Here is a 56,778-nt window from a genome sequence, read left to right as displayed (position 1 = left end):
CGCGCGCCCGATGCCGGTAGCCCAGTTCGAAGCGATGGTGCGCAGCGCCGCCACCGCAACGGCCTGAACCTTCGGGGTCAGTTCCGACATTCGGACACGTGCTCTGCCGTAGCGACCGCTACGGCAGAGCACGTGTCCGAATGTCGGAACTGACCCCGAATTTAGTCGGGGGTGCGGCCGACGCTCGGGTCGCGCTCGATCATGTCGAGCAGGGCCGCCACCACTTCCGGATCGAACTGCTTGCCGGCGCGGTCCTTGATGTAGGCCACCGCTTCCGTGTGCGGCCACGGCTCCTTGTACGGACGCTCGTGCAGCAGCGAGTCGAACACGTCGATCACCGCCACGATGCGCGCCGCGATCGGGATCTCGCGCCCCTTGAGCTGGTTCGGGTAGCCGTTGCCATCCCAATGCTCATGGTGGCCGCCGGCGATTTCCGCGCCGTAGGTCAGGTAGCTGACGCCATCGACCATGCCGGCCGCCCGCTCCAGGATCGACTGTCCCACCGCCGCGTGCTGCTGCATCTCGGCGCGCTCTTCCGGCGTGTGGATGCCCGGCTTGAGCAGGATGTGGTCCGGCGTCGCCACCTTGCCGACGTCGTGCAGGATCGAGGCCAGGCCGATCATCTCCAGCAGCGGCGGCGTGATTTCGTCCGGATAGGCGCCGCGCTCGTGCATGCGCTGGGTCAGCGTCGACGACAGCAGCTGCACGCGCCGCACATGGCCGCCGGTGCCGGCGTCGCGGAACTCGGCCAGGTCGGCCAGCGCCACCACCGTCGCTTCCTGCGCCTTGCGCAGCTGGCCGAACATGTACAGGTTGTCGAACGCGGCCGCGATGCGCTGGCAGAACACTTCCAGCAAATCGCGCTGGATCTGCGCCAGCGGCCACGGCGGCGTCACCGAAATGGCCACCTCGCGGTTTTCCTGCGTGTGGATGAACAGCACATTGGCCGGATGCTCGAACTGCGATTTCTTTTCCGCAAACGCCTTGGCGATGGTCGGCCACAGCGGGTGCGCGGTCGGCATCAGCTCGGCCTCGTTGAGCGTCGCGTAATGCCCGGTGGCCGCCACCACGGTGGTGACGCCGGTGTCGCCCTGCATCAGGCACAGCACGCCGTCGGAACCGACGTCGAGAATGGCGCTGACCTGGTTCAGCACGCCCGAGGCGAACTCGCGCAGCGAATGGATCTGGTACAGATTGGTGGCGCCGGCCAGGATCTTGCCCAGGCCGATGCGGCTGCGCTCGAGCATGTTCAGGCTCTCGTACGCGCGCAGCGCCGAGATCACCGTGGTGAACAGCTTCTGCGTGGTCAGCTCGGTCTTGGCCTTGTAGTCGTTGATGTCGTATTCGATGATGACGCGCTGCTCGGGCGCCTGGCCCGGCTGGCCGGTGCGCAGCACCACGCGCACGATGGAATTGTGCAGCTCCTCGCGGATGCGGCGCGCCAGCAGCAGGCCGGCGTCGTCGGTTTCCATCACCACGTCCAGCAGCACCAGCGCGATGTCCGGCGTGTCGCGCAGGATGTCGTAGGCTTCGCGCCCGCTATAGGCCGAGAATAGCTCCAGCTCGCGGCCCTTGAAGCTGACATTGCGCAGCGCCAGCCGCGTGACGGCGTGGACATCGACATCGTCATCGACAATCAGCACCCGCCACAAGCGCTGATCCGGCGCCCCGAGACCGTCGGCTGGAAGCTCCTCTTCGTCTTCGTCTATCAGCCAATTGTCGTCTGCGGCGTTTGATTCGGTCATGCGCGATCTCCTATGGTTACCTTAGGATAATCAGATTCCCCCCCTGTGACAACTCTTATCGAAGATGCGCCACGTCACTAGTTGTTGACGGGTGACGCCCCACCTTCGGCGCCGGCCACCGAGGTGCGGCTGGCGGCGCCGCAAGCGCCCGGGTTGGCGCCCGCGTCCAGGTTCTGATAACGGATCTCATACTTGCCACTGGCAAGCTTGTCGACCAGCAGCTTGTCGTGCGCCTGCACATAGGCGTAGCGCACATTGGCGCGGCGCTCCATGTCGTAGACCTTGATGAACACGGCCGACGCATTGCCCGCATTGTCGAGCGTGAGCTGCATGTCGTCGCCGCGATTGCCGACCGGGAAACCCTCCATATAGCCGGAGCGCGCCGGCCACGGCTCGCCGTTGGGCGCCATCAGGGTCTGGGTCGGCGTCTCGCTGTCGCACTCGGCGCCGGCGCTGGGCACCACCACCTGCGACATCGTCATCACCTTGATCGGCGCCAGCTTGACGCTATGCGCCTCGCTCAGGCGCGCGGTGGCCCAGGCGTCGCGCATTTCGGCGCGGGCCTCGGCGCGCGCTTCGCTTTGGGTCGGCGGCGGCGGCGCGTCGGCCGTGGCCGCGTTGGCGTTGATGCCGTTCTTGTTGCCCCATGCAGCGCTCAGCATGGTCAAGACCATTTTCTGTTCGGTTACCATGGTAACGCCGCCCACCCAGCCCAGCGCCAGGCAGCAGGCCAGCGCTGCCCACCAACGCCAGTCGCGGCGGCGCGGGCGCGCGCGCACGGTCTCGTTCACGTGTTCCGGATGCCAGTCGCGCTCGTGCTTGTGCTTGTCGCTGCGGTGGCCGTGGCCGTGGCCGTCTTCGTTGCGGGTGCTTTCCAGCCACTCGATTTCCCACTCCTCGGAAGCGATCCACTCATCGTGTTCCTTGCGGCGATGGGGATCGGACAGCGTCTCATAGGCGCTGTTGAGGATGGCCATGATGCGCGCAGCCTTCTCGTCACCCGGATTTTTATCAGGGTGGTATTTTTGGCTGAGCGCCTTGTAAGCTGCACGTATGACTTCCTGCGGCGCCATGCGCGCCACTTTCAGGTTGTCATAGTGGGTGTGAATCTTGGCCATAGGTGGAAATCGACGCAGAATCAGTCATCATAGCCCATCTTAGCGCATGCAACCGCAGGAGCAGGCAAGGAATGGCCTTGCTTTTCTCATCACCGTGCTTTTTTGTCTACAGCCGGTGGCTGCGGTCCTGCATCAGCAGGGCCGGCGGCAACTCGACGCCCTTGCCCACCGCCAGCACCTTGAACAGCTCGCCCATTTCGGCCGGCGACACCAGCTTTTGCATGGCGCGCGCCTGCGGCAGGTAGGCCATGGCGTCGGCCGGGTCGGTGCGCAGCAGCAGTTCGCCGATGCCGGCGCCCAGCAGGAAGCCGGACTGGTTGAGATAGCCCAGCACCTCGGCGCCCGCGTCCTGCGCCGCCAGCGCCATCGCCGTGAAATCGACGTGGGCGGTGATGTCCTGCAGGCCCGGATAATAGAACGGGTCCGGATGGGCGTGGTGGCGGTAGTGGCACATCAGGGTGCCGGTGGCGCGCTGGTCGAAATAATACTCATGCGCCGGGAAGCCGTAGTCGAACAGGAAGGCGGCGTTGGCCCGGCCGTTGAGCAGCATGCGGCTCAACGTGGCCATGAAGCCGCAGGCCACGCCGTGCAGCTCGGTCACATAGCCGACCGGCAGCAGCTCATGCTCGGGAATCTGGCGCGCGATCTGCGCCAGCAGCTCATCGCCGGCCGGCACTTCCAGGTACTGGAAGCGGCCGTCGGCCACCGTCACCTGCAACTCCTGCCAGCCGGCCGGGTTGCGGATCACCAGGTGCACCGGCATGGCGTCCAGCACCTCGTTGCCGAACACCACGCCGTCGAAAGATTCCGGGAAGGCGTCCAGCCACTCCACCTGCGGGAAGTCGCGCAGCTTTTCCTGCTGCCGCCCGCGCAGCTCGCCGGACAGTTCGACGATGCTGTAACGCTCGACGTGGACCCCGGCGGCGGCCAGCTCGGTGAGGATGTCGAACGCCAGCTTGCCGGTGCCGGCCCCGAATTCAAGGAGGTTCGGCGCGCTTTGGGCGATAATAGCGGCTGCAACCTGGGCCAGCGCCGCGCCAAACAGCGGCGACAGCTCGGGGGCGGTTGTAAAATCGCCATCTTTTCCCAGCTTGGCGGAGCCGCCGCTGTAATAGCCCAGACCGGGCGCGTACAGCGCAAGCTCCATGTAGCGGGCGAAGGAAATAGCACCGTGATGGCGCTCGATGTCGGCGGCGATCAGGTTCTGCAGGGCGTGGGACGCGGCCAGCGCGTCGCTAGAAGGTACGGGTAAGGACATCCCGGCATTATATCCAGTTCAAAATGATGACAGCACAGGACAACTCAACTCCGGGCCAACGCGTGGCCCTGGTCACCGGCGCCGGACGGCGCATCGGCCGCGCCATCGCGCTCGGGCTGGCGCGCGCCGGCTGGGACGTGGTGGTGCATTACCGCGCCTCCGCCGCCGAAGCGGCCGAGGTGGCCGGCGAGATCATCGCCCTGGGCCGCCGCGCCATCGCCCTGCAATGCGAGCTGGCCGACGAAGCGGCCGTGCGCCAGTTGCTGCCGCGCGCCGTGGCCGCGCTGGGCGCGGTGCACTGCGTGGTCAACAACGCCTCGCTGTTCGACTACGACAGCGCCGAGGACTTCACCGCCGCCCGGCTCGACGCCCACATGCGCGCCAACGTCGCCGCTCCGATCCTGCTGGCGCAGGCCCTGCACGCGGCCACGCCGGCCGGGATGCAAGCCAGCGTTATCAATCTGCTCGACCAGAAGCTGTACAATCTCAATCCTGATTTTTTGTCGTACACCCTGTCCAAGGCTGCGCTGCACACCGCCACCACCATGCTGGCGCAGCAACTGGCGCCGACCGTGCGGGTGGTCGGCATCGCGCCGGGCATCACCATGGTGTCCGGCGACCAGACCGACGCCGGTTTCGCCAACGCGCACCAGCAAACCCCGCTGGGCCGTTCCAGCACACCAGACGACATAGCCGACAGCGTGGTCTACGCCGCGTCGGCGCGCGCCCTGACCGGCACCACCCTGCTGGTCGACGGCGGCCAGCATTTGCTGCCGTTGCCGCGCGACGTGATGTTCCTGGCTAAATAATTTAATTCGAAAGAAGGTTCTTCCATGCTGTCCGCCCTGATACACCCGCAATTGAACGACTGCCGCCGCCTGTTCCTGCGTAACTACGAAGTGATGATCAACATCGGCGTCTACGAGTTCGAGAAAAAGGGCGAGCAGCGTTTGCTGATCAACGTCGACCTGTACATCCCGCTGGCGGTGTCGTCGCCGCAGCACGACCAGCTGGAAGAAGTGGTGGACTATGACTTCATGCGCAACACCATCGCCAACCTGATGGCGCGCGGCCACGTGCAGCTGCAGGAAACCCTGTGCGACGACATCGTGCGCGAAATGCTGTCGCACCCGAGCGTGCGCGCCGCGCGCGTCTCGACCATGAAGCCGGACGTCTATCCCGACTGCGAAGGCGTGGGCGTGGAAGTATTCAAAATCAAGGAAGCAGCATGAACGCCGTCATCGATAACAACGAAAACATCAGCGTCAAGAGCATGGAGAAGATCGCCCACGAGAACAACAAGCTGCACAAGCGTCTGTGCCGCCTGGTGGGCCAGGCCATCGGCGACTTCAACATGATCGAAGACGGCGACAAGGTGATGGTCTGCCTGTCCGGCGGCAAGGACTCGTACGCCCTGCTGGACATCCTGATGACCTTGCGCGAACGCGCGCCGATCAACTTCGAGATCGTCGCCGTCAACTTGGACCAGAAGCAGCCGAACTTCCCGGCCGACATCCTGCCGGCCTACCTGGACAAACTGGGTGTGGCTTACCACATCGAAAACCAGGACACCTACAGCATCGTCAAGCGCCTGATCCCGGAAGGCAAGACCACCTGCTCGCTGTGCTCGCGCCTGCGGCGCGGCATCCTGTACCGCGTGGCCGATGAACTGGGCTGCAACAAGATCGCCCTGGGCCACCACCGCGACGACATCCTGGAAACCTTCTTCCTGAACATGTTCTTCGGCGGGAAAATCAAGGGCATGCCGGCCAAGCTGGTATCGGACGACGGCAAGCACATGGTGATCCGCCCGCTGGCCTACGTGAAGGAAGAAGACACCGAGCGTTACGCCGCAGTGAAAGGCTTCCCGATCATCCCGTGCGACCTGTGCGGCTCGCAGGAAAACCTGCAGCGCAAGCAGATCAAGGCCATGTTGCGCGACTGGGAAAAGAAACACCCGGGCCGCGTGGAAAACATCTTCTCGTCGCTGTCGACGGTGGTGCCATCGCACCTGATGGACCGCGACCTGTTCGGCTTCAAGGACATCAAAGCCGACGGCATCGCCAACCCGGCCGGCGACATCGCTTTCGACGAAGAACCCTGCTCCACCCCAACCACCGTGCCAGGCATCATCTCGCTGCAACGCGAAGATTAAGCTCAGCGTGCAGGTGGGTGGGCCAGCAGGTCCAGAACCGAATACGTCAACGCGCTGACGCCGGCGCGGATGGTGCGCTCCTTGTCGGGCGCGAAGAACGGGCTGTGGGGGCTGGGCAGCACCGTGCCGGACGCCGCCGCCTGCGCGAACAGCGCCGGTTCTATCGCGCCCACGCGCAGCTGCAGCGACGGCACGCCCGCCGCCCGGCCATATACACCAAAGTCTTCCGAGGCCGAACTCGGCGAAATCTGCATCACGTTGGCCGCGCCCATCGCGCGTTTCAGCGCCGCGCTGAGCTGCGTCGCCATGGCGACATCATTCACCACGACTTCGGACGCCTCTTTCGGGTCGACAAACACCAGCGGCTCGCGCGGTGCCCCCGCCGCTGCCGCTTCCGCCTTGGCGATGCGCGCGATCGATGCCAGCAGCATTTTCTGCACCTCCGGTTTGTACGAGCGCACCGTCAACTCCAGCTTGGCCTCGTCCGAAATGATGTTGCGCTTGGTGCCGCCGTGGAAGGTGCCGACCGTGACCACCGCCGCATCGAACGGATTGACTTCGCGCGCAACGATGGTCTGCAAGGTCACCACCGCGCGCGCGGCGATCAGCAGCGGATCGACGGTGGTGTGCGGCGCCGCGCCGTGCCCTCCCTTGCCATAGAAGGTGATGTCGACCGAATTCGAAGCCGCCGATGCCGGCCCCGGCACCACGCCGATCTGGCCCGCCGGCAGCAGGTTGGAGTCATGCAGGCCAAGCACCACGTCCGGCTTGGGGAAGCGCGTCAGCAGGCCGTCTTTGAGCATCATCTCGGCGCCCTGCAGCACTTCTTCGGCCGGCTGGCCGACAAACACCAGCGTGCCATGCCATGTGTCGCGGGACTGCGCCAGCAAGGCGGCGGCTCCGGCCCAGGAGGTCATGTGGATATCGTGGCCGCAGGCGTGCATCAACGGCACCGTGTTGCCGGCGCCGTCGCGCGTGGTCGCCGTGCTGGCATACGGCAGCTTGGTTTGCTCCTTGACCGGCAATGCATCCATGTCGGTGCGCACCATGACGGTCGGGCCGGCGCCGTTCTTCAGCACACCCACCACGCCATGCCCGCCGACGCGCTCAGTCACCGCAAAGCCGGCGGCGCGCAGCTGCGCGGCCATCCTGGCCGCCGTCTTTTCTTCCTGCAGGGATAGTTCCGGATTGCGGTGCAGATCGATATACAGCGCATCGAGCTTGGGATAGAGCGCGTCAAGTCCGGCCAGCTGCTGCGCGGATGCGGAAACAAACAGCGACGCCAGCAAGGCGCCGCCGGTCAGGCTTTTCTTATGCATAGCCGTCTCCCTTGTGTAGAACAATCAGAACAATCAGTACTTCTGCGCGGTGCGCATCACCGGGTAGAGATTGAAGCGCTCATCCCACGAAGCGTGGCGCTTGGCGAAGAACTCCAGGCGCTTGTGCGGACTCTTGTTGAATTCCGCGTCGGTGTCGAGCTTCTTGCGGAACTCCTCGCGCAGGGCTGGATTGGCTTCCAGCTGATCGCGCGCCACTTCTTCGGCCACATAGTCCTCCATGTACTCCTTCTGTTCGAAGGCGTTGTTGAAACCGCCCCACGCCAGCAGGCCGTCACCGCCGCGCGGCTCCAGCATGGTCATCACCAGGCGTGCCTTCGGCTGCGCGATCGGCACGAACAAGGCGCCCTTGGCCACTGCGCGGCGCTCGCGCGCCCAATCGCCTTCCACCGCCAGCGCCATGTGGCCTTCGAACGACTGCGCGCCGAACTTGGCCTTGGTCGCGCGGAAGGTTTCCACCTCGGCCGACATCTGGTCGGCGTTGATCACCTTGAAGCTAATGCCGTGCTGTTTCAGCTTGGCGCCGACCCAACCCGCATCGGCCACCGGCACGATGTAGCCGCCCAGCGGCGCCGCCACTTTGAAGTCCGGCACGATCTCGTCGCGCAGCGGCACGGTCCACATCTGCGGCTTGCTCTCGTCGTAGCGGGTCCACAGGCCGCCCGAGATCTCGGAGTGCTCGCGGGTGTAGGCATAGCCGGGGAACTCGATGGTCTTGGCGTTGTAGGTGGTGCGATAGCTGAGCGGGAACTCGCTGCCGCCCATGGCGCTGGCGCGCGCATCCGCTTCCTGCGTCAGCTTCTGCCATTCCTTGCCGTGCTGCGCCACCTGCGACAACAGCGACACGATGGTGTTGCGCGTGATGCGCACGCGGGTTGGATAGTCTTTCCACGAATGGGTTTCCACCAGCATGGCGAAGCGGTTACGCATCGGGAAGTAGCCGGTCGAGAAGCGCGGTGTCGACATGGAATCGATAAAGCCGGAAGTCGGATCGTCTTCCTTGGCGAAGGAAATGTAGAACTGGCGCGGGTCGGAGCCTTGCGCCTTCAGGTCCGCCATCACATTGGTCTGCAGCGCCATGCCGGCCACTTTCAGCGCTTCGTCGCCGCCGTGCACCGGCTCCACCTGGACCGAGATATCGGGCTGGAACTTGGCGCCGTCGGTCACGTGCAGGTCGATATAGGCCAGCGGGTCCCAGGCGTTCACCAGCGCCAGCATGGCCTGCATCTCCGGCGCGTCGGCCTTCACGTAGTCGCGATTCAGGTTGTAGTTCTGCGCCGTGGTGCGCCAGCCCATTTCCACCGGGCCGCGCTGGTTGGGACGGTTGTTCTTGCCGAAGCGCTCATGGCCGTCGACATTGAATACCGGGACGAACAACAGCACCTGCTTGTCCAACGCGCCGGGCGCCGCCTTGTTCTCGAGCGCCTCGCGCAGCGCCAGGAAACCGGCATCTTTGCCGTCGATTTCACCGGCATGGATGCCGCCCTGGATCAGCAATACCGGCAGGCCTTTCTTCTTCGCCTGCTCCGCCGTCAGCCCGCCGCTGCGCGAGACCGCCAGCGCCAGCATCGGCCGGCCTTCCGGCGTGCGGCCGAATTCAAAGCAGCGCACCTGTTTCGGATAGGCTTTCTGGAACTGCGCGCACAGCGCGATCACTTCGTCGTAACGGCCGGTGGCCTGGAAGCCGGAGCGCTCGGAAACGGTGGTCAGGGACGCTGCCGGCGCGGCGGCCAGCGCACTGCCGGCGGTGGTGGTGGTGGCGGCAAACGCAAGCAGTATGGCGGAACGGATCATGTAGGACTTCCAGCGAAGGTTGAGGGACCGATGCCTGTACCGGCATCGGATACGCTGGAAATTATAGTCCGCTTTACGCTTTAGGCCCTAGCGCCCGAGGATGGAGATTTCCTTCACCTGCGGCCGCACCAGCTGCATGGCGCCGGATGGCGTGCGGTTGCGCAGCGGCGTGACGGGGCACACGCCGTTGGCGCGGTAGCTGAGCGCCGTCGCCAGCAGGCTCTCGGACGGATCGCCGACCTCGCGCGCCAGGTCGTCGACGGCGGCGCAGGTGGGCTTGAAGCCGTCCGCATAGTCGCCGAAGCCCTTGTCGTTCACGCCCTGCAGCTGGATCGCGAAATAGGTGGTGCCGCAATTCGGCGCCGGCACGAAGGCATACGGCTTGCCGCAGGTCTCGCCGCCGACCAGGTTCACTTCGATGTCGATCCCGCGCAAGCTGTTGATGACCGACTCGCTGGCCGAGCAGGTGCCGGGCGTGGTCAATACCGTGACGCGCTTGAGCCCCAGGTAGGGCAGCACCGCCCCTTTCTTCAGCAGCGCCGGCGCCAGGCCGGCGGCGGCGGTGGGGAAGCGGTTCGGCGTGCGCTCGGGCAGCTTGTCGTTGGCGATCAGCTTCTCGAAGGTCTTGCCGCTGGTCGCTTGCGGGCCGGCGATCATGTACGCCAGTTCGCCGGCGACGCTCAGCAGGCCGCCGCCGTTATAGCGCATGTCCAGCACCAGGTCCTGGATGCCGGCGGCCTGCAAGGTGGCGATGGCGTTCACCAGCGCCGCTTCCGCCACCGCGTTGTGGTCGTTGAATTGCAGATAGCCCACCGAACCGCTGGCGGTCGGAATGACTTTGACGTTCTGCACCGGCGCCATGGCCAGGTTCTGCGAAGTCAGCGACACCGGCAGCGTGGTACCCGCGCGCTGCACCACCAGCCTGTGCGTCTCGCCGGCGCTGACCGGGAACAAACCCGCGTTCAGCGCAGCGGTGCCGGCGACGGAATCGTCGGTGATGGAGGTGCCGTCGACCGTCAGCAGCGTGTCGCCACGGCGCAGCCCTGCCAATGCGGCCGGCGATGCCGGCTCCACCAGCGCGATCGCCCACATGCGCTTGGCGTTGGCGTCGGTATTACGCTGCCAGGTGATGCCGTAGGTGAGCTCCACCCCTTCGTTGGTCATGGCGTCCCAGGTGGCGCTCGGATAGGTGAAGTGGAAGCGGTCCTTGGCGCGGCCGGTGGCGGTGGTCTGCGGCGTCTTCAGAACATCGAAGTAGGCCAGCGCGGTCTGGTAGTCCGCGCGGTGCAGATTGGTCGGCACCTCGCTGTACCACAGATAGGTTTCGTTGATGAAGGCGCGCAGCCAGCGCTGCTCTTCCTGCAGCGTGCCCTGGACGTCGGTGTACGGCAGGCCGTTCGGCTGCAAGCCGGTGCGCGGCGCTTCGCAATGATTGAGCAGGTTAAGCCAGTCGGCGCGCACCGGCGGCGGATCGTCCGGAATGGGCTCCGGCGGCGTCACCACCGGCGGCGTCACAACAGGTGGCGTAATGACAGGCGGCGTCACCACGGGTTGCTGTGCTGGTGGGCTGGAACCGCCGCCGCACGCGGCAAGCAGCACGGCGACAGTCATCGCGGAAAACCGTTGGGGTAGAGATTTCATTAACAAACGCCTTAACCTGGGCCCACGATTTTATCAGGCCTGCAGATCCGCATCATTCCTCAACAGCGCGGCCAGCCACTCGGCAAACACGCGCAGGCGCGGCGACGACATGCGGCCCTGCGGATACAGCAGCGAAATCGGCATCGCGGTCGGCGGCGTGGCGGCCAGCACCTCCACCAGCGCACCGCTGGCCAGGTGCTGGCGCACCTGATAGCGCGCCACCTGCGCCAGTCCCATGCCCTGCAGCGCGCAGCTGACATTGGCCTCGGCGTCGCTGACGGCGATGGCGCCCTGCACCTCCGTGCTCACCACGCTACCATCGACCACGAAGTCCCAGTCGTAAGGGCGGCCGGTGCGGCCCGAGAAATGCAGCACGCCACGATGCGCACGCAAATCGCTCCATGCCTGCGGCACGCCGTGCCGCGCCAGATACTCCGGCGACGCGCAAGTGAGGAACGTCATCCGGCCCAGCGGGCGGCCGATCATCGCGGAGTCCTGCAGCTCGCCCACGCGCACCGAGCAGTCCAGGCCCTCCGCCGTCAGGTCGCGCACACGCTCGTTCAAGCTCACCACCAGTTCCACCTCGGGATAGCTGCGGCAAAAATCCGCGATATGCGGCACCACCACGCAGCGGCCGAAAGGGCCGGGCAGCTCCACCCGCAGCTTGCCGCGCGGCTGGCTGCCTGCGGCGCCGTGTGGATCGCGATACCGGCCCTCGGCATCCTCCACCGCTTGCAGGATCTCCAGGCACTTGCGGAAGTAGTCGGCGCCGTCCGGCGTCAGCGACAGGCGGCGCGTGGTCCGCTGCAGCAGCTGGGTGCCGAGGAAGGCCTCCAGCTTCTGAATGGTGGCGGTCAGCGCGGCGCGCGGCAGGTCCAGCGTCTCGGCGGCCTTGGTAAAGCTATTGGCCTCGACGATGCGGACGAAGGTCTGCATGGCTTTCAGTCTGTCCATTGTTCACATAATATGAAAAGTATAGGTGCATTATGCCCTGATTATCTTTGTCGGACTTTTCTCTAGACTCTGCTCATCGCACTCTCACTGGAGCAACAGCATGAACAACAAAGATATCGGCGCCGGCATGGTCACCCTGCTGGCCACGGCGACAGGCCTGATCGTCGCCAGCCTGTACTACGCGCAAACACTGGTCGGCCCGATCAGCGCCTCCACCGGCCTCTCGCCTGCGGCGGCGGGGCTGATCGTCACTCTCACGCAGATCGGCTACTGTATCGGCCTGCTGTTCATCGTCCCTCTGGGCGACCTGCTGGAAAACCGCCGCCTGATCTTCACCGGCCTGCTGTTCACATCGGCCATGCTGGTGCTGGCCGCGATCAGTAGCAGCGCGTGGATGTTCCTGACCGCCGCGCTGGGCATCGGCCTCGGTTCGGTGGCGGCGCAGATCATCGTGCCGTTCGCCGCACACCTGTCGGCGGAAGCCACGCGCGGCGCCACGGTCGGCAAAGTGGTGAGCGGGCTGCTGCTGGGGATCATGTTGTCGCGCCCTGCGGCCAGCCTGATCGCGGACGCCACCAACTGGCACGTCGTCTTCGGCGGCGCCGCCGTGGTGGTGGTGATCGTCGCCTTCGTGCTGCGCGCCAAACTGCCGCAGCGCGCACCGAGCCACAGCATCACGTATCCCAAGCTGCTCGGCTCCTTGTGGCAGCTGTTCCTGCACACGCCGGTGCTGCGCCGCCGCGCCGCCTACCATGCGGGCCTGTTTGGTTCCTTCAGCTTGTTCTGGACCGTGGCGCCGCTGATGCTGGCCGGCCCCACCTTCCACCTGTCGCAAACCGGCATCGCCATCTTCGCGCTGGTCGGCATGGCGGGCGCGGTGGCCTCCCCTATCGCCGGCAAACTGGCGGACGCGGGCCATACGCTGACGGCAACCGCCGTCGCGCTGACGCTGGGTGTGATTGGATTTTTCCTGCCGCTGCTGGTGCCGGGATCGCGCGAAGTGGCGCTGGCGGTGCTGGTGATCGCATCGATCGTGCTGGACATGGGTGTGGCGGCCAACCTGGTACTGGGCCAGCGCGCCATCTTCTCTCTGGGTGCGGAAGTGCGCAGCCGCCTGAATGGCGTCTACTTCGCCCTGTTCTTCGCCGGCGGCGCACTGGGGTCGGCGCTGGGTGGCTGGATGTTCGCTACCCACGGCTGGCACGCCGCGCTGCTGACCGGTGCGGCCTTCAACGGCGCGGCGCTGCTGTACTGGGTGACCGAATACATCGGCCACACCAGCCAGCGCAAGGCAATCGCTTAACTGCCGAAGTGGTAATTCAGCTCGACCCAGCCCTGGCGGCCGGTCGGGCTGTAATTACCGACCGGGTAGTACGGCCACCCGGCGCTGGCATCGGTCTTCACCTTGTTGAACAGGTTATTCACCGCGACCGACAACGTGGTGCGCTCGTTCAAGCGATACACCACGCTGGCGTTGACCAGGGTGGTCGGCGTCAGGTAAGCGTCGCCGGCGGCGTTCGGGGTTTTGCCGTAACGCTGCAGGAACAAGGTGCTCGACCACTGCGCCACGTTCCAGGTCACGCTGGCGTTCAGCTTATCGCGCCAATCGTAATTGGTCAGATCCGTCAGATCGTCGTTCAAGGTATCGCCGGCGAACTGGCGCGAATGCTTGTTCAAGGTCTTCGAGTAGTTGGCCTTGGTGATCACATTGCCATAGGCGGCGGTGCGCAGCACATACTTGGCCGAGACATCGATGCCATCCACATTGGTGGTGGCCGCGTTGATCGGATTGACCAGGATCTGCTTGATCTCGCCCGGCTTGTTCAGCGCATTGTCTGGATAACGGACGATGCGCGCGATGGTATCGGCGCAGGTCGGCGAAGTCAGGTCACCCTTGATGCGGCAAGCTGCTTCATCGCGCAGCAGGGTATCGGCGCTCAGGTTGGTGACCAGGTCACCGATCTTGATGTTCCAATAGTCCAGCGTCACATCGAAGTCCGCGCTTGGCGACCACACCACACCAAAGCCACGCGAGCGGCCACGCTCGGAGCGCAGATCCTTGCTGCCGGTCTGCAAATAGTCCGCGCCTGGCGAGTAATTGGCGAAATCGCAGTCGGCCACCGGCTGGCCGGCCTTGGCGCAGCGATAGTAATCGGTGGTGGACGAATAATAGCCGGTGCCGCGTGCCTTGTAGATATAGTTCATGTCCGGCGCGCGGAAGCTGGTGGCGTAATTACCGCGCACCAGCAGCTGCGACACCGGACGCCACTCGACGCCGCCGTTGTAGGTGAACTTGCCGTCGTTGCGGCCGGCGAAGCTGTAGCGGTCATAGCGCCCGGCCAGCGTGGCGTTGATGGACTGGATCACCGGGATATTGGTCTCCACGCCGACGGCGTAGCGCTCACGGGTGCCGGCGGTGACATCGGCGCCGGTGACGGCGTTGAAGTAGCCCTGGTTGATGCGGCCATCCGGCGCATTCGAAAAGCCCTGCTTGCCCAACTCCGCGACCGCCGCCACCTTGACCGGGCCGGCCGGCAGCGTGAAGGCATCGCCGTTGGCGGTCAGGCTCAGGGTATTGGTCCAGGACTTGTCGTTGCTGACGGAATTATCGGTGATGGTATCGAACTCCTGCGGCGTCAGGCGCTTGGTCAGGCGGGCCGGATCGGGCGCATAGATCGCCACGCCGTTCTTGTCCACGCCCAGTTGCTGGCCGAGGAAGAAGCTATCGATATTCGCCAGCGCGCGCGGGCGATGGTCCTGGCTCTTGTACAGCGAAGCGGTGTAGCCGGCTTCATAATTCCAGGTGGTGCCGGGAATCAGGCCGCGCGCGCCGAACGACAGGGAACTGGCCTGATCGTCCCAATAGCGGTTGTAGCGCTCCACGCCGCCGATTTCCTCCGGCGAGATATAGCGGCTCCACGCCTCGTAGGCGCTGGTGTTCTGGTTCCAGAAATAGCTGTCGGTCAGCGAGCGCGAAGTCCACGACGGGCCGCGCGTATTCTGCGTGCTGCGATTCTGGCCGAACAGCGCCTCGGCGAACAGCGTGGTGGTCGGCGACAGCTCGTAATTGGCGCTGCCGAACAGATTCTGGCTACTGTTCTTGGTCTGCGTGGTCCAGTAAGTCGGACCAACTTTCGGACTGGCGCAATAGCTGCCCGCCTTGGCGGTGTACTTCACGGTGCTGCCGCCGAACAGATCGCCGAGCGACGAGCAGGTGTCGCCGAGGTCGACGTACTTGCCGGTGCTGACGTTCTTGCGGCCCAGGACGGAGGTCGGCGCCACGCCATCCTTGCCGGCCATGAAATCGCGGTCGGCGCTCCACAGCGGATCACGCTCAAGCAGCTCGACGCTGAACAGCGTATTGAGTTTATCGAAGGACTTCCCGCCGGTGAACTGCAAGCGCTGATCGCCGGCGCCGCCGCGCGAAGTGCCGCCAGCTTTCACATTGATGTCATAACCATCGGCCTGTTTTTTCAGGATGATGTTGACCACACCGGCGACGGCATCGGAGCCGTAGACGGCGGAAGCGCCGCCGCTCAGGATCTCGATGCGTTCGACCACGCTCGAAGGAATGTTGGCGAGGTTGGTAAAGTTAACCGTGCCCTCGTAAGCGATCGGAAAATCGGCCATGCGGCGGCCGTTCAGCAGCACCAGCGTATGGTTCGGGCCCAGGCCGCGCAGGCTGATGGCGTTGGCCGACGGCGTAAAGGTATTGCCATAATCGGCGCCCTGCACGAAGCCGCTGTTCTGGGTTTGATTGGTGAGCGCGTCGAAGACGTTACGGTAGCCCTGCTTGGTGATGTCATCGCCGGTGATGACGGTAACGGCCGAAGGGCCTTCAGTACCGGCGCGCGGGATACGCGAACCGGTGATCACGACGGCCGGCGGCGTGGTAGCCGCCACCGGTTCCTGTGTCTGCGCCTGCGCCGAGATCGGGCCGGCCGCGCCGCACAGCAGTGCGATCGCACCGGCCGCCAGCGGATTCAATTTCAATTGTATTTGCATTGAAGTGGTCCAAGTTTGAAAAGGCTGCCACCTTAACAAGCCGGACCACAATACTGAACGAATGTTTCCGCACAAGCTTATGCACTATTCCGGTGCGCCCCTGAATTCGGGGTCAGCTCTGTCATTTGGACAAGCGCACACAAAATTTGAGCAATATCAACGCGCTTTGAAAAATTGCCACTACCTGAATTCATTGCGAGAGCGCAATCGCGCCGGGCGTTTATGGCCTTAAGCTCGCGATATGACTCGCCCTCTACGAATCGAATACAGCGGCGCCCTCTACCATGTCACCGCACGCGGCGACCGGCAAGGTGCTATTTATCGCTCTGACAGTGACCACCTGGTATGGCTCGCCATGCTCGGGGAGACGTGCTCGCGCTTCAACTTCATTGTTCATGCCTACTGCCAGATGACCAACCACTACCACATACTCGTGGAGACAGTGGACGGACGACTGAGCGGCGGCATGCGCTACCTCAATGGAAACTACTCCCAGTATTTCAACCGCACGCACGAGTTGGTCGGGCATGTCTACCAAGGACGCTACACGGCAATCCTCTGCCAGGGTGACGTCTATTTGCAGGAACTGGCCCGCTACATCGAGCTCAATCCCGTGCGGGCAAAGTTAAGGTCCTTGCCGGGGGAATGGCCATGGAGCAGCCACCGCGCGAAAGTTGGACTCGGCGATGCACCGACGTGGCTGGAGTCAGACTTGGTGCTGGCCCATTTCGCCAACACCAGGCATGCTGCACAGCTGGTCTATCAGCAGTTTGTTTTATCAGGCATTGGTGGGCCAAATCCACTTGTCGCGGTGAGAAATCAAATGCTCCTAGGCGACGAAAAGTTCTGCCAGCGTGTCGCTGGTACCGAGGTCCCTGGCGACCTGACCGAAATAACGCGTACTCAGCGACGGGCGATTGCTCATCCGCTACCAAGTTATTTCACGCAATATCGGGATCCTAAGGAGGCCATGGCGCGAGCCTACCTGTCGCTGGAGTATTCCATGCCAGAGATTGCACGCTTTGCGAGGGTTTCAGTAACGACAGTTAGCCGCGCTGTAGATAGCTTTCTCAAGCGAGGAGATCTTGAGAAAGATCAAAAGAGTTAGCTGCTTGTCCGAATGACAGAGCTGACCCTGAATTGGGCGCGAAAAAAAACCGAGGGCTAGCCTCGGTTTTTCTCCTGCTCAGGCCGCGTGTGTGGCGGCCGCTGGTTTGCCGAAGCTTGCCAGCAGCGTGGCTTCCTTCTGCTTCGCCGCTTTCAGGTGGCGTTCTTTCACGTGGCCGTAGCCGCGGATGTCTTCCGGGATGCTGGCGATGGCTACCGCTTGCGGCAGGTTGTCCGCCGTCAGCTTAGGCAGCAGGCTACCCACCGTCTGACGGTACTCGGCGATCAATGCGCGTTCCATCTTGCGCTCTTCCGTGTAGCCGAAGACGTCCAGCGCCGTGCCGCGCAGGCCTTTGAATTTGGCCAGCACGCCGAACGCTTTCATCATCCATGGGCCGAATTCCTTTTTGATCAGGTGCCCTTGCGCGTCGTGCTTGGCCAGCAGCGGCGGCGCCAGGTGGAATTTCAGCTTGATGTCGCCGTCGAACATGCCGGCGATCTTTTGCTGGAAGGCGCCGTCGGTGTACAGGCGCGCGACTTCGTATTCGTCCTTGTACGCCATCAGCTTGTAGTAGTAGCGCGCCACGGCTTCGCTCAGGCGGGTGCTCTTGCCCAGCTTGGCCTCTTCCGCGCGAACCTGGTCGACAAACGATTTATACTGTTTAGCATAATTCGCGTCCTGATACGCCGTCAACAGCTCCACGCGCTTGGCGATGATGTCGTCCAGCGTTTGGATGCGCTTGAATTCGATCACCTTGGCCGGCGCGGTCAGCTTCGTTACCGATGCCAGATCGTGCGCCGCCGTGCGGCCCCAGTTGAAGGCGGCCTTGTTGAACGCTACCGAGACGCCGTTCAGTTCAATCGCTTTCACCAGCGCCGCTTCGCTCAGCGGGACGTGGCCTTTCTGGAAGGCGTAGCCCAGCATGAACATATTGGTGGCGATGGAGTCACCCATCAGCGCCGTGGCGATCTGGCCGGCATCGACGAAGTCGACCATCTCGTTGCCGCAGGCGCGGATGATTTCGCCGCGCGAGCTGGCGTCCGGGAATTGCCAGTCCGGGTTCTTTACGAAGGCAGCCGTCGAGGAGCCGGTCGAGTTGATCATGGCGTGCGTGCGGCCCTCGCCCATGCGCGACAAGGCGTCGCGCGAGGCTGTGACGATCAAGTCGCAGCCGATCACCAGGTCGGCGCTGCCGGTGCCGACGCGGGTCGAATGCAAATCGCTCTGGCGATCCGCCAGGCGCACGTGCGACATGACCGGGCCGCCCTTCTGCGCCAGGCCGCTCATGTCGAGCACAATCGCGCCTTTGCCGGCAACGTGCGCGGCCACCGCCAGGATCTGGCCAACCGTCACCACACCGGTACCGCCGATGCCGGTGATCAGGATGCCGAACGGCGTTTCGGTCGATGGCAGCACCGGCGATGGCAGTTCCACCACAGGGCCTTCGCCCACTGCGGCTTTCTTCGGTTTCTTCAGCGCGCCGCCTTCCACCGTCACGAAGCTCGGGCAGAAACCGGTGGTGCAGGAGAAGTCCTTGTTGCACGAGGATTGGTTGATCTGGCGCTTGCGCCCCAGGTCCGTCTCCAACGGCTCCACCGACAGGCAGTTGGACTGCACCGAGCAGTCGCCGCAACCTTCGCACACGGCTTCGTTGATGACCGCGCGCTTGGCTGGATCCGGATACTCATTGCGTTTCCGGCGGCGGCGCTTTTCGGACGCGCAGGTCTGGTCGTAGATCATGGCCGATACGCCCGGCTTGTCGCGCAGTTCGCGCTGCACGTCCATCAATTCGCTGCGATGGCGCACGGTGACGCCTTCCGCCCATTTGTAGTCGGCCGGGTATTTGTCCGGTTCATCGGTGACGACGATGATCGGCGTCACGCCTTCGGCCGCGATCTGGCGCGAGATCATGCCCGGATCGAGCGGACCGTCGAACTGCTGGCCGCCGGTCATCGCGACCGCATCGTTGAACAGGATCTTGTAGGTGATGTTGACCTTGGCCGCCACCGCCGCGCGGATCGCCAATATCCCCGAGTGGAAGTAAGTGCCGTCGCCAAGATTGGTGAACACGTGCTTCTCGTTGGTGAACGGCGCCTGTCCCACCCACGTCACGCCTTCCGCGCCCATGTGGGTGAAAGTGGAGGTTTCGCGGTCCATCCACAACACCATGTAATGGCAGCCGATGCCGGCCAGCGCGCGCGAGCCTTCCGGCACCTTGGTCGAGGAGTTGTGCGGGCAGCCGGAGCAGAAGAACGGCGTGCGGTCGGTCTGCGGATTGCCTTTGGCCGGCAGAGTTTTCAGCGCCAGCTCTTTCGCTTCCAGGAAGGCGATGCGCTCCTGCACGCGCTTGGCCACCGGATGGTCCTTGCAGTAGTGCGCGATGCGCGAGGCGATGGCGCGCGCGATCTGCGCCGGATTCAGTTCATAGGTGGCCGGCAGCAGCCAGTCGCCGTGACCGGTCTTGCCCTTGTTGCTCCATTCGCCGGTGTCGTCGAACTTGCCGACCACGCGCGGACGTTGGCCGTCCGGCAGGTTGTACAGCTCTTCCTTTAGCGCGTATTCGAGGATCTGGCGCTTCTCTTCCACCACCAGGATTTCGTCCAGGCCCTTGGCGAATTCGTGCACGCCGTCCGCTTCCAGCGGCCAGGTCATGCCGATCTTGTACAGGCGGATGCCGATGTCGGCCGCTGCTTGTTCGTCGATGCCCAGGTCGGCCAGTGCCTGGCGCGTGTCGAGATACGATTTGCCGGCGGTGATGATGCCGATCTTCGGCTTCGGCGAATCCCAGATGATCTTGTTCAGCTTATTGGCGCGGCAGTAGGCCAGCGCGGCGTACCACTTGTAGCTGTTCATGCGGACTTCCATGTCCAGCACCGTGTCCGGCCAGCGGATATTCAGGCCGCCTTCCGGCAGTTCGAAGTCGGTCGGCAGTTCGATCTGCACGCGGTCCGGATCGAAGTCCACCACGGCGCCCGATTCGATGATGTCTGTGACGCATTTCATCGATACCCACAGGCCGGTGTAGCGGCTCATGGCCCAGGCGTGCAGGCCGTAGTCGATGTATTCCTGCACCGACGATGGGTACAGCACCGGAATGCCGCAGGCGTTCAGGATGTGGTCCGACTGATGCGCGGTGGACGAGGACTTGGCCGCGTGGTCATCGCCCGCCAGTACCAGCACGCCGCCGTTCTTCGCCGAGCCGGCGTTATTGGCGTGCTTGAAGACGTCGCCGCAGCGGTCGACGCCGGGGCCTTTGCCGTACCACATGGAGAACACGCCGTCGTACTTGGCGTCCTGGAACAGGTTGGTCTGCTGCGTGCCCCAGACGGCGGTGGCCGCGAGGTCTTCGTTCATCCCGGGATGGAATTTGACGTGGTGCGCGTCGAGGTGCTTCTTGGCCTTCATGGCCGTCATGTCGACGCTGGTGACGGGCGAACCACGATAACCGGTGATGTAACCTGCGGTGTTCAGACCCGCTTTCACATCGCGCTCGCGCTGCATCATCGGCAGGCGGATCAAGGCCTGGGTGCCGGTCATAAAGGCGCGGCCGCGTTCCAGCGTCCATTTGTCGTCAAGGGTGATCTCGTCCAGGGATAGGGACGGATCTAGTTGCAGGCCCTTTTGAGGTGCATTCATTTTGTCTCCAATATTCTGCCGGTGCTCCGTCTATGTGCTTTGCTGCCGGCGGTTGCTGTGTTTATGCCGCAGTGTCCTTCAGGACGCCGCGTTTGATCTGGTCCAGTTCTATCGATTCGAACAGTGCGCGGAAGTTCCCTTCGCCGAAGCCCTGGTCTCCCTTGCGCTGTATGATTTCGAAGAAGATCGGACCAATGACGTTTTGCGTGAAAATCTGTAGCAGCAGTTCGCGTTCGCTGTCGTTGCTGTGACCATCGATGAGGATGCGCAGGCGACGCAGTTCTTCCAGCTGCTCGCCGTGGTTCGGCAAGCGGCGGTTCACCAGTTCGTAGTAGGTCTCGATGGTGTCCTGGAAGGCGATGTCGGCCTTCTTCATGGCTTCCACCGACGCGTAGATGTCGTCCGTGCCCAGCGCGATGTGCTGGATGCCTTCGCCGTGGTACTGGTCCAGGTATTCCGCGATCTGCGATTTGTCGTCCGACGATTCATTGATCGGAATGCGCACCTTGCCGCACGGGGAAGTCATGGCTTTCGACTTCAGGCCGGTGAGCTTGCCCTCGATGTCGAAGTAGCGCACTTCGCGGAAGTTGAACATCTTCTCGTAGAAGTCCGCCCATTCCTTCATGCGGCCGCGATGGACGTTGTTGGTCAGGTGGTCGATATAGGTCAGGCCGTGGCCGACCGGATTGGCCGGTGCGCCCGGTATGGCGACGAAGTCGACGTCGTAGATGCTGATGTCGCCGATGGCGCCTTGGGAACCGGCGTTCTTGCCGCGCCAGCGGTCCACCAGGTAGATCAGCGAATCGCCCACGCCCTTGATGGCGGGGATGTTCAGCTCCATCGGGCCGGTCTTGTTGTCGAAGCCCCAGGCGCCCTTCTCCAGCGCCGACTTGTAGGCCAGCGCCGAATCCTGCACGCGGATGCCGATCGCGCACACGGACGGGCCGTGGTGACGTGCGAAACGCTGAGCGAACGAATCCTGCTCGGCGTTGATGATGAAATTGATCTCGCCCTGGCGATACAGGGTGACATCCTTGTGGCGATGGCGGGCGATGGCGGTAAAGCCCATGCTCTCGAACAGCGCGCCCAAGGCTTTGGGATCCGGAGCGGCGTACTCGACGAACTCGAAGCCGTCGGTACCCATAGGGTTCTCCCATGGCTGGAATTTCATACACGTCTCCTTTATAGGAATAGGGCACAGTATAGACCTGCACCGGCGGCATAAAATTGCAAACAATTCCCATGCGCGGCCAATTTGAGCAATAATATTGCCCTCAACACGGAAAAACCGAGGCATTTATGACCAAAATCGCGCTAGACAAAACCGACCGCAAAATTCTGTCCATTTTGCAGTCCGATGGCCGGCTGTCGAACCAGGACGTGGCCGAGCTGGTTGCCCTGTCGCCCTCGCCCTGCCTGCGCCGCATCAAGCGGCTGGAGGAAGCGGGCGTGATCCGCCAATACGTGGCGCTGCTGGACCCGGACAAGATCGGCCTGGGCCTGCTGGCCTACGTGAACGTGCGTCTGGAAAAGCACAGCGAAGCGGCCGCGCACAGCAACGCCCGCGCGCTCGGTGCGCCGAACGCGCCGCCGTCGCCGCGCGCCGACTTCGCCGAATCGGTGGCGCAGTGGCCGGAAGTGGTGGCCTGCTACGCGATGACCGGTGAGATGGACTACCTGCTGCGCGTGCACGTGGAAGACATGGACCACTTCTCGCGCTTCATGATGGCGACGCTGCTGCGCCACCCGGCGGTGCTGGACGTGAAATCGTCGTTCGCCCTGCAGCGCGTCAAGGACACCACGGCGCTGCCGCTGGTGTAATTACTTGCGGCCGAACAGGCGGTCGAGCCATTTGCTGGCGATGCGCTTGTTGGCTTTGTAGGTGTAGTCCAGCACCGCGATCTGTTCGTGCAGCGCTTCCTGCAGCATGCTGGCCGGATCGGCCGGCAACAGCTTGAGGTAGGCGTCGGCCTCGCCGTAGTCGCGATGGATTTCCATGCCGGCTTTTTTCGCGATGTGCATCATGGTTTTGTTCGACGACAGGCAGTGCATGTAGAGCGTGTCGACGTCGTTGTTGCGGCAGTGGATGGCGGCGCGTTCGAACAGGCGCGACCCCATGCCCATGCCGCGCGCCGATTTGCTGACCGACAGGCCGAATTCCGCCACGCGGTCCTTTTCGGTGACGCTGTTTTTTTCCTCGCGCGGCGCAAACGCCAGATGGCCCACCGCCACCAGCTTGAACAGGCGGTTGTAGACGCCGAACACCATGTCGCGCGAGAAGTCGATGCGGTTGACGTAGTTGGTGACCTGCTCGTCCGGCAGCACGGTGCCGAAGCGCAGCAGGCGGTCGCTGTTTTCCAGGTCGAGGAAGTGCCGGAGCATGCGGCGGCGGTCGCGCTCGCGCAGCTCCTTCACCAGCACCAGCAAACTCATTCCCCGTCCTCTTCTTCCTTCAACACGGCCTTGACGGCGCGCACGCGCGCCGCATGCACGCGCTCCGGTATGCGCTGCGGATTGTCGGCGCAGGATTGCGCGATCTCGCCGGCGTTGACGCCGCGCGCCGCCGCCAGCGCCGCTTCCAGATGCGCCAGTTGCGGGAACGGCGCCTCGGCATAGCTGGCGTTGGGACCGATGCGGCCGCGCGAATCGCACTCCGTCGCCAGCAGCATCTGCGTGAAGCGCGCCGGCTTGCGGAAGGCGTCGCAACGCTCGAACAAGGTCACGATGGTGTTGGCGCGCAGTTGCAGCGCGCGGCCGATGTTGCCGTGCTCGCGCGCGGTCATCACGGCCAGGTCGCGGCATTCGGTCGGCACCTTGAGGCGCTTGCTCACCTGCTCCACCAGCTTGACGCCCATGCCTTCGTGGCCATGGTGCGCGGGCCAGTTCTCCGATGGCGTGACGCCCTTGCCCAAGTCGTGCACCAGGCAGGCGAAGCGCGTCGGCAGCTCGCGTTCCAGCAGGGCCGCGCAGTCGATCACCTGCAGCACGTGGACGCCGGTGTCGATTTCGGGATGCCATTTCTCCGGCTGTGGCACGCCCCACAGCACGTCCAGTTCCGGCAGGATGCGCGCCAGCGCGCCGCAGTCGCGCAGTACTTCGAACATGCGCGATGGTTTCCGTTCCATCAGCCCGCGCGACAGTTCCTGCCACACGCGTTCCGGCACCAGCGCATCGACTTCGCCCTGCTCCACCATCTGCCGCATCAGCGCATTGGTTTCCGGCGCCACGCGGAAATCGCTGAAGCGCGCGGCGAAGCGCGCCACGCGCAGGATGCGCACCGGGTCTTCGGCAAAGGCATCGGAGACATGGCGGAAGATGCGCTGCTCGATGTCGCGCTGGCCGCCGTATGGGTCGGTCAGCGTACCGTCGTCGGCGCGGGCGATGGCGTTGATGGTGAGGTCGCGCCGCACCAGATCATCTTCCAGCGTCACATCCGGCGAGGTGTGGAACACAAAGCCCTTGTAGCCGGGCGCGGTCTTGCGCTCGGTGCGGGCCAGCGCATATTCCTCCTGCGTTTTCGGGTGCAGGAATACCGGGAAGTCCTTGCCCACCGGGCGGAAGCCTTGGGCGATCATGTCGTCCGGCGTGGCGCCGACGACAACATGATCATGGTCCTTGACCGGCAGGCCAAGCAGCGCATCGCGTACCGCGCCGCCTACTACGTATGTCTGCATGATTTAGTCCGGCATTTCCGCATCGTGCTTGGGCGCCGTCTCGGTTTCGGCCAGCGCTTCCTCGATCCAGCGCGCCACGGCGGGATGGGCCAGCACGCGCTGGCAGTAGGCGTCCAGCGCCGGCGCCAGCGACACGCCGTAGGTACGGAAGCGCATCACCACCGGCGCATAGTAAGCGTCGGCGATCGAGAACTCGCCGAACAGGAACTGGTGATGGCCAAAGCGCGACAGGCATTCTTCCCAGATTTCGCTGATGCGGCCAATGTCGGCCTGCGTGCCCGGCGTGCGGCCCTTGCCGGGGAAGCTGGCGCGGATGTTCATCGACATCGAGGTGCGCAGGTCGCTGAAGCCGGCGTGCATCTCGGCGCACACCGAACGGGCGATGGCGCGCGCCGCCACGTCCTGCGGCCACAGATGCAGCTCAGGGAACTGCTCGGCGAGGTATTCGCAAATCGCCAGGCTGTCCCAGATGGTCATTTCCTCGCCGGCCAGCAGCACCGGCACGCGGCCCGATGCCGAGTAGCTGCAGATGCGGTTGGCGGTGTCGTCCTGGTCCAGCAGTACGCGCACTTCCTGGAACGGAATGCCGAAGGCGGTCATCGCCACCCACGGGCGCATCGACCACGAGGAGTAGTTCTTGTTGCCGATGACGAGCGTCAGGCCGGGCGAACGTGCGGCGGCCAGGGTTTGCGACAGGCTGGGATCTAGTTGAGTGGTCTGCATGATGGTGATGCTTCCTGTGTGGTTTAGCGAGGAACGAAGCTGGTCTCTTGCTCTTCCTGTTCGGTGTAGCCTTTGGGCGCCACGCTGCCGAGGCGTGCCTTCAGCGATTGCGGGCGGCCTTCAAACAGCGCCGCGTAGTAGGTGGCGTTCGACATCACGTTCTTGACGTAGGTGCGGGTCTCGAAATAAGGAATCGATTCGATGAACACGGTGCTGTCCATCGGCTTGTTGAGTGTCGCGCGCCACGAACGCAGGCGGCCCGGCCCGGCGTTGTACGCGGCGGTGGCCAGCACCTGCGAGCCATCCATATTCCCCAGCACCATGTTGAGGTAATTGGTGCCCAGCAGGATGTTGGTGCGCACGTCGCTCAGCATGTCCTGCGCGAAATCGGCCAGGCCGATCTTCTTGGCGACCCAGCGGCCGGTGGACGGCATCACCTGCATCAGGCCCGAAGCACCGGCATGCGATTGCGCATCCATTATGAAGCGCGACTCTTGCCGTATCAGGCCGTAGACCCAGGCCTTGTCCAGCCCCAGCGTCTGCGTGGCCGGGTGCATGACGTCGTTGTGCGGCGACGGGAAGCGTTGCGTGTAGTCGACCTGGATGCGGGTGCGCTCCGAAGTGTTGACCATGCGGTCGAGGATATGGTTCTGGCGCGCGAATTCGGCGGCGGCCAGGTGTTCGCGTTCGTTCAGGTTGCGCAGGCCCCAGTTCCATTCGCGCGTGCCTTCAAAGCGCAAACGCATGCTGAAGAACTTCAGCGCGCGCTGGAAGTTGGGGTTGGCGGCCATCGGCACGATCTCCGCCTGCGTGATCGGCGCGCCGGCGGTCGGAATGGAAATCAGCTTGCCGGTTTCCTCCAGCGCCAGCTGGCCGTAATAGTTCGACTGGTCGGCGATGCTGCGGAACAGCTGCAGCGCTTCACCGGAAGGCTGGCTGCTGACGCCATCGCGCGCCATCAGGGCGCGGCCCAGCCAGTAGACCCAGGTCGGCTCGCTGCGCAGCGCCGCCGGCATGGCGCGGATGTTGTTCTCGACCTGGCGCCAGTCGCCGTTGCGCAGCGCGATGCGGGTCTTCCACTGCGCCTGGTCGATGGACAGCTGGGCGCCGTTGGCGCGCTTCCAGTAATCGGTGGTCTCCGGCGCCAGCGAATACGAGGCTTGCAGCGCGATCGCGGCCCAGCCTTGCTGCAATTCCTGCGCCGTCATTTTCGGCGCCGCCTTGTTCAGCGCCAGCGTCGCCAGCTTGGTGCTGGTCTTGGCCAGGCGGCCGATGGCGACGATGTAGATCTGGTGTTCCAGCTTGCCGGCGCCGATGCCCTTGGCCACCGCCACTGCCGGCAGGTCGACCGCCTGCACGGCTTTCTTTTCCGGACCGTCGAGCAGCGTGACGATGCGGCGTGCCTGACCGGTGGCGTTGTATTCGCCGGACAGGCGCAGTTGCGCGTACAGGTCGTCGACGTTGAACTGGCCAGCCTGGTACAAGGTGGCGATCAGCGTGGCGCAAGGCTCGCCGTAGGCGTTCGGCGCGGTGAGCAGCGCGCGCGCTTCGTCCGCCACCTTCTGGCCCTTGAGCGCGCGTGAGATCAGCGCGTAGCATTTGACCTGGGTGTCGTCGTTCAGCACGAACAGCGGCAGTTGCTCGTCGAAGGTGGCCCAGTCGCGCTTGCGGCCGAGTTCCAGCAGCCAGTCGTTGCGCAAACGGTCGACGATGGCCTGGCCTTCGTAGCGCTTGAAGAATTCGCGGATTTCAGCCTGCGAGGCGTCCTTCAAATGCGATTTGAGCCGATAATAATCGACGTAGGACGGGATAGAATAATTGGGCAGCCGGGCGGCGTAGAAGTCCGCCTTGGAAGCGTCGTCCTGACGGACAGCGTCGCGCAGCAGCAGGAAGGAATTATCTTCTGTGCGGCTATCGGTGTCGTCGGCGTGCGCAAAAGTAGTGAAGGCAACGACGAGGGCGCCGGCTATCCATTTCGAAGCAGAAATCAATGTGCAACTCTCTTAAGACTTGAATCAATATGACCAGCATTCCCAGCACTCCTAGAATACCATGCAGCGATGCCGATTCACCAGCGCGGAAGGCCGATTTAAGGAAGCAGTTGCTGACCGCGCGGCGCGCGATCGACGGTGCAACACGCGCCGCGTGGGACCGCGCCATCGGCGATCAGGTGCTGGCGTGGTGGAAGGCCGAACAGCCGTCCGCGCTGGGGGTCTACTGGCCGCTGCGCGACGAGCCCGACCTGCACCCAGCCTACGCCGAACTGGCCCGCCTTGGCGCGCGCCTGCTGCTGCCGGTGGTGGTGCTAAAAGATGCGGCCCTGGAGTTCGCCGAGTGGCTTCCCGGCGAGGCGATGGTGAAGGATCAGATGGGAGTGGCCGTGCCGGCCGATTTGCGCTTGCAGACAGCGTATCCGCCGGCGCTGCTGGTGCCCTGCCTGGGCTTCAATGCGGATGGATACCGATTGGGCTACGGCGGCGGTTTCTACGACCGCACGCTGGCGCGTCACACGCCGCGCCCGCAGACACTGGGAATAGCCTACCAGTGCCTGCAGGTGCCGTTCGGCGCCGACGCCCACGATGTGGCGCTGGACCGCATCATCACCGAAGTTTAAGTCAGTCGCTGCCACAGCGCGGTGGTCGCCGCCGCCTGGTTCATGCTGTAGAAGTGCAGGCCGGGCGCGCCGCCTTTGAGCAGGCGTTCGCACAGCGCCGTCACCACGTCCAGGCCGAAGGCCTTGATCGAGGCGCTGTCGTCGCCGAAGCTGGCCAGCTTCAATCGCACCCAGCGCGGGATCTCGGCGCCGCACATGTCCGAGAAACGCATCAGCTGCGTGTAGTTCGTGATCGGCATGATGCCTGCCACGATAGGCACGTCGATGCCCAGCTTCTGCGTCTGCTCGACGAACTGGAAGTAGGCGTCGGCGTTGTAGAAATACTGGGTGATGGCGGCGTTGGCGCCTGCCTTGACCTTGCGCTCGAACGCCAGCAAGTCATCCTGCGGCGACTTGGCCTGCGGGTGCACTTCCGGATAGGCCGCCACTTCGATGTGGAACCAGTCGCCGGTTTCCTGGCGGATGAATTCCACCAGCTCGTTCGCGTAGCGGAATTCGCCGGCCGCGCCGTAGCCGCTCGGCAAGTCGCCGCGCAATGCGACGATGCGCTTGATGTCGTGCGACTTGAACTCGGCCAGGATCTCGCGGATCGACTCGCGCGTGCCGCCCACGCAGGACAGGTGCGGCGCGGCGTCTTCGCCGGCGTTGAGGATTTCCACCACGGTGTCCAGCGTGCCGCGCTGCGTGCTGCCGCCGGCGCCGAAGGTCACCGAAAAATACTTGGGTTTAAGCTCGGACAGCTTGGCGCGCGTGACGCGCAGCTTTTCCGCGCCTTCCGCCGTTTTCGGCGGGAAGAATTCGATACTGAAGTTAGGAGTGTCCATCTGGGTTCTTCAAAAGTAAGGTCGACAAAGCCCAGGAAATAATGCTGTACAACACGGCGCCACCGACGGCCGACAGGAAGCTGTCGACATGGAAGCCATCCACCCATTGCGCCACCAGCCAGAACATGAAGCCGTTGACGATGAAGATGAACAGGCCCAACGACAACAAGGTCACGGGCAGCGTCAGGAGCAGGAGGACGGGACGTATCAGCGTATTGACCAGGCCCAGTACAAGAGCCGCGACGAGGGCTGCGCCTATGCTTGTGACATCGACGGAATGCATGAGGTAAGGCACTGCCAGCAGGGCAATTGCATTGATTAACCAGGTAAGGACCAGACGCATAAGAAGTTCTCGCTGCAAAAAAGCGGGGCCGTAGCCCCGCCTTCAGTTGTTCAGATTAATAACGGTAGTGATCTGGCTTGTACGGACCTTCCTGGGTCACGCCGATGTAGTCGGCCTGTTCCTGGGTCAGCACGGTCAGTTGCGCATTCAGTTTCTTCAACTGCAGGCGCGCCACTTTTTCGTCCAGGTGCTTAGGCAGCACGTACACGCCGACCGGATACTTGGCGGTGTTGGCGTACAGCTCGATCTGGGCGATGGTCTGGTTGGCGAACGACGACGACATCACGTACGACGGGTGACCGGTGCCGCAACCCAGGTTCACCAGGCGGCCTTCGGCCAGCAGGATGATGCGCTTGCCCGACGGGAAGATCACGTGATCGACCTGTGGCTTGATGTTTTCCCAGGTGTACTTCTTCAGCGCGGCGACATCGATCTCGTTGTCGAAGTGGCCGATGTTGCAGACGATGGCCTGGTCTTTCATGGCCAGCATGTGCTGTTCGGTCAGGATGTGATAGTTGCCGGTGCAGGTGACGAAGATGTCGCCGTGTTCGGCGGCGTAATCCATGGTCACGACGCGGTAGCCTTCCATCGCGGCTTGCAGGGCGCAGATCGGATCGATCTCGGTCACCCAGACTTGTGCCGACAGGGCGCGCATGGCTTGGGCCGAGCCCTTGCCGACGTCACCGTAACCGGCGATCACGGCGACCTTACCGGCGATCATCACGTCGGTGGCGCGCTTGATGCCGTCGACCAGCGATTCGCGGCAACCGTACAGGTTGTCGAATTTCGATTTGGTGACGGAGTCGTTGACGTTGATCGCCGGGAAGGCCAGCTTGCCGTCCTTGTGCATCTGGTACAGGCGGTGCACGCCGGTGGTGGTTTCCTCGGTCACGCCCAGGATGTGCGGCAGACGCTTGGAGTACCAGGCCGGGTCGATCGCCAGGTGGGCCTTGATGGCGTTGAACAGGCAGATCTCTTCTTCCGAGCCTGGGGTGGCCAGCACCGAGATATCTTTCTCGGCGCGCGCGCCCAGGTGCAGCAGCAGGGTGGCGTCGCCGCCGTCGTCCAGGATCATGTTCGAGTACACGGCGTTGCCCGATGCGTCGGCAGGCCATTCGAAGATGCGGTGGGTGTAGTCCCAGTATTCGTCCAGGGTTTCGCCCTTGATGGCGAACACAGGCGTGCCGGCGGCGGCGATGGCGGCGGCGGCGTGGTCCTGGGTCGAGTAGATGTTGCACGACGCCCAACGCACGTCGGCGCCCAGCGCTTCCAGCGTCTGGATCAGCACGGCGGTCTGGATGGTCATGTGCAGCGAACCGGTGATGCGTGCGCCTTTCAGCGGCTGGGCGGCGGCGAATTCCTCGCGGATTGCCATCAGGCCAGGCATTTCGGTTTCGGCGATCTTGATTTCTTTGTTGCCCCATGGCGCCAGGGAGATATCGGCGACCAGGTAGTCTTGAGCGGTTTTGAGTACGGCGTTCATCACGCCCTCCTTTCATGTGTTGAAAAAAGTAACGTGAGCGCGGTTTGGATCTCCGAGCCTGGCGAATCAAGTTCGTCGCAGCGCTCCTCGGAGGGTGCATTTTAGCATCACCTCGGCGGGAATCCAGAAAAAAAACCACTTGAGATGCATCAAACCGTCGCCGCGCGACGGGGCGTACATTGATGCTTTAGCCGATGAACAAGATCATGGACCCGCGTGATGCCATCTGGAACGAAGCCCACGAGCTACAGTACCAAGTGCACTACGCCGAGAAAATCGAGCGCGCACTGTTGGCACGCTGGGGCTGGCTGGACAACGCGACCAAGATCGCCGTGGCGATCTCGTCGGGCAGTTCGGCCGTGACAGGCCTCGTATTTTGGCAAAACAGTGCCTATACTTTTTTATGGCCTGTATTCACGTCGGCCAGCGCACTGCTGGCCATCGTGTCCAAGCAAATTGCAGTCACGGAGAATCTCCGTCGGCATGCGATCGCGGCAGCCGACCTGTCATCGCTGGGACTCGACATCGGCACCCTGATCGTGCGCATGAAAATCAACGGCGGCTTTTCGGTACTGGAGTTTGAAAAGAAATTAATCGCATTGCGGGAACGGTATCGCATCACCATCAGCAAATCCAAGCACGACCTGCTGCTGACCGGGCGGGTGCAAGCCAAGGCCCAGAACCGGGTGGATTTGCATTACGAGGAGCATCACCATGAATAACAACGACGAATACTGGCGCAAATACCTGCCACTCAAGCCGCCGCCGCCGCCGCCGCCGCGCCCCAAATGACAACGCCCCGGAATCCGGGGCGTTGGTGTTTTCCGCTACAGCAAAGGCTGTCTAGGTCTGATTACTTCAGGCCGGCGGCGTCGCGCAGGATGGCGGCCTTGTCGGTGCGCTCCCAGGTGAATTCAGGCTCTTCGCGGCCGAAGTGGCCGTAGGCGGCGGTCTTGGCGTAGATCGGACGCAGCAGGTCCAGCATCAGCACGATGCCTTTCGGACGCAGGTCGAAGTGCGCCATCACCAGTTCGGCGATCTTCTCGTCCGAAATCACGCCCGTGCCTTCGGTGTAGACGGTGATGTTGATCGGACGCGCCACGCCGATGGCGTACGACACCTGCACCTGGCACTGGCGCGCCAGGCCGGCCGCCACCACGTTCTTGGCCACGTAGCGCGCCGCGTAGGCCGCCGAACGGTCCACCTTCGATGGATCCTTGCCCGAGAACGCGCCGCCGCCGTGCGGCGAGGCGCCGCCGTAGGTGTCGACGATGATCTTGCGGCCGGTCAGGCCGCAGTCGCCCTGCGGGCCGCCGATGACGAAACGGCCGGTCGGGTTGACCAGGTATTTGGTGTCCTGCAGCCATTCCTTCGGCAGCACCGGCTTGATGATCTCTTCAATCACCGCTTCTTCAATCTGCTTGTGCAGCATTTCCGGCGCGTGCTGGGTCGACAGCACCACGGTGTCCACCGCCACCGGGCGGCCGTTGACGTAACGCAGGGTCACTTGCGACTTGGCATCCGGACGCAGCCATGGCAGGCGGCCGTCCTTGCGCAGCTGCGACTGGCGCTCGACCAGACGGTGCGCGTAGTGGATCGCCGCTGGCATCAGCTCGGCGGTTTCGTCGCAAGCGTAGCCGAACATCAGGCCCTGGTCGCCGGCGCCCTGGTCCAGGTCGATGCCGGCGCCTTCGTCCACGCCCTGGGCGATGTCGGGCGACTGCTTGTCGTAGGCCACCAGCACCGCGCAACCACGGTAGTCGATACCGTAGTCGGTGTTGTCGTAACCGATGCGCTTGATGGTTTCGCGCGCAACTTGAATATAATCAACGTTGGCGTGGGTGGTGATTTCACCTGCCAGTACCACCAGACCGGTGTTGCACAGCGTTTCGGCGGCAACACGGGCTTTCGGGTCCTGGGCCAGAATCGCGTCGAGGATGGCGTCGGAAATCTGGTCAGCGACCTTGTCGGGGTGACCTTCCGAGACGGATTCAGAGGTGAAGAGGTAATCATTTGACATCGCAAGCTCCTGATATGGTTAGAAAACGGTCGCATACCGGCACGGCTTGCGACGCTTTAGCGACATTTATATACCGCGACGCAAGTTGTCATTAACTCAGCGGTTACTACTTATCGTGTTATTTTACGCTTTTTTAAAAAAACTTGCTCCTAACACAGGCACAAACTCTCCATGTTGGTTCCCCTTTTTCGCTTCCTGTCGATTTTCCCCTTGCCATTCCTGCACGCCGCCGGCGCGGCCTTAGGCTGGCTGGTGTATTGGGCCTCGCCGTCTTACCGCCGCCGCATGCGCGACAATATGCGCCAGGCAGGCGTAGGCGAACACCTCAATGCCGCCGTGGCGGAAGCCGGTAAGAGCATCATCGAACTACCCTTCATCTGGTGCGCCGACCCGGCCCGCGTGTCGCGCCACGCCAGCCTGGAAAACTGGGAACTGGTGCAAAACGAATTGGACGCCGGTCGCGGGATTGTGTTCATGACGCCACACTTGGGCTGCTTTGAGATCGTGGCCCAGGAAATTGCCCTGCGCACCGAGCTGATGGTGATGTACCGTCCGCCCAAAAAAGCGGCACTCAAGCCGCTGATCGAGGGCGCGCGCGCGCGCAAGAACCTGCTGCTGGCACCGGCCACCATGTCCGGCGTGCGCATGCTGGCCAAGTTTCTCAAGAAAGGCCAGCCGGTCGGCGTGCTGCCCGACCAGGTGCCGCAGGAAGGCGAAGGCGTGTGGGCCACTTTCTTCGGCCGCGCGGCCTACACCATGACGCTGCCGGCCAAGCTGGCGCAGTTGGGCGACGCCACCGTCATCATCACCTACGCCGAGCGCCTCCCAGGCGGGCGCGGCTATGTGGTACGCTTCGTGCCCTTTGACGGTTCGCTGGACGGCGACAGCGCCGCGCAGGCGCAAGCCATCAACAGCGCCATGGAGCGCCTGATCGTCCGCAGCCCGTCGCAATACTACTGGAGCTATAACCGCTACAAGGTGCCGCACGGAATTGAAGCGCCGTCGGCCGCCAAGGCGGGAGAATAAACATGAAAGTAATGCTGGGATTAATGTGGCTGCTGCACTGGCTGCCGCTGCCGCTGCTGGGCCGCTTCGGCGACGCCATCGGCAGCCTGCTGTTCATGACGCTGCGCTCGCGCCGCCACATCGCGCTGACCAATCTGCGCCTGTGCATGCCGGAACTGACCGAAGCCGAACGGGTCGATATCGCGCACCGCCATTTCCAGGCCTATTCGCGCAGCGTGTGGGAACGCGCCGTGCTGTGGTGGGCATCGGAAGCGCGCCTGAAACGCTTGATCACTATCGATCCCGACGGCGAAATCCCGGTGGCCGCCATGACCGACAAGCCGACCATCCTGCTGTGCCCGCACTTCGTGTGCCTGGACGTGGCCGGCGCTTCGATCGCCATGGAAGCCAGCGCCTCCTCGATGTACGTGACGCAAAAGAACGCCGCCTTCGACCAGGTGCTGCGCGCCGGCCGCGCCCGCTTCAAGCCGGTCAAGCTGTTCACGCGCCAGGACGGCATCAAGCCCATCCTGCGCGCGCTGCGCGACAAGCTGCCCTACTTCATGCTGCCGGACATGGACTTCGGCGAGAAGGATGCCGAGTTCGTGCCCTTCTTCGGCATCCAGGCCGCCACGCTGACGGCCACCGCGCGCATCGCCGCCACCACCGGCGCGCAGGTGATGCCGGTGATCGCCACCTTCCTGCCCGGTTACCGTGGCTGGCGTGTGAAATTCTATCCAGTGTGGGACAATTATCCCGGCGACGACATGGTGGCCGCCACCCGCCGCATGAACCAGTTCATCGAGGAACGCGTGCGCGAGGCGCCGGCCGAGTATTTCTGGACCCACAAACGCTTCAAGACGCGCCCGAACGGCGAGCCTTCGCTGTACCGCAAACTGTAGACCACCGCCCATGAAACTGAAATTCACCAAAATGCACGGCGCCGGCAATGACTTCGTCGTGATCGACGGCGTCACCCAGCACATCGACTTCACGCCGGCCCAGTGGCAGCTGCTGGGCGACCGCCGCTTCGGCGTGGGTGCCGACCAGATCCTGCTGGTCGAGAAACCGACCGAGGCCGGCTGCGATTTCCGCTACCGCATCTTCAACGCCGACGGCGGCGAGGTCGAGCAGTGCGGCAACGGCTCGCGCGCCTTCGTCAAGTTTGTGGCGGAAAAAGGCCTGACCGATAAAACCAGCATCAGCGTGCAGACCAAGGCCGGCGTGATCGCGCCGCGCCTGGAAGCGGATGGCAGCATCACGGTGGACATGGGCGCACCGATCCTGGAACCGGGCCGCGTGCCGTTCGACGCCGAAGGCCTGCAGGGCGAGCCGCAAGGCCGCGACACCCTGTGGCCGCTGGTGCTGGAACTGGGCGGCGCGCGCGAGAGCGTGCTGATTTCGGCGGTGTCGATGGGCAATCCGCACGCGGTGCAGGTGGTGGACGATGTGGACACCGCGCCGGTGGAACTGACCGGTCCGCTGATCGAGCATCATGTGCGCTTCCCGAACCGCGTCAACGCCGGCTTCATGCAGATCATCAACCGCCAGCACGTGAAGCTGCGCGTGTTCGAGCGCGGCGTCGGTGAAACCCTGGCCTGCGGCACCGGCGCCTGCGCGGCGGCCGTGGCCGGCATCCGCCGCGGCTTGCTCGACAGCCCGGTGCGCATCGATGCGCGCGGCGGCCAGTTGTCGATCAGCTGGGATGGCGAAGGTCAACCGGTCTGGCTGACCGGCCCGGCGGTAACGGTGTTCGAAGGTGAAATAGAAATCTAGGCGGCCAGCAGGTCGTCGCCGCCGACGTGCGGCAACCAGGTCTTGAGACGGTACAGGCGCTGGCGGTAGTTGCCTTCCAGCCCGTCCGGCCCGCTGTCGATGGATTCGAACAGGCGCACGATGCGGTCCAGCGCCTGGCGCTCGCGCGCCGTGCGCAGCAACACCAGGCGGCGCTTGCTGCGGCCGTAACTGGCGCGGATATCGACCACCAGGCAATGCCCCTGGTCGGCCGCCGTCACATCCAGCAGCAGGGCTTCCGCCCGGCTCAGGCCGAACAGCGCGGCCAGCTCCAGCCGCGCCGCCAGCAATGGCTGGCTTTCCAACAATTCCCGCGTCAGACAGGTCACGATGCTGGCCACCCAGCCCGCCTCCTTGGGCGAGGCGGCGACCCGTGCCAGGGCCGTTTCCGCTTCCGCGCATCCCTGCGCCGCCGCTTTCTGCAGCCAGTAGGCGGCGCGCACATCGCTGTGCTCGTCGGTGCGGCGGTTGCGCCAGGCATACATGCCGCACTCCAGCTGGGCGGCGACATGGCCCATCTCGGCGGCGCGCTCCAGATAGCTTTGCGCCTCGGCCACGCAGCGCTGCGAAAATTCCGGCTTCAGATAAATGCGCGACAACGCAAACCACGCGTCCGCCAGCCCCTGTTCGCCCGCCAGCGTCAGCCAGCGGATGGCGCGCTTGAAATTGACGGCGGCGATGCCGCTGCTCTGGCGCTTGCCCTCGCCATCCATGCGCGCGAACCACAGGCCCAGCGCCAGCTGGGCATTGCGGTCGCCGCCGTAGGCCGCCAGTTCGCAGCATTGGTGGCGGCTGCCATCATCATCGGCCGACGCTGGCAACAGCTCGGCGCAGCGCGCCAGCAACACCACTTGGGGCGGGCCGGGCAGCCAGTCGCAGGCGCGCGCCGTCTCGGCGTCGGCCGGCGCGGTGGCCAGCAGGCGTTGCAGCAGCGGCGTGGCATGCGCCAGGAACAGCATGTGGTCCTGGCGCCACAACTGGTCGAGCCGCGTGTAGTCCTCGGTCGGAATAACGTTGTCGGCACGCCACGCTGGCGGCGACGGACGGCGTGCCGCCACCGGACGGGCGTTGCGTTGTACCGGCGCCACGGAATTCAGCGGACGGCCATCGGCCTGGTGCGCCAGCAGCCATTGCGCCTCCGGCAAGCCGGCGCGCGCGGCCGCCTCCAGCGCCTGCTGGGCCTTGTGGCGCAGTTCCGGGGAATCGTTGGCGGCGGGTTGTTGCAGCACCAGTTGCGCCAGCACCAGGCCGGCTTGCTTGATGCCGGCGTCGTAGGCGCGCTCGTACCACGGCAGCACGTCGGGCGGACAGTTGCGGGCGGTTTCAAACGGGATGTGGCTGCCGATCAGGCGCCACGCTTCCTCGCGCTCCTGCCGGGCGGCGCGGCCCAGCCAGTGCAGCGCGGTCGGCATATTGAGGGGCAAGCCGGCGCCGCCGAACAAGTACAACTTGCCCAGCGCCAGTTGGCAGTCCGCGTCTCCGGCGCGGGCGCCCCGTATGATCCCTAACTCTTCTCGATTGGCCATCGTCTCTTTATGAATGCGATTCATCGAAAGCGGGTGGGCCGCGATTGCTGTCTGCGACGCCATATGAACCTAAGTGTAGCGTGCGATTCGCGCCACACCCTAAACAATATGCGCCGCCGCTTGATCTTCCACAAACGCCGCCCCCCACTCCCGCCTGTACGCTAGAGCTGTTTTGATGCCCAAATGAAAGCAAATCAGGCATGAAACGGGTCAAATGACGCGCCTGACAAGCGTTTCAAAAATACAACAAGAAGCCCGGCTTGCATGGCTTTCGACCAAAACAAGCCGTCACAATCGACCATTCCAGCACAAACCAGTCAGCGAGCCATTAAGGTTCTAGCAACCGGCGGTCAAGCAGCAGCGGGGATGCGATTCACACTTATAAAGGAAATAACAAATGAAGAAATCTTTGTTGGCTCTGGCTCTGATGGGCAGCTTCTCCGCAGCTTACGCACAGTCCTCCGTGGTCATTTACGGCACCCTGGACGCAGGCGTCTCGCGCCGCACCGATACCGACATCACCGCCGTGGGCAAACGCGACAACAACAAGCTCGGTTTCCGTGGCGTGGAGGACCTCGGCAGCGGCCTGAAGGCCCTGTTCCAGCTGGAAATTCGCTACGAGCCCGACACCGGCGTCATCGAAAGCACCGTGCGTCCCCTGTTCCAGGGCCAGAGCCGGGTTGGTCTGCAAGGCGACTTCGGCACCATCCGCCTGGGCCGTGGCCTGACCGCCTTCCAGGAAACCAGCACCGCCTACGAACCCTGGTCGGGCATGCCCGCCGTGGCCGGCTACCAGACCGACCTTCAAGTGGCCGGCTACACCTCCGATCCGATGAGCGTGGCCGGCAACTCGCTGAACCGCTTCTCCAACGCGGTGTTCTACAACACCCCGGTACTGGGCGGCATCTTCCAGCTGAACGTGACGGTGGCCACCAAGGAAGCCAACAACAATCCCGTCATCATCGGCCGCGGCACGGCCGCCGCGCCGCAGTTCCCGGCCAACAGCATGGCGCCGGTCCATCCGTATTCGATCAGCGGCACCGCCACCCAGGGCCCGTTCTCGGCCTACGCCGCGTATGAGCGCAACGCCGTGTCCACCAAGCTGTGGTCGGTCGGCGCCTCGTTCAAGGCCACCAAGGATCTGAAACTGATGGGTTCCTACCAGCACCAGGACCAGGACTACAGCCTGCCGATCAATCCCGACACCAAAGCCTGGCTGGTGGGCGCCAACTACACGGTCGGCCCGGGACTGATCCGCGCCGGTATCGGCCGCAAGACGCCGGACAATGCGCTCAACAGCCCGCTGATCGCCAAGACCAAGCAATTCTCGCTCGGCTACGACTACAACCTGTCGCCGCGCACCTATCTGTACGTCGACGGCACCCGCAAGAAGCTGACGCCGGCCGCCACCTTCAATTACTACAGCATGGGTATCCATCACAACTTCTAAGCGGCGCAGTCGGCAAGAACTGCCAGCGTGAGTTGGGGAATGACGGGCATGGGACACCATGTCCGTTTTTTTTCGTTTAAAATTGCACACCACCACCGCATAGCAAAGTACCTCGATGACCGCCCCACTGGATTCCACCCTCGTTGCACAATTCCTGACCGACAACCCGCAGTTCTTCGACGAGCACGCGGACCTGCTGGGCGAGATCAAGCTGGCCAGCCCGCTGACGGGACGCGCCGTCTCGCTGCAGGAGCGCCAGATGGAAGTGTTGCGCGACAAATACAAAGCGCTGGAACTGCGCATGAGCAACCTGATGCGCCTGGCCTCGGAAAACGAAGCCATCGCCAACAAGTTCCACCGCTGGACCCAGGTGCTGTTGCAATCGGAAGACGTGGGCTCGATGCCGTTCTCCGTGGTCAACGGCCTGAAGACCGCATTCGAAGTACCGCAAGTGACGTTGCGCATCTGGGGCACCGCGCCGGATTACCTGGACGAATGGTTCGTCAAGGGCGTGTCGGAAGATGCGCGCATCTTCGCCAACAGCCTGCTGGCCCCGTACTGCGGCGCCAACAAGGACTTTGAAGCGGTGCGCTGGCTGGACGACGCCTCGGCCGTGGTATCGACCGTCATCATCCCGCTGCGCAAGCCGGGCGACAAGCAAGCCTTCGGCCTGCTGATCATGGGTTCGCAGGACGCCAACCGCTTCACCTCGCTGATGGCGACCGACTTCCTGGTCCACATCGGCGAAACCTCCAGCACCGCGCTGGCCTGGCTGCTGGCCTGAGGCCTGCCCCGATGAGCGACGCTCCAGACCCCAAGCTGGCCTGGATCGACGCTTACCTGGCCCACCTGGCCGGCGTGCGCCGGCTCTCTCCCCACACCGTCGCCGCCTACGCGCGCGACCTGCAGGAATTGGCAGGACTGTCCGGCGCCGTCGAGTGGACCGCGCTCGACCACCACGCCATCCGCCGCCTGACCGCCAAACTGCACGCCCAGCAACTCGATCCGCGTTCGATCGCGCGCAAGCTGTCGAGCTGGCGCGGCTTTTTCAACTGGCTCGGCGAGCACACGCCGCTGGCCGCCAACCCGGTGCAGGGCGTGCGCGCGCCCAAGCGCGCCAAGACCCTGCCGCGCGCGTTGTCGGTCGACGATGCCGTGCAGTTGGTCGCACCGCCCCGCCCGGTCGCCGGCGCCTCGCCCGAGCCGGCCGAGCTGTGCAACCGCGCCATGTTCGAACTGTTGTATTCCAGCGGCCTGCGGGTGTCCGAACTGGTGGGCCTCGACCTCACGCCCGGCAAGGACAGCCTGGGCTGGGTGGAAACCGGCAACCGCGAGGTGACCGTCACCGGCAAGGGCAACAAGCGGCGTACGGTGCCGGTGGGCAAGGCCGCGCTGGAGGCGCTGCAAGCCTGGCTGGCGGTGCGCCCGGCGCCGGCCGACGGCGGCAACGCGCTGTTCCTCAGCACGCGCGGCACCCGCGTCTCGCCGCGCGTGATACAGCAGCGGCTGCAGGCCCACGGCGTGGCCAACGGCGCGCCGGTGCACGTGCACCCGCACATGCTGCGCCACTCCTTCGCCTCCCACGTGCTGCAATCATCGGGCGATTTGCGGGCAGTACAGGAAATGCTGGGCCACTCCAGCATCAGCTCGACCCAGGTTTATACCGCGCTGGACTTCCAGCACCTGGCCGAGGTTTACGACAAAGCCCACCCGCGCGCCAAGCTGAAGTAGTTTTTCCGCAGCGCGTGCTGATATCGCTCAATCAGGCGAATTGCAAGCGCCGGAAAAATTCCGGCATAATCGCCCGATTGCATCCACGCATTTTGAAACTATAAACAACATGGCCATGATTCCCACCACCATCCTGACCGGCTTCCTCGGCGCCGGTAAAACCACCCTGCTCAACCGCATCCTGCAGGAACAGCACGGCATGCGCATTGCCGTCATCGAGAACGAATTCGGCCAGGAAAACATCGACAACGAGATCCTGGTGCAGGACACCGGCGAACAGATCGTGGAAATGAACAACGGCTGCATCTGCTGCACCGTGCGCGGCGACTTGATCGTGGCGCTGAGCAATCTGGCGCAAAAGCGCGAAGCCGGCGAAATCCAGTTCGACCGCGTGGTGATCGAGACCACCGGCCTGGCCAATCCCGGCCCGGTGGCGCAGACCTTCTTCGTTGACGAGGAAGTGGGCGCTCACTACATGCTGGACGCCGTGGTCACCGTGGTGGACGCCCGCCACGCCATGGAGCAGCTGGACCAGCACGAAGAAGCCCAGCGCCAGGTCGGTTTCGCCGACAAGCTGCTGCTGTCCAAGGCCGATCTGGTGACCGAGGAACAGCTGGCGGCGCTGACCGCGCGCCTGGCCCGCATCAATCCGCGCGCCCCGGTCAGCAAGTCCGATTTCGGCCGTGCCCCGATCACCGAGGTGCTGGACCTGAAGGGCTTCAACCTGAACGACAAGCTGGAACTCGATCCGGACTTCCTGCTGACCGAACAAACCCACGAGGAAGGCCACGTGCACGACGAGCACTGCGGCCACGACCACCATGAGCATGACCACGACCATGGCCACGAGCATCACGGCCATGACCACCACCACAGCCACCACAGCGACGACATCGCCGCTTTCGTCTTCAAAAGCAACCGTCCGTTCGACACCGCCAAGCTCGACGAGTTCCTCGGCGGCCTGGTCAATGTATATGGTCCTCGCATGCTGCGCTACAAAGGCGTATTGTTCATGCAGGATGCCGACCGCAAGGTAGTATTCCAGGGCGTGCACCAGATCATGGGCAGCGACCTCGGCGCGAAATGGGGAGAAAACGACGTTCGTGGCAGCAAAATGGTATTTATAGGCAAAAATCTCCCTAAAGACATCTTTATTAGCGGTTTAGAACAATGTCTGGTATAAACTATCCGGGTTTTGTGGGGATGGCTAAATAGCCACGAACCCGGGCTGATTAATGTTCCAACTCTGTCGTATCGAAGGTAAGCGAAGTTATGACCAAAACTAATAAATCGACCCCAGCCGCCGCTGACCGCATCCTGACCGAAGAAGAAATTCTGAAGATGGATGACAAGGATTACATGAATCCTGCGCAAATGGCCTTCTTCAAGGCCAAGCTGCAGGCCCTGGAAAAAGAGCTGCTGAAAAACGCCGGCGAAACCACCGAACACCTGCGCGAAACCGTGCTGGTGCCGGACCCGGCCGACCGCGCCACCATCGAGGAAGAGCACGCGCTGGAACTGCGCACCCGCGACCGCGAGCGCAAGCTGCTGAAGAAAGTTCAGCAGTCGATCGCCGCCATCGATGGCAACGACTACGGCTGGTGCGAAGAAACCGGCGAGCCGATCGGCATTCCACGCCTGATCGCCCGTCCGACCGCCACGTTGTCGCTGGAAGCCCAGCAACGCCGCGAACTGAAGCAGAAACTGTACGGCGATTAATTCCCGCCATTCCCATCAAGAAGCACGCGCCTCACGCCGCGTGCTTTTTTTATGCGGAAAGCAGCTACACTAGGCGGCTATGGGATTGTTCTCTCTCTTCAAGAAAACCGAGCCGCTGCCGCCGCTGACCGACGACGAGCAGGCGCGGCTGGCCGCCAACAGCGAAGCCGAACGCCTGAGCCAGCAGGCGCGCCAGCGCGAGATCGCCCGCGCCACCGCCATGAAGATCGACGCCATCGAATCGGCGATGGCGGCCGACATCTTCAGCCAGGGCGAACCGGCGTGGGGCAGCCAGCGCCCGGCCCGGCCGCCGCGCGCGAGCAACGATGCCGAGCCGCTCGACGATTTCCCGACCACCATGCTGATGGGCGACGAGGAACTGCCGCTGGCCAGCGCCGACGACAGCACGCCGCTGGTCGAGGAAATCGCCATTCTGTACGCCAACGGCCAGGCCGCCGTGGCCCAGCAGATGCTGGTCGACGCCGTGGCCGGCGCCAACCACAACAGCGACCGCAGCGCCTGGTGGATGCTGTTCGACCTGTACCAGGTCAGCGGCCAGCAGGACGCCTTCGACAACCTGTCGATCGACTACGCCAGCACCTTTGAAACCTCGCCGCCGCCGTGGCACGCGCCGGCCGTGCTGTCCGCCCACTCGCCGGACTGGGCCGGGCTGACGCCGACCGAATCGTTCGCCGGCGTGCTCGACCAGCACATCGCTCCGCAGCTGGAGCGCCTGCGCCAGCTGGCAGCCGACCATCCCGTGTTGCGGCTGGAACTGATCCGCGTGACGGCGGTGGCGGCCAACGGCGCCGCCCTGCTGCTGGAAACGCTGCGCCAGCTGCAACAGCAGCAGCGCGAGCTGATCTTGGTGGGCGCGGCGACGCTCAGCGCGCAGATCCGCGCCAACCTCGCCATCGGCCGCCGCGACGAAGGCGAAGCCGTGTGGCTGCTGCTGCTGGAACTGCTGCAGCTGCAAAACCGCGAAAAGGAATTCGAGCAAATCGGCATGGACTACTGCGTCACCTTCGAAGTGTCGCCCCCCTCGTTCACGGCGCCGCACCAGGTCGCCATGGCGCCGGCGCAACAGGTTTCGGCTTCGCCCGACCGCTTCATGTTGCCGCCGATCATAGAACATCAACTTGGCGCCCTGCTGCCGGCGATACAACAGTATGCTGAGCAATATCCGGCCCTGGTGTTCGACTGCTCGCGCCTGACCCGCATCGACTACGCCAGCGCGATCCAGCTACACACGGTATTGCAGCCCTGGGCCGGCGAGGGGCGCAAGCTGGCCTTCCGCGACGTCAATCACCTGGTCGCTGCCCTGCTGCGGCTGCTGGGCTTTGCCGGCCTGGCGCGGATTTATCCCCACAAGTATTAACTTGCAATTCTAGTTCCCGGCCCCACTTTTTGGTCTTGAAGCAGCCCGCATCATTACTTTGAGGTAACTATGGAACAATTTCACGGCACCACCATTTTGTGCGTGCGTCGCGGCAAGGAAGTCGCGCTGGGCGGCGATGGCCAGGTCACGCTCGGCAACATCGTCATGAAGGGCACGGCCCGCAAGGTGCGCAAGGTGTACCAGGGCAAGGTCCTGGTCGGCTTCGCCGGCGGCACCGCCGACGCCTTCACCCTGCTCGACCGCTTCGAAGGCAAGCTGGAAAAGCACCAGGGCAACCTGCTGCGCGCCTCGGTCGAGCTGGCCAAGGACTGGCGCACCGACCGCGTGCTGCGCCGCCTGGAAGCCATGCTGCTGGTGGCCGACAGCGAATCGACGCTGGTGATCACCGGCAACGGCGACGTGCTGGAACCGGAGGATGGCGTCGGCGCCATCGGCTCGGGCGGCACCTACGCGCAGTCGGCGGCCAAGGCGCTGGTCGAGAACACGGAACTGTCGCCGGCGGAAGTCGTCAAAAAATCACTGACCATCGCCGGGCAGCTGTGCATCTACACCAATCTGAACCACATCATTGAGACACTGGATCCAGCATGAACATGACCCCGCAGGAAATCGTCGGCGAGCTCGACAAACACGTGGTTGGCCAGGGCAAGGCCAAGAAAGCGGTCGCCATCGCACTGCGCAACCGCTGGCGCCGCCAGCAGGTGGAAGAGCCGCTGCGTCATGAAATCACGCCGAAGAACATCCTGATGATCGGCCCGACCGGCGTCGGCAAGACCGAGATCGCGCGCCGCCTGGCCAAGCTGGCCGACGCGCCCTTCATCAAGATCGAAGCCACCAAGTTCACCGAGGTCGGCTACGTGGGCCGCGACGTCGACACCATCATCCGCGACCTGGTCGACATCGGCGTCAAGCAGACCCGCCTGGCCGAGATGGCCAAAGTGCGCACCCGCGCCGAAGACGCTGCCGAAGACCGCGTGCTCGACATCCTGCTGCCGCCGGCGCGCGACTTCGGCTTCACGCCGTCGGCCAGCACCGAGGCGCCGAAGGACGACGCCACCCGCCAGACCTTCCGCAAGCGCCTGCGCCAGGGCGAGCTGGACGACAAGGAAATCGAGATCGAGCTGGCCGAAGCCGGCCCGCAGATGGAAATCATGGCCCCGCCCGGCATGGAGGAAATGACCGAGCAGATCAAGTCCATGTTCTCCGGCATCGGCGCCCAGCGCAAGAAGGCGCGCAAGGTCAAGATCAAGGAAGCCATGAAGTTCCTGGTGGACGAGGAAGCGGCCAAGCTCATCAACGAAGACGAGATGAAGCAGAAAGCCATCCAGAACGTGGAGCAGAACGGCATCGTGTTCCTGGACGAGATCGACAAGATCGCCTCGCGCTCGGAAGTGGGCGGCGCCGACGTCTCGCGCGCCGGCGTGCAGCGCGACCTGCTGCCGCTGGTGGAGGGCACGACCGTCAACACCAAGTACGGCATGATCAAGACCGACCACATCCTGTTCATCGCCTCGGGCGCCTTCCACCTGGCCAAGCCGTCGGACCTGATTCCCGAGCTGCAAGGCCGCTTCCCGATCCGGGTGGAACTGGAATCGCTGTCGATCGCCGATTTCGAACGCATCCTCACCAGCACCGACGCCTGCCTGACCAAGCAGTACGAAGCCTTGCTGGCAACGGAAGACGTGAAACTGGAATTTGCGCAGGAAGGCATCACGCGCCTGGCGGAGATCGCCTACTCGGTCAACGAACGGACCGAAAACATCGGCGCGCGCCGGCTGTACACGGTGATGGAAAAGCTGCTGGAAGAGTTGTCGTTCACAGCCACTGAAGACACCGGCAAGACCGTGGTAATCGATGCGGCGTATGTGAATGCGCGCCTGGATGCGCTGGCGGTCAACGAAGACCTGTCGCGTTACGTGCTGTAAGGTGGAAACCCTCAGCGGGCGCCGGTCGTGGCGCCCGCTCTCAGGTTAAAAGTTGTAACGCAAGCCGGTGCCCAGCGTCGGCTTGGTATTTTTCTCATAGGCGTTCAGGTGGACCGGCATGTAGCTCAGGTCGACCGTCAGCGACACATTTGGGTTGAGCCGGTACGCCAGGCCAACGCCCGCCGTCACGCCGCCACGGTCATAGCTGTTGTCTTGTCCGGCATAGCCTGCATAACGGGAGCGGGTGGTGGCGTGCGCATAGTTGCCACCCAGCCGGCTGGTCAGCGTCCAGTTTTCGTTCAGAGGCAACGCCGTAGTCCAGTTGACGCCGATGCCGTTCGCGCGCACCCGGTTTCCGCCCGAATAACTGAAATCCCCCCACTGGAATACTCTGGACTCGGTGCCCAGCGTAAACACCATCAATTCCACCGCATGCACCTGCTCGGTGCCCAGCTTGTAGCCGGCGTAGGCGCGCACCAGGCTGGTGTTGTTGCTGAACTGGGTGCCGACGTCCGCGCCCACATAGACAGGCGACGGTTCGGCGCCCACTGCGCTGCCGCAACCGGCGCCGATCACCATGGCCATCGCCACTTTCAACATCGTGTTGGACATCTCTTCTCCGTAAGGTAGTTCAGGGCGCCGTCTCTACTACGAGAGACAGCGCAAGCAGTGTCCCCCACTTCGCGCGGATGTACTAATTAATTATTCCAGGGAGAGATTTTCACACCGACGGGTATCGTGATACGATACCTTTTGTTTTTTTACCAAGGCGTAAAATGAGCTCACCGGAACTACTGCTGCAAGTGCTGCGGACCCAGATGCGGGCCGCCGGCGTGACCTACAAAATGCTGGCCGAGCGCATTGCGATGAGCGAATCGAGCGTCAAGCGCATGTTCGGCCAGCAGGACATGTCGCTGTCGCGGCTGGCGCAGATCTGCAAGGCGGCCGGAGTGCCGATGGAAGACGTGCTGCGCGGCGCGGCCGACGCCACGCCGCAGGCGGACCGGCTCACGCTGACGCAGGAAAAATCGCTGCTGGCCAATCCCAAGCTGTTGCTGATGGCGATCAGCTGTCTCGGGCACTGGACGCTGGAACAAGTGCTGGAAACCTACGCGCTGACGGAGCCGGAATGCATCGTCCTGCTGGCCGAGCTGGACCGCCTGGGCCTGATCGAACTCAAGCCGCTGAACCGCTACCGCCTGCGCGTCTCGAACGCCTTCCGCTGGCTGCCGGACGGTCCGGTGCAGCAATTCTTCCGCGAGCACGTGGTGGACGATTACTTCGGCGGCAGCTTCGACGGCGCCGGCGAAACGCTGCTCTGCCTGCCGGCACGGCTATCGCTGCCAAGCGCGCAGGAACTGGTGGGACGCGTGCAGCAACTGGCGGGCGAGCTGGCGCGGCTGCACCAGGGCGACCGCCGCCTGGGAGCGCACGAGCGCGACGGCTTCACCCTGCTGGTCGGCTTCCGCTCCTGGGAATTCGCCGCCTTCACCGCCCTGCGCCGCAAATAAATTACCAGATCGGGCCGAGGAACAGGTAGGCGCTGCTCTTGCCACCCTTGGTGGTGCCGGTGCCGAAGTACAAGGGTCCGAAGCGCGTGTCGACCGCGATGAAGCCGCTGGCTGCCTGCTTGAGCTTGCCCCAGCTGAGCGGATCGGTCGGGCTGTAGGCGGCGCCGGCTTCGAGCGAGAAGCCGAGCCGCACGTCGCCGCCCAGCGCCGCCGGCATGGCGCCGATGCTGCGCGCCATCACCACCCGGCCCAGCACCGTGCGGCTGCCCACCACCGATTCCGGCGTGGTGCCCGACAGGCGCAGGAAGCCGCCCAGGTTGTTATCCCCTGCGCCGCCCTGGCTGCGCGCCCATTCCGCGTACACGTGGCCGGCCCAGCGGCCAGTGTGGAACGCCTCCAGCCCCTGCAGGCTTTGCCGCGTCGGCACCGGCGCGCTGTTCTTCGATTTTTCCACCGCGCGCTGCCACTCCAGGCTGAACAAGGTGCCGCGCGTCGGGAAGGCGATGGTGTCCAGGGTATCGATGTTGAAGCTCAGCGCCTGCACCGTCTGCAGCGCGCGCATGTTGGTCAGGTCTTCCGGAATGCTCAGATGCTGATTGCTGACCTGCCGTCCCACCGAGTAACGCACGTCGCCCCAGCGCCCCAGCTGCCGCCCCACCCCCACCGAGGCGGCCGTGTAATCGTAAGCCACACGCACCTGGCGGAAGCCGCTGGTGTTGAAAATGTCGCTCGAACCGGACGCGTATTCCAGCGCCGGCGCCACATACCACTGCGACCCCGGCCCCAGCGGCTGCCAGAACTGGAAGCCCAGCGCGCGCTGGGTGCCCACGCTGCCGATGGTGCGCAACTCGGCGCCCCAGTCGTTGAGCGACGACAGCACGTGCATGGCCTTGAACTGGAAGGCGCTGTTCTCGCTGAAGTCGCTGTTCAGCTCCAGGCCCACGCGCAGGCGGCTGTGCGCCCAATCGGCCTCTGTCGGTTTGATCAGCACGCTGCGGCCGTTCTCATCGTCGCGCACTTCCGTCTCCACGCGCGACAGGTCGCCGCGTCCGAACAGCTGGTTGCCGGCGGCGGTGGCTTGCTCGCTGGTGACCATCTGGCCCAGTTTCAGGCCGCTCTGCACTTCCAGTTCCTTGGGATTGATACGGCCGCTGGGCGCCACTTCCAGCCTGGTCAACTTGACCGGCTGGTCGATCGCCACCGGCGCCGAGGAGCGGTTCACTTCATACGAGGCGTACTGCGACTCCGGCAAGGCCAGTCCCACCAGCTTGGCGCTCATGGCGCGCACCGCCGCCTCGCCCTCCTTCATGGCGCGGTCATGGCGACCGAAATCGAGGAAGCCGATGCCGCCCAGGTCCGGCTGCAACAGCACGTCGCTGGGCCGCAGTTCCTTGAGCGAGCGCTGGACGTTCTGCTCGGTGAGGATCTGCAGCATCTGCTGCGCCACGCTGACCGCGCTCACAAGTTCCTTCTCCTGCGCCAGCGGCGTGCCGACATTCACGGCGATGATGATGTCCGCACCCATCTCGCGCGCCACGTCCACCGGCAGGTTGCGTACCAGGCCGCCGTCCACCAGCAGGCGCTGGTTCACGCGCACCGGTGCGAACACGCCCGGCACGGCCAGCGATGCGCGCATCGCCAGGAACAGCGGCGTGTCGGTCAACTCCACCAGTTCGCCGGTGACCAGGTCGGAAGCGACGGAGCGGAACGGCAGCTGCAGCAGGTTGGCCGGCTTGTCGCGCGCGCCGGGCGGCAGCACGCGGGTCAGCGCCAGTTCCAGCGCTTCGTTGCCGGCGGCGGCCGGCGGCAACGAGACGCCGTCCAGGTGCGCGCCGAATTCAATGCGCGACGGCAGCAGCAGGTCTTCCTCGCGGCGCCGCGCCACCAGTTGGTCGCGCGGCGGACGGTCCGCCACCACGGCGTTCCAGTCGGTACGGCGCACCAGTTGTTCCAGTTGATCGACCGAGCTGCCGGCCGCGTACGCGCCGCCGACCACGCTGCCCATGCTGGTGCCGACCACGATGTCGACCGGGATCCGCAGTTCCTGCAAGGCGCGCAGCACGCCGATGTGGGCGAAGCCACGCGCGCCGCCGCCGGACAACACCAGCGCGACTTTGGGACGCGGCTTGATGGCGGCATCCGGTGCCACCGACGTGGCATTCGGTTGCAGCGCCGCCGGCGCCGGCGCGGCGCACGCGATGGACAAGAAAAAGCCGCAGCATAAAGCTGCGGCCAGATTACGCATATAAGCCATAGGCCATCCTATTGACGGTCATTGGAGGGAATTGGTGGAATGCCCATCGGGGCGATGCCGCGTTGCGGTGGTTGCGGATTCTGCGTGTTTTGCTGCGCCTGGCCGGAAGACTGCATCACCGGCGCCGGCTGCACTGGTTGTTGCGGCTGTTGCTGCGGCGGCGGCTGCACCACCGGCGGTGGCGCGGCGGGCAAAGGCGTCAGCTGGCCCGGCATGGTGGCCGGTCCGTTGGACGCGCCGGCGTCGCTCGGCAGGTCCACGCGTTTGATCACGCCGCCCTCCGACAGGATCACGTGCCGCGCATGGACTTCCTTGACGATCACGCCCGGCACCACTTCCTTGCCGACCGCCAGCGCCACGGCCGGCTTGTCGTCGACCGAGATGATGGCCGCGCTATCGTTGCCGCGTGCGGCGACCACGCCTTTCAGATGGTAGTTGCTGACGGCGGCCACGCTCACCTGGCCACCGAACAGGCCCTTGGCCGCATCGAGGTTGATGCCCATCGGCGGCGGTGGCGGCGGCGCGGCGATGGCGCGCTGCTGCGGCTTGAACAACTGCAGTCCCCAGTAAGCCAGCGATGCGGACAACAGCACCACGGCGAGAACAGTAACGATTAAGGGCAAACGCTTCATGGTGTCCTTGTTGTATTCCTGACGATCAGCGTACCAGCTGATTAATTTCGATAATAGGCATCAGCACCGCCAGCACGATCAGCAGCACCACCACGCCCATGGCCAGGATCAGGGCCGGCTCCAGCAGGCCGGCGATGGTCAGCGTGCGGCGTTCCAGATCGGCTTCCTGCGCGGCGGCCGCGCGGTCCAGCATGGCCGGCAGCTCGCCGGTGATTTCGCCGGCGCGGATCATGTGGATCAGCATGGGCGGGAAATGCTTTTGCGCCGACAACGCGCGCGCCAGGCTCACGCCTTCGCGCACGGCGTCGCTGGCCTCTTCCACCAGCTCGCGCATGGCGACGTTGTTGAGCGTATCGCGGCTGGTTTCCAGCGCGCGCAGGATCGGCACACCGGAACCGGTGGTGATCGCCAATGTGCTGGCAAAGCGCGCGGTGTTCAGGCTGCGTTCGAACTTGCCGTACAACGGCGCGGTCAGCAGCCAGGTATGCCAGCGCCGCTTGAGCACAGGATTCTGCAACGCGCGCCGCCACATGAACCAGGCGCCGACCAGGGCGATGCCGACCACGATGCCGTAGTTGCGCACGAAGTCCGACACCGCCAGCATCACCACCGTCAGGAACGGCAGCTTCTGCTTGGTATTGGCGAACACCGACACGATCTGCGGCACCACATAGGTCAGCAGGAAGATCACGATGGAGAACGCCACCACGGTGACGATGGCCGGATAGGTGAACGCCAGCCGCACCTTTTGGATCAGCGCATTGCGGCGCTCGATGTAGTCGGCAAGGCGCGACAGCACGCGCGACAACTGGCCGATCTGCTCACCGGATGCGACCAGCGCGCGGTAGATCTCGGCGAAGTCGCGCGGATGGCGTCCCAGCACGGCGGACAGCGAATCGCCGCCGATCACTTCCGAACGCACCGAGGCGATCAGGTCGCGCAGGTAGGGACGTTCGGCCTGCTCCAGCAAGGCGGTGAAGGCCTGCTCCAGCGGCAGGCCGGCTTCCAGCAAACTGGCCAGCTGGCGCGTGAACAGCGCCAGCTCGGTCGAGGTTAACCGCTCACCGAGGCCACGGCTTTTGGCCATGCCGGAGGAATCGACCTGCGCGGCGATGGCGTCCACCTTGAGCGGCACCAGTCCCTGCGAACGCAGCTCGGCGCGTGCGGAGCGCGGGCTGTCCGAATTCAGGACGCCCTTCTTGGTGGCGCCGCCGGCGTCGACGGCTTCATAACGGAATGCAGGCATGCCTTGTCCTCTAGTCCTTGGTCACGCGCATCAATTCGGCCTGCGTGGTGGTGCCGCTGGCCAGCCAGCGCTCGCCGTCGTCGCGCATGGTCTGCATGCCGTCGCCGATGGCGGCGGCCTTGATCTCCGCTTCCGAGGCGCGGTTGTGGATCTGCGCGCGGATCTGCTCCGTGGTCTCCAGAAATTCGTAGACGCCGACGCGGCCCTGGTAGCCGGTCTGGCCGCAATGCTCGCAGCCGACCGCGTGCCACAACTTGCCGTCGTAGGTTTTGCAGCTCGGGCACAGCTTGCGCACCAGGCGCTGCGCCAGCACGCCGAGCAATGTGGACGACAGCAGGAATGGTTCGATGCCCATGTCCAGCAAGCGAGTGACGGCGGCGGCAGCGTCGTTGGTGTGCAGCGTGGCCAGCACCAGGTGGCCGGTCAGCGAAGCCTGCACCGCGATCTGCGCGGTTTCCAGGTCGCGGATCTCGCCGATCATGATCACGTCCGGGTCCTGGCGCAGGATGGCGCGCAGGGCCTTGGCGAAGGTCATGTCGATGCGCGGGTTGACCTGGGTCTGGCCCACGCCCGGCAAGTCGTACTCAATCGGGTCTTCCACCGTCATGATGTTGGTGGTGGAGGCGTTCAGCAGCGACAGCGCGGCGTACAGCGTGGTGGTTTTACCGGAGCCGGTAGGACCGGTCACCAGCACGATGCCGTGCGGCTGGTTGATCAGCGCGTCGAACTTCGGCAGCATCACTTCGCTCATGCCGAGGTGGTTCAGGTCGAGGCGTCCGGCTTCCTTGTCCAGCAAGCGCAGCACGGCGCGTTCGCCGTGGCCGGTCGGCAGCGTCGAGACGCGCACGTCCACCGGCTTGCCGCCGATGCGCAGCGTGATGCGGCCATCCTGCGGCAAGCGTTTTTCCGCGATGTCCAGCTGCGCCATGATCTTGATACGCGAGATCAGCGAACCGTGGATCGCCTTGCGCGGACGGACGATATCGCGCAGCGTGCCGTCGACGCGGAAGCGCACCACCGAGGTCTGCTCGAACGGTTCGATGTGGATGTCGGAGGCGCTGTCGCGCAGCGCCTGCGTCAGCAGCGCGTTGATCATGCGGATCACCGGCGCGTCGTCGGACGATTCCAGCAGGTCTTCGATGGCCGGCACGTCCTGCAGCAGCTTGGTCAGATCGAGGTCGGCGTCGAATTCCTCGGCCACCATGGAGGCGTTGCCGCCCGAGCTGGCGTAGGCCGTGGCGATGGCGGCTTCCAGGTGGGCGCGCGTCATCTGTTTCAGTTGGATGCGGCCGAAACGGCGCGACACTTCAGCGATGGCGGCCGGTGCGGTGGCGCCGCACATCAGCACATCGACGGTGTTTTCGGCATCGTCGCTGTGCTGGGCCAGCACCACGAAGTCGCGGGCGAAGGCGTAAGGGAGAAGATTGCTCATATCGCTGTGATCACTGTTGCGGCGCTGGCTGCAGGTTCGATGCACCGCCCGGAATGCGCAGCGGCAGCGGCGCCGGCGGCACCGGCGCGGCGACCGGACCACCGGTGACCGGGGCGCCGTTCTCCAGCTTCGGCAGGATAGGCTGGCCCAGGTCTTTCACCAGGATGGTGTCCGGCGGTTTGATGGCTTCCTGCTGCGTGCGCATGTAGTCGTAACGGTCGGTGGCCAGGCTGATGCTTTGCTCCTTGTTGCGAATCACCACAGGGCGCAGGAACACCATCAGGTTGGTCTTCTTGCGGGTGCGCGACTGCGACTTGAACAGATTGCCCAGTATCGGGATGTCGCCAAGGCCGCGCACCTTGTCGGTGCCGTCACCTTCGGTGTCTTCAATCAGGCCGCCCAGCACGATGATCTGGCCGTCGTCGGCGATCACGTTGTTCTCGATGACGCGGTTGTTCAGGGTGATGCCGGAAGCGGCGGTCAGCGTCGATTTATCCACGCTCGACGTCTCGTGGTAGATCGCCATCTTGATGGTGCCGCCTTCGGAAATCTGCGGACGCACTTTCAGCGTCAGGCCGACGTCCTTGCGGTCGATGGTCTGGAACGGATTGCTGTTGGTGCCGGAGGTGGTGGTGTACTGGCCGGTCAGGATAGGCACGTTCTGGCCGACGCGGATGGTGGCCAGTTCGTTGTCCAGCGTGACCATGTTCGGCGTCGACAGGATGTTGGCGTTGCCGTCCGATTCCAGCGAGTGCGCCAGCGCGCCCAGTCCCAGCGCGCCGCCAATCTGCTTGAAGATGCCGATCGACAGGCCGTTGTTCGGGATGCCGGCGCCGTTGTTGGCGTAGATCGAGGTCAGCGCGCTGTCGGTGCCGCTGGTGGTGAACGACTGCACGCCGCCGATGCGGTATTTGCTATTGGCGTCGCCCGAGGCGCCGACCCACTGCACGCCGAACTCGGAGGCCTTGTCGGACGTAACTTCAACGATCAGCGATTCGATGTAGACCTGCGCCCGGCGCACGTCCAGCTGGTCGATCACCGCGCGCATATTGCGGTACACCGATTCCGGCGCCGTGATGATCAGGGTGTTGGTCGAGGCGTCGGCCTGGATGAAGCCTGCGCCACCGGAGCCGCCGCCGCTGCCCTGCTGCTGGCTGTTCGAGCCGCTCAGCAGAGGATTGCTAGGACCGCTGCTGCCACCGGTGGACGAATTGCCGCTGCCGCTGGTGCTATTGCTGCCGAAGCCACCGCTGTTGCCGCTGTTGTTCTGGCTACCGGTGCCGGTGCCCGTGCCGCTACCGGTGCCGCTGCCCTGCTGCCCCACCTCGCCCGACACCACCGAACGCAGGGTCTGCGCCAGCTTCACCGCTTCGGCGTTCTTCAGGTAGACCACGTGCACATTGCCCAGTTGCTGCGTCGGCTGATCGAGCTTGGCGATCAGCGACTTGGCCAGGTTGGAGCGCGCCGCCGACGGCGCACGCAGCACCAGCGAATTGGTGCGCGGGTCGGCCAGCACGGTGGTCTTGCCGCCATCTGCGGCGGCGCCGGCGTCCATCAACTTGTTGATCATGGTCGCCAGGTCGCTGGCGATGGCGTAGCGCACCGGGATCACGTCCAGGTCGGCCACCGCCGGCGCGTCGAGCGCGGCGACGATTTTCGCCAGGCGCTTGATGTTGTCGGCGTAATCGGTCACCACCACGGTATTGTTGCCAGGGTTGGCGTTGATGGTGTTGTTCGGCGAGATCAAAGGCCGCAGCACGGTCACCACGTTGGCAGCCGATTCGTAATTGAGGCGGAAGATCTGGCTGACGATCTGGTCGCCCTTGGCCTGTGGCGCATCCACCTGCGTCGGGCTGGCCTGCAGCTTGGCGTCCGCTTCCGGCACCACCTTGGCGAAGCCGTCGCCGCTGACCACGGCGTAGCCTTGCAGGCGCAGCGCGGAGGTCAGCAGGCTGAATGCCTGCGACTTGGTGACCGGCTTTTCCGACACCACGGTCAGCGTGCCTTTCACGCGCGGATCGATCACGAAGGTGATGTTGGTGTAGTGCCCCACCGCCTTGATGACCGACTCGATATCGGCGCCGACAAAGTTCAGCGCGGCGTCGTCTGCGGCGGCATGCGCCAACGCAGGCAGCAGCAAGGCAGCGGTCGGTGCGGCGGCGCTGACCGCGCAGCACAGCATCGCACCTGCGCTCAGGCGGCGCAGCGCAGGAAGACGGGATGGGCTAACGAACTGGTTTTTCATAGTCTGAACTTTATCTTTAATGGAACTCTAAAGCGATCACGTTACGGTCATTACCTGGCTTGCGCTGGCCCAGCAAATTCAACAGATTGGCCAACGTCTCATCGTATCCTTGTGCTGCCTCGGCCTGGCCGGAAAACTGCAGGCGGCCGTTGTTCAAGCTTCCGCGCCCGCTCAACAGCAGCGGCCCTTTGACGGAGCTGAGCGCCAACTGCGCCTGCTGGCCATGCCAGTCCAGCGTCAGCGTGTAACTGCCCAGCGGGCGGATCGACGACAGGCGCGAGGCCATGTCGCTCATCTCCAGCGTGGTGCGGCCTTCAACGCTGACCTGGCGATTGAGCAGTGCCAGTTCCAGGCCGGTCCACGACAAGCGCATGCTGCCGCTGGGCGCCATGGTGTTGAGCGGTGCGCCCAGGCCGGACAGGCCTTCGGCCGGCAGCAGCAGCGCCGACGGACTCAGTTGCCATTGCGACCAGCCGCCCCGGAAGGTCACCGGCTGCGCCAACGCCTGCGGGTTCTCCAGCTGCATGTCGACCATGCCGACCAGCGCCAGCGGCGAAATCTTCCAGCTGAAGCGGCCCGGCAGCAGCGGCGTCACCGGGCCGTTGTTGCCCGCCGCACCGCCGACAAAGGCCGAACCGCGCCACAGCGTACCTTGCGCGTCCCCCAGCGTCAAACGGCCGCCGGTGCGCTGCTCGACGATGGAACCGAGCCAGGTGGCCGGGAAAAACACCAGCAACGTTGCGGCCATCGTCAGCGCGATGGTCAGCAACCATAGCACGGCGCGCTTCATCGGGCTCCCTGGCGCAGCGTCAGGCTGGCATTCACCACGCCCGGCGCATCCTGCGCGGTGAAACTGGCCTCGGTGACGGCGATGCGGCTTTCAACGCGGATCGCATCCAGCCATGCCACCAGCGCCGCGTACTGCACGCCGTTGAACTGGACCTTGGCGTAGTCGCCGGTGACGTTGAACGATTGCGCCGTGAGGCCGCGCGCGGTCAGGCCGGCGGTGAGGTTATCGCGCGTCATCGGCGTCGGCGCGATATTGTTCTGGCCTTGCAGCGCCTGCGCCTCGCGCGCCATGTTCTGCATTTCGGCGGCCTGCTGGTGCAGCTCCGGCAGCGTTTTCTGCAGCGTGGCGCGGCCCGTCAGCGCCGGGTCGACCAGCACGCCGTAGAACAGGCCCAGGCCGACCACGATGCCGCCGATGCGCAGCAGCTTGCGTTCCTGCTCGGTGCGCACCTGCCAGAAGGCGTCGGCGCGCAGGCGCAGTTCCTGGAATGGATTCGTCTTGCTCATGATTTTCCTCCGGCGGCGGGAATAATCTTCCAGCTGCCCGGCGTTGATTCCTGCATGTCCAGATTGCGGCCGGCCAGCGCGGCGCGCAACTGCGCCGCCGCCGCCGCGTCCACGGTGTTGGGCTTGACCTTGACCACCAGCGCGCGGTCCTTGTATTCCAGCGTGGCGATGATGTCGCGGCGCGGCAGCGCGCCCAGCGCTTCGCCGAAGGCGGCGCTCAGGCTGACGAATTCGTCGGCGCCGGTCTGGCCGCTATTGGCCTTGGCCAGACGAACGTTGCGCGCCATCTGGTCCATCGGCGCGGCCACCAGCGGTTCTTTCGGATACACCGACTTGAAGGTCTGGGTCATGGACTGGGTCACCACCTTGGCCTGGTTCTTCAGGCGCATCCACTCGATATTCATGCCCACCACGTTGACCAGCAGCGCCAGCACGGCGATGCGCAGCGGCCAGCGCCAGCGCTGCCATGCGCGTGCGGAGGAGCCGCCGGCGCCCAGCGCCGGCACCAGATCGAGGCCGGCGCCGCGCGCCGCCGCCACCCAGTGCGCCCAGTGGTCTTCTTCCAATGTCAGGTGCGATACCTCGACCGCCAGCGGCGCGAACTGCGCCATTTGCGCCGCGTGCAGGTACAGCGTAACCGGCTGCTCGCCGGCCAGCGCGCGCAATGTCTGCAGCGCCGCCAGCGGCTGCGCCGGCAGCGTCAGGCCCAGGCCTTCGTGCTGCGACTGGCGCATGATGAGGTCATAGCCGGCGTCGCCCTGCAGCAGCGTGGCCGAGACGGCGCCCGGCTGGAACGGCAGGCACAGTTGCGACGGCACCGCCGACACGGCGTGCGCGCCTTGCGCCAGCAGCGCCTTGACCAGCACGTCCAGCCAGGCGCGCTGCACCACGGCCACGGTGCGCAGGCCTTCGCTGTCTTCAGCGGTGGCGGCCAGCACGCAGTCGGCCGGATCGCCCAGCACATGTTCTTCCACCAGCGCCGGCAGCGCGGCCTTGAGCTTGGCGGCCGACAGCGGCGGCGCCTTGACCCGCAACAGCGTGGTGTCCGATGCGGCCAGCAGCAGCACCACGCGGCGCGCGGAGGCCACCATATCCGTCAGGTTCCCCAGCGGCGCAGCGCCCTGCTGCAGCAGATTGCCGCCATCGCCCACCAGCGCGAACGGGCAGGTCTGGGCCGCGCC

The 56,778-nt window shown here is 64.4% G+C and carries 49 protein-coding genes and 1 riboswitch (2 of these 50 running past the window's edge); of the genes, 21 read left to right on the top strand and 28 right to left on the bottom strand.

What is annotated here, in order from left to right; all coding sequences use genetic code 11:
- Positions 1–67 carry the 3' end of a bifunctional diguanylate cyclase/phosphodiesterase gene (locus ACXZ1M_RS15155; RefSeq protein ID WP_459053945.1) on the top strand. 3,194 nt of this gene lie to the left of the window's left edge, so 67 of the gene's 3,261 nt are visible here — the last part of the coding sequence; the start codon falls outside the window, past its left edge; its stop codon occupies positions 65–67.
- Positions 68–161: 94 nt separating this feature from the next.
- On the opposite strand, the gene ACXZ1M_RS15150 is transcribed toward ACXZ1M_RS15155, so the two are convergent.
- The 3 genes from ACXZ1M_RS15150 to ACXZ1M_RS15140 all read right to left on the bottom strand — a co-directional run bounded on the left by ACXZ1M_RS15150 (position 162) and on the right by ACXZ1M_RS15140 (position 4,121).
- A complete protein-coding gene (locus tag ACXZ1M_RS15150) occupies positions 162–1,745 on the bottom strand; it encodes a DUF3369 domain-containing protein (RefSeq protein ID WP_459053944.1) in 1,584 nt (527 codons plus the stop codon).
- 77 nt (positions 1,746–1,822) lie between these two features.
- Positions 1,823–2,863, bottom strand: a complete 1,041-nt coding sequence (locus ACXZ1M_RS15145) for a J domain-containing protein (protein WP_459053943.1) — start codon at positions 2,861–2,863, stop codon at positions 1,823–1,825.
- A gap of 106 nt (positions 2,864–2,969) precedes the next feature.
- A complete protein-coding gene (locus ACXZ1M_RS15140) occupies positions 2,970–4,121 on the bottom strand; it encodes a class I SAM-dependent methyltransferase (RefSeq protein ID WP_459053942.1) in 1,152 nt (383 codons plus the stop codon).
- Between the two features lie 23 nt (positions 4,122–4,144).
- Between ACXZ1M_RS15140 and ACXZ1M_RS15135 the strand changes: the two genes are divergently transcribed.
- From ACXZ1M_RS15135 to ttcA, 3 genes are read left to right on the top strand one after another with little or no spacing between them, the layout of a single operon-like run.
- Positions 4,145–4,930 carry an SDR family oxidoreductase gene (locus ACXZ1M_RS15135; RefSeq protein WP_459053941.1) on the top strand — a complete coding sequence of 262 codons (786 nt, stop codon included), beginning with the start codon at positions 4,145–4,147 and terminating at the stop codon, positions 4,928–4,930.
- 24 nt (positions 4,931–4,954) lie between these two features.
- Entirely contained in the window at positions 4,955–5,353 is a 399-nt protein-coding gene (locus ACXZ1M_RS15130) for a dihydroneopterin aldolase (RefSeq protein WP_459053940.1), read from the top strand.
- Entirely contained in the window at positions 5,350–6,276 is a 927-nt protein-coding gene (gene ttcA / locus ACXZ1M_RS15125; protein ID WP_459053939.1) for a tRNA 2-thiocytidine(32) synthetase TtcA, read from the top strand. The genes ACXZ1M_RS15130 and ttcA overlap by 4 nt, the downstream gene beginning before the upstream one ends.
- Before the next feature lie 2 nt (positions 6,277–6,278).
- Here ttcA and ACXZ1M_RS15120 read toward each other — a convergent pair whose 3' ends face one another.
- From ACXZ1M_RS15120 to ACXZ1M_RS15105, 4 genes are all read right to left on the bottom strand, one after another.
- Positions 6,279–7,595, bottom strand: coding sequence for an amidohydrolase (locus ACXZ1M_RS15120; RefSeq protein ID WP_459053938.1), 1,317 nt, complete (start codon positions 7,593–7,595; stop codon positions 6,279–6,281).
- A gap of 33 nt (positions 7,596–7,628) precedes the next feature.
- A complete protein-coding gene (locus tag ACXZ1M_RS15115; protein ID WP_459053937.1) occupies positions 7,629–9,407 on the bottom strand; it encodes a M14 family metallopeptidase in 1,779 nt (592 codons plus the stop codon).
- A gap of 87 nt (positions 9,408–9,494) precedes the next feature.
- Positions 9,495–11,048: a S41 family peptidase gene (locus ACXZ1M_RS15110; RefSeq protein ID WP_459053936.1), complete on the bottom strand. Its 1,554-nt coding sequence runs from the start codon at positions 11,046–11,048 to the stop codon at positions 9,495–9,497.
- A gap of 33 nt (positions 11,049–11,081) precedes the next feature.
- Entirely contained in the window at positions 11,082–12,002 is a 921-nt protein-coding gene (locus ACXZ1M_RS15105; RefSeq protein WP_459053935.1) for a LysR family transcriptional regulator, read from the bottom strand.
- Between the two features lie 100 nt (positions 12,003–12,102).
- Between ACXZ1M_RS15105 and ACXZ1M_RS15100 the strand changes: the two genes are divergently transcribed.
- Positions 12,103–13,305 (top strand): MFS transporter, encoded by a 1,203-nt coding sequence (locus ACXZ1M_RS15100; protein WP_459053934.1) that lies wholly within the window; start codon positions 12,103–12,105, stop codon positions 13,303–13,305.
- Here the strand turns inward: ACXZ1M_RS15100 and ACXZ1M_RS15095 are convergent.
- Positions 13,302–16,007 carry a TonB-dependent receptor plug domain-containing protein gene (locus ACXZ1M_RS15095; protein WP_459053933.1) on the bottom strand — a complete coding sequence of 902 codons (2,706 nt, stop codon included), beginning with the start codon at positions 16,005–16,007 and terminating at the stop codon, positions 13,302–13,304. The genes ACXZ1M_RS15100 and ACXZ1M_RS15095 overlap by 4 nt on opposite strands.
- A gap of 241 nt (positions 16,008–16,248) precedes the next feature.
- Here ACXZ1M_RS15095 and ACXZ1M_RS15090 point away from each other — a divergent pair, with 241 nt between their 5' ends.
- Positions 16,249–17,115 carry a transposase gene (locus tag ACXZ1M_RS15090; RefSeq protein WP_459053932.1) on the top strand — a complete coding sequence of 289 codons (867 nt, stop codon included), beginning with the start codon at positions 16,249–16,251 and terminating at the stop codon, positions 17,113–17,115.
- Positions 17,116–17,193: 78 nt separating this feature from the next.
- On the opposite strand, the gene ACXZ1M_RS15085 is transcribed toward ACXZ1M_RS15090, so the two are convergent.
- Together ACXZ1M_RS15085 and hppD are read right to left on the bottom strand one after the other, a co-directional pair.
- Complete coding sequence (locus ACXZ1M_RS15085; RefSeq protein WP_459053931.1) at positions 17,194–20,751, bottom strand: indolepyruvate ferredoxin oxidoreductase family protein; 3,558 nt, start codon at positions 20,749–20,751, stop codon at positions 17,194–17,196.
- A gap of 61 nt (positions 20,752–20,812) precedes the next feature.
- Positions 20,813–21,922 (bottom strand): 4-hydroxyphenylpyruvate dioxygenase, encoded by a 1,110-nt coding sequence (gene hppD / locus ACXZ1M_RS15080; protein ID WP_459053930.1) that lies wholly within the window; start codon positions 21,920–21,922, stop codon positions 20,813–20,815.
- Positions 21,923–22,050: 128 nt separating this feature from the next.
- On the opposite strand from hppD, the gene ACXZ1M_RS15075 reads away from it, so the two are divergent.
- Positions 22,051–22,572 carry an Lrp/AsnC family transcriptional regulator gene (locus tag ACXZ1M_RS15075; RefSeq protein WP_373990043.1) on the top strand — a complete coding sequence of 174 codons (522 nt, stop codon included), beginning with the start codon at positions 22,051–22,053 and terminating at the stop codon, positions 22,570–22,572.
- On the opposite strand, the gene ACXZ1M_RS15070 is transcribed toward ACXZ1M_RS15075, so the two are convergent.
- Genes ACXZ1M_RS15070 through ACXZ1M_RS15055 form a run of 4 tightly spaced genes read right to left on the bottom strand, consistent with a single transcriptional unit; the run spans position 22,573 to position 27,139 of the window.
- On the bottom strand, positions 22,573–23,184 hold the full coding sequence (locus ACXZ1M_RS15070; RefSeq protein WP_459053929.1) for a GNAT family N-acetyltransferase: 612 nt from the start codon (positions 23,182–23,184) through the stop codon (positions 22,573–22,575).
- Positions 23,181–24,425 carry a multifunctional CCA addition/repair protein gene (locus ACXZ1M_RS15065; RefSeq protein WP_459053928.1) on the bottom strand — a complete coding sequence of 415 codons (1,245 nt, stop codon included), beginning with the start codon at positions 24,423–24,425 and terminating at the stop codon, positions 23,181–23,183. The genes ACXZ1M_RS15070 and ACXZ1M_RS15065 overlap by 4 nt, the downstream gene beginning before the upstream one ends.
- 3 nt (positions 24,426–24,428) lie before the next feature.
- Positions 24,429–25,148, bottom strand: a complete 720-nt coding sequence (locus tag ACXZ1M_RS15060) for a glutathione S-transferase family protein (protein ID WP_459053927.1) — start codon at positions 25,146–25,148, stop codon at positions 24,429–24,431.
- 23 nt (positions 25,149–25,171) lie between these two features.
- A complete protein-coding gene (locus tag ACXZ1M_RS15055) occupies positions 25,172–27,139 on the bottom strand; it encodes a lytic transglycosylase domain-containing protein (protein ID WP_459053926.1) in 1,968 nt (655 codons plus the stop codon).
- A gap of 29 nt (positions 27,140–27,168) precedes the next feature.
- On the opposite strand from ACXZ1M_RS15055, the gene ACXZ1M_RS15050 reads away from it, so the two are divergent.
- Entirely contained in the window at positions 27,169–27,762 is a 594-nt protein-coding gene (locus tag ACXZ1M_RS15050; protein WP_459053925.1) for a 5-formyltetrahydrofolate cyclo-ligase, read from the top strand.
- On the opposite strand, the gene metF is transcribed toward ACXZ1M_RS15050, so the two are convergent.
- From metF to ahcY, 3 genes are read right to left on the bottom strand one after another with little or no spacing between them, the layout of a single operon-like run.
- The gene (metF, locus tag ACXZ1M_RS15045) at positions 27,759–28,586 is read right to left on the bottom strand and encodes a methylenetetrahydrofolate reductase [NAD(P)H] (protein ID WP_459053924.1); all 828 of its coding nucleotides are present in this window, start codon (positions 28,584–28,586) and stop codon (positions 27,759–27,761) included. The two genes, ACXZ1M_RS15050 and metF, sit on opposite strands and share 4 nt — an antisense overlap.
- Positions 28,573–28,929 carry a phage holin family protein gene (locus ACXZ1M_RS15040; protein WP_373990036.1) on the bottom strand — a complete coding sequence of 119 codons (357 nt, stop codon included), beginning with the start codon at positions 28,927–28,929 and terminating at the stop codon, positions 28,573–28,575. The genes metF and ACXZ1M_RS15040 overlap by 14 nt, the downstream gene beginning before the upstream one ends.
- Before the next feature lie 55 nt (positions 28,930–28,984).
- A complete protein-coding gene (gene ahcY, locus ACXZ1M_RS15035) occupies positions 28,985–30,412 on the bottom strand; it encodes an adenosylhomocysteinase (protein WP_459053923.1) in 1,428 nt (475 codons plus the stop codon).
- 28 nt (positions 30,413–30,440) lie between these two features.
- Positions 30,441–30,507, bottom strand: a riboswitch (S-adenosyl-L-homocysteine riboswitch).
- A gap of 99 nt (positions 30,508–30,606) precedes the next feature.
- Here ahcY and ACXZ1M_RS15030 point away from each other — a divergent pair.
- Positions 30,607–31,134 carry a hypothetical protein gene (locus ACXZ1M_RS15030; RefSeq protein ID WP_459053922.1) on the top strand — a complete coding sequence of 176 codons (528 nt, stop codon included), beginning with the start codon at positions 30,607–30,609 and terminating at the stop codon, positions 31,132–31,134.
- A gap of 131 nt (positions 31,135–31,265) precedes the next feature.
- Here the strand turns inward: ACXZ1M_RS15030 and metK are convergent, their stop codons facing one another.
- A complete protein-coding gene (metK, locus tag ACXZ1M_RS15025; protein WP_459053921.1) occupies positions 31,266–32,432 on the bottom strand; it encodes a methionine adenosyltransferase in 1,167 nt (388 codons plus the stop codon).
- A 171-nt stretch (positions 32,433–32,603) separates the two neighbouring features.
- On the opposite strand from metK, the gene ACXZ1M_RS15020 reads away from it, so the two are divergent.
- From ACXZ1M_RS15020 to dapF, 3 genes are read left to right on the top strand one after another with little or no spacing between them, the layout of a single operon-like run.
- Positions 32,604–33,458 carry a lysophospholipid acyltransferase family protein gene (locus tag ACXZ1M_RS15020; RefSeq protein ID WP_459053920.1) on the top strand — a complete coding sequence of 285 codons (855 nt, stop codon included), beginning with the start codon at positions 32,604–32,606 and terminating at the stop codon, positions 33,456–33,458.
- 2 nt (positions 33,459–33,460) lie between these two features.
- The gene (locus ACXZ1M_RS15015; protein WP_459053919.1) at positions 33,461–34,339 is read left to right on the top strand and encodes an LpxL/LpxP family acyltransferase; all 879 of its coding nucleotides are present in this window, start codon (positions 33,461–33,463) and stop codon (positions 34,337–34,339) included.
- Positions 34,340–34,349: 10 nt separating this feature from the next.
- Positions 34,350–35,213 (top strand): diaminopimelate epimerase, encoded by an 864-nt coding sequence (dapF, locus tag ACXZ1M_RS15010; protein WP_459053918.1) that lies wholly within the window; start codon positions 34,350–34,352, stop codon positions 35,211–35,213.
- On the opposite strand, the gene ACXZ1M_RS15005 is transcribed toward dapF, so the two are convergent.
- Positions 35,210–36,757, bottom strand: a complete 1,548-nt coding sequence (locus tag ACXZ1M_RS15005) for a tetratricopeptide repeat protein (RefSeq protein ID WP_459053917.1) — start codon at positions 36,755–36,757, stop codon at positions 35,210–35,212. The genes dapF and ACXZ1M_RS15005 overlap by 4 nt on opposite strands.
- 397 nt (positions 36,758–37,154) lie before the next feature.
- On the opposite strand from ACXZ1M_RS15005, the gene ACXZ1M_RS15000 reads away from it, so the two are divergent.
- From ACXZ1M_RS15000 to hslU, 8 genes are all read left to right on the top strand, one after another.
- Positions 37,155–38,207: a porin gene (locus ACXZ1M_RS15000; protein WP_459053916.1), complete on the top strand. Its 1,053-nt coding sequence runs from the start codon at positions 37,155–37,157 to the stop codon at positions 38,205–38,207.
- A 115-nt stretch (positions 38,208–38,322) separates the two neighbouring features.
- Positions 38,323–38,991 carry a DUF484 family protein gene (locus ACXZ1M_RS14995; protein ID WP_459053915.1) on the top strand — a complete coding sequence of 223 codons (669 nt, stop codon included), beginning with the start codon at positions 38,323–38,325 and terminating at the stop codon, positions 38,989–38,991.
- An 11-nt stretch (positions 38,992–39,002) separates the two neighbouring features.
- Positions 39,003–39,938 carry a tyrosine recombinase XerC gene (locus ACXZ1M_RS14990; RefSeq protein WP_459053914.1) on the top strand — a complete coding sequence of 312 codons (936 nt, stop codon included), beginning with the start codon at positions 39,003–39,005 and terminating at the stop codon, positions 39,936–39,938.
- A 109-nt stretch (positions 39,939–40,047) separates the two neighbouring features.
- The gene (locus tag ACXZ1M_RS14985) at positions 40,048–41,121 is read left to right on the top strand and encodes a CobW family GTP-binding protein (protein WP_459053913.1); all 1,074 of its coding nucleotides are present in this window, start codon (positions 40,048–40,050) and stop codon (positions 41,119–41,121) included.
- A gap of 89 nt (positions 41,122–41,210) precedes the next feature.
- On the top strand, positions 41,211–41,657 hold the full coding sequence (dksA, locus tag ACXZ1M_RS14980; protein WP_459053912.1) for an RNA polymerase-binding protein DksA: 447 nt from the start codon (positions 41,211–41,213) through the stop codon (positions 41,655–41,657).
- Between the two features lie 79 nt (positions 41,658–41,736).
- Positions 41,737–43,035, top strand: a complete 1,299-nt coding sequence (locus ACXZ1M_RS14975; protein WP_459053911.1) for an STAS domain-containing protein — start codon at positions 41,737–41,739, stop codon at positions 43,033–43,035.
- Between the two features lie 69 nt (positions 43,036–43,104).
- Positions 43,105–43,647 (top strand): ATP-dependent protease subunit HslV, encoded by a 543-nt coding sequence (gene hslV / locus ACXZ1M_RS14970; protein WP_161047548.1) that lies wholly within the window; start codon positions 43,105–43,107, stop codon positions 43,645–43,647.
- Positions 43,644–44,981, top strand: coding sequence for an ATP-dependent protease ATPase subunit HslU (gene hslU, locus ACXZ1M_RS14965; RefSeq protein WP_459053910.1), 1,338 nt, complete (start codon positions 43,644–43,646; stop codon positions 44,979–44,981). Before hslV ends, hslU begins: the two co-directional genes overlap by 4 nt.
- 45 nt (positions 44,982–45,026) lie before the next feature.
- On the opposite strand, the gene ACXZ1M_RS14960 is transcribed toward hslU, so the two are convergent.
- Entirely contained in the window at positions 45,027–45,593 is a 567-nt protein-coding gene (locus tag ACXZ1M_RS14960) for an outer membrane protein (protein ID WP_459053909.1), read from the bottom strand.
- A gap of 164 nt (positions 45,594–45,757) precedes the next feature.
- On the opposite strand from ACXZ1M_RS14960, the gene ACXZ1M_RS14955 reads away from it, so the two are divergent.
- Positions 45,758–46,492, top strand: a complete 735-nt coding sequence (locus ACXZ1M_RS14955) for a helix-turn-helix domain-containing protein (RefSeq protein WP_459053908.1) — start codon at positions 45,758–45,760, stop codon at positions 46,490–46,492.
- A gap of 1 nt (position 46,493) precedes the next feature.
- On the opposite strand, the gene ACXZ1M_RS14950 is transcribed toward ACXZ1M_RS14955, so the two are convergent.
- The 8 genes in view from ACXZ1M_RS14950 to gspL are tightly spaced (at most 25 nt apart) and all read right to left on the bottom strand, a layout consistent with a single transcriptional unit that may run on beyond the window.
- The gene (locus ACXZ1M_RS14950) at positions 46,494–48,746 is read right to left on the bottom strand and encodes a patatin-like phospholipase family protein (protein WP_459053907.1); all 2,253 of its coding nucleotides are present in this window, start codon (positions 48,744–48,746) and stop codon (positions 46,494–46,496) included.
- Between the two features lie 8 nt (positions 48,747–48,754).
- Entirely contained in the window at positions 48,755–49,378 is a 624-nt protein-coding gene (locus ACXZ1M_RS14945) for a type II secretion system protein N (protein ID WP_459053906.1), read from the bottom strand.
- A gap of 25 nt (positions 49,379–49,403) precedes the next feature.
- Positions 49,404–50,624, bottom strand: a complete 1,221-nt coding sequence (gene gspF, locus ACXZ1M_RS14940) for a type II secretion system inner membrane protein GspF (RefSeq protein WP_459053905.1) — start codon at positions 50,622–50,624, stop codon at positions 49,404–49,406.
- A gap of 10 nt (positions 50,625–50,634) precedes the next feature.
- Complete coding sequence (gene gspE, locus ACXZ1M_RS14935; protein WP_459053904.1) at positions 50,635–52,056, bottom strand: type II secretion system ATPase GspE; 1,422 nt, start codon at positions 52,054–52,056, stop codon at positions 50,635–50,637.
- Between the two features lie 10 nt (positions 52,057–52,066).
- The gene (gene gspD, locus ACXZ1M_RS14930; protein ID WP_459053903.1) at positions 52,067–54,301 is read right to left on the bottom strand and encodes a type II secretion system secretin GspD; all 2,235 of its coding nucleotides are present in this window, start codon (positions 54,299–54,301) and stop codon (positions 52,067–52,069) included.
- A 16-nt stretch (positions 54,302–54,317) separates the two neighbouring features.
- A complete protein-coding gene (locus tag ACXZ1M_RS14925; protein WP_459053902.1) occupies positions 54,318–55,091 on the bottom strand; it encodes a type II secretion system protein N in 774 nt (257 codons plus the stop codon).
- Positions 55,088–55,597, bottom strand: a complete 510-nt coding sequence (gspM, locus tag ACXZ1M_RS14920) for a type II secretion system protein GspM (protein WP_459053901.1) — start codon at positions 55,595–55,597, stop codon at positions 55,088–55,090. The genes ACXZ1M_RS14925 and gspM overlap by 4 nt, the downstream gene beginning before the upstream one ends.
- On the bottom strand, positions 55,594–56,778 hold the 3' portion of the coding sequence (gene gspL, locus ACXZ1M_RS14915; protein ID WP_459053900.1) for a type II secretion system protein GspL. It continues 48 nt past the right edge of the window; only the last 1,185 of its 1,233 coding nucleotides appear in the window; its start codon lies off the right edge, out of view — the gene reads right to left on this strand; its stop codon occupies positions 55,594–55,596. The genes gspM and gspL overlap by 4 nt, the downstream gene beginning before the upstream one ends.

The sequence above is a fragment of the Duganella paludis genome (assembly GCF_054461335.1).
The sequence above is the reverse complement of the archived record's forward strand: the minus strand, read 5'-3'. Positions and strand labels throughout refer to the sequence as shown.

Bases quoted from the DNA above. Each gene is read 5' to 3' on its own strand.
- ACXZ1M_RS15150 (WP_459053944.1), bottom strand. From the start codon at position 1,745: ATGACCGAATCAAACGCCGCAGACGACAATTGGCTGATAGACGAAGAC.
- ACXZ1M_RS15145 (WP_459053943.1), bottom strand. From the start codon at position 2,863: ATGGCCAAGATTCACACCCACTATGACAACCTGAAAGTGGCGCGCATG.
- ACXZ1M_RS15140 (WP_459053942.1), bottom strand. From the start codon at position 4,121: ATGTCCTTACCCGTACCTTCTAGCGACGCGCTGGCCGCGTCCCACGCC.
- ACXZ1M_RS15135 (WP_459053941.1), top strand. From the start codon at position 4,145: ATGATGACAGCACAGGACAACTCAACTCCGGGCCAACGCGTGGCCCTG.
- ACXZ1M_RS15130 (WP_459053940.1), top strand. From the start codon at position 4,955: ATGCTGTCCGCCCTGATACACCCGCAATTGAACGACTGCCGCCGCCTG.
- ttcA (WP_459053939.1), top strand. From the start codon at position 5,350: ATGAACGCCGTCATCGATAACAACGAAAACATCAGCGTCAAGAGCATG.
- ACXZ1M_RS15120 (WP_459053938.1), bottom strand. From the start codon at position 7,595: ATGCATAAGAAAAGCCTGACCGGCGGCGCCTTGCTGGCGTCGCTGTTT.
- ACXZ1M_RS15115 (WP_459053937.1), bottom strand. From the start codon at position 9,407: ATGATCCGTTCCGCCATACTGCTTGCGTTTGCCGCCACCACCACCACC.
- ACXZ1M_RS15110 (WP_459053936.1), bottom strand. From the start codon at position 11,048: ATGAAATCTCTACCCCAACGGTTTTCCGCGATGACTGTCGCCGTGCTG.
- ACXZ1M_RS15105 (WP_459053935.1), bottom strand. From the start codon at position 12,002: ATGGACAGACTGAAAGCCATGCAGACCTTCGTCCGCATCGTCGAGGCC.
- ACXZ1M_RS15100 (WP_459053934.1), top strand. From the start codon at position 12,103: ATGAACAACAAAGATATCGGCGCCGGCATGGTCACCCTGCTGGCCACG.
- ACXZ1M_RS15095 (WP_459053933.1), bottom strand. From the start codon at position 16,007: ATGCAAATACAATTGAAATTGAATCCGCTGGCGGCCGGTGCGATCGCA.
- ACXZ1M_RS15090 (WP_459053932.1), top strand. From the start codon at position 16,249: ATGACTCGCCCTCTACGAATCGAATACAGCGGCGCCCTCTACCATGTC.
- ACXZ1M_RS15085 (WP_459053931.1), bottom strand. From the start codon at position 20,751: ATGAATGCACCTCAAAAGGGCCTGCAACTAGATCCGTCCCTATCCCTG.
- hppD (WP_459053930.1), bottom strand. From the start codon at position 21,922: ATGAAATTCCAGCCATGGGAGAACCCTATGGGTACCGACGGCTTCGAG.
- ACXZ1M_RS15075 (WP_373990043.1), top strand. From the start codon at position 22,051: ATGACCAAAATCGCGCTAGACAAAACCGACCGCAAAATTCTGTCCATT.
- ACXZ1M_RS15070 (WP_459053929.1), bottom strand. From the start codon at position 23,184: ATGAGTTTGCTGGTGCTGGTGAAGGAGCTGCGCGAGCGCGACCGCCGC.
- ACXZ1M_RS15065 (WP_459053928.1), bottom strand. From the start codon at position 24,425: ATGCAGACATACGTAGTAGGCGGCGCGGTACGCGATGCGCTGCTTGGC.
- ACXZ1M_RS15060 (WP_459053927.1), bottom strand. From the start codon at position 25,148: ATGCAGACCACTCAACTAGATCCCAGCCTGTCGCAAACCCTGGCCGCC.
- ACXZ1M_RS15050 (WP_459053925.1), top strand. From the start codon at position 27,169: ATGACCAGCATTCCCAGCACTCCTAGAATACCATGCAGCGATGCCGAT.
- metF (WP_459053924.1), bottom strand. From the start codon at position 28,586: ATGGACACTCCTAACTTCAGTATCGAATTCTTCCCGCCGAAAACGGCG.
- ACXZ1M_RS15040 (WP_373990036.1), bottom strand. From the start codon at position 28,929: ATGCGTCTGGTCCTTACCTGGTTAATCAATGCAATTGCCCTGCTGGCA.
- ahcY (WP_459053923.1), bottom strand. From the start codon at position 30,412: ATGAACGCCGTACTCAAAACCGCTCAAGACTACCTGGTCGCCGATATC.
- ACXZ1M_RS15030 (WP_459053922.1), top strand. From the start codon at position 30,607: ATGAACAAGATCATGGACCCGCGTGATGCCATCTGGAACGAAGCCCAC.
- metK (WP_459053921.1), bottom strand. From the start codon at position 32,432: ATGTCAAATGATTACCTCTTCACCTCTGAATCCGTCTCGGAAGGTCAC.
- ACXZ1M_RS15020 (WP_459053920.1), top strand. From the start codon at position 32,604: ATGTTGGTTCCCCTTTTTCGCTTCCTGTCGATTTTCCCCTTGCCATTC.
- ACXZ1M_RS15015 (WP_459053919.1), top strand. From the start codon at position 33,461: ATGAAAGTAATGCTGGGATTAATGTGGCTGCTGCACTGGCTGCCGCTG.
- dapF (WP_459053918.1), top strand. From the start codon at position 34,350: ATGAAACTGAAATTCACCAAAATGCACGGCGCCGGCAATGACTTCGTC.
- ACXZ1M_RS15005 (WP_459053917.1), bottom strand. From the start codon at position 36,757: ATGGCCAATCGAGAAGAGTTAGGGATCATACGGGGCGCCCGCGCCGGA.
- ACXZ1M_RS15000 (WP_459053916.1), top strand. From the start codon at position 37,155: ATGAAGAAATCTTTGTTGGCTCTGGCTCTGATGGGCAGCTTCTCCGCA.
- ACXZ1M_RS14995 (WP_459053915.1), top strand. From the start codon at position 38,323: ATGACCGCCCCACTGGATTCCACCCTCGTTGCACAATTCCTGACCGAC.
- ACXZ1M_RS14990 (WP_459053914.1), top strand. From the start codon at position 39,003: ATGAGCGACGCTCCAGACCCCAAGCTGGCCTGGATCGACGCTTACCTG.
- ACXZ1M_RS14985 (WP_459053913.1), top strand. From the start codon at position 40,048: ATGGCCATGATTCCCACCACCATCCTGACCGGCTTCCTCGGCGCCGGT.
- dksA (WP_459053912.1), top strand. From the start codon at position 41,211: ATGACCAAAACTAATAAATCGACCCCAGCCGCCGCTGACCGCATCCTG.
- ACXZ1M_RS14975 (WP_459053911.1), top strand. From the start codon at position 41,737: ATGGGATTGTTCTCTCTCTTCAAGAAAACCGAGCCGCTGCCGCCGCTG.
- hslV (WP_161047548.1), top strand. From the start codon at position 43,105: ATGGAACAATTTCACGGCACCACCATTTTGTGCGTGCGTCGCGGCAAG.
- hslU (WP_459053910.1), top strand. From the start codon at position 43,644: ATGAACATGACCCCGCAGGAAATCGTCGGCGAGCTCGACAAACACGTG.
- ACXZ1M_RS14960 (WP_459053909.1), bottom strand. From the start codon at position 45,593: ATGTCCAACACGATGTTGAAAGTGGCGATGGCCATGGTGATCGGCGCC.
- ACXZ1M_RS14955 (WP_459053908.1), top strand. From the start codon at position 45,758: ATGAGCTCACCGGAACTACTGCTGCAAGTGCTGCGGACCCAGATGCGG.
- ACXZ1M_RS14950 (WP_459053907.1), bottom strand. From the start codon at position 48,746: ATGGCTTATATGCGTAATCTGGCCGCAGCTTTATGCTGCGGCTTTTTC.
- ACXZ1M_RS14945 (WP_459053906.1), bottom strand. From the start codon at position 49,378: ATGAAGCGTTTGCCCTTAATCGTTACTGTTCTCGCCGTGGTGCTGTTG.
- gspF (WP_459053905.1), bottom strand. From the start codon at position 50,624: ATGCCTGCATTCCGTTATGAAGCCGTCGACGCCGGCGGCGCCACCAAG.
- gspE (WP_459053904.1), bottom strand. From the start codon at position 52,056: ATGAGCAATCTTCTCCCTTACGCCTTCGCCCGCGACTTCGTGGTGCTG.
- gspD (WP_459053903.1), bottom strand. From the start codon at position 54,301: ATGAAAAACCAGTTCGTTAGCCCATCCCGTCTTCCTGCGCTGCGCCGC.
- ACXZ1M_RS14925 (WP_459053902.1), bottom strand. From the start codon at position 55,091: ATGAAGCGCGCCGTGCTATGGTTGCTGACCATCGCGCTGACGATGGCC.
- gspM (WP_459053901.1), bottom strand. From the start codon at position 55,597: ATGAGCAAGACGAATCCATTCCAGGAACTGCGCCTGCGCGCCGACGCC.